Origin of the sequence: Psychroserpens mesophilus (assembly GCF_050617655.1) — a bacterium.
GTDB classification, from domain to species: domain Bacteria; phylum Bacteroidota; class Bacteroidia; order Flavobacteriales; family Flavobacteriaceae; genus Psychroserpens; species Psychroserpens mesophilus_A.
Window position 1 is genome coordinate 1 of the sequence record NZ_JBODQC010000007.1, and the last position, 57,671, is coordinate 57,671.

The 57,671-nt window shown below is 33.2% G+C and carries 55 protein-coding genes and 1 pseudogene (1 of these 56 running past the window's edge); 19 read left to right on the top strand and 37 right to left on the bottom strand.

The genetic code is table 11. The annotated features are described in order from the left end of the window. Positions 1-361 precede the first annotated feature (361 nt). The 10 genes from ACRHNM_RS12195 to ACRHNM_RS12240 all read right to left on the bottom strand — a co-directional run bounded on the left by ACRHNM_RS12195 (position 362) and on the right by ACRHNM_RS12240 (position 9,467). Positions 362-652 (bottom strand): helix-turn-helix domain-containing protein, encoded by a 291-nt coding sequence (locus ACRHNM_RS12195; protein WP_431136935.1) that lies wholly within the window; start codon positions 650-652, stop codon positions 362-364. 1 nt (position 653) lies between these two features. Further along, the gene (locus tag ACRHNM_RS12200; protein WP_431136936.1) at positions 654-992 is read right to left on the bottom strand and encodes a type II toxin-antitoxin system RelE/ParE family toxin; all 339 of its coding nucleotides are present in this window, start codon (positions 990-992) and stop codon (positions 654-656) included. Positions 993-2,014: 1,022 nt separating this feature from the next. Then, on the bottom strand, positions 2,015-2,557 hold the full coding sequence (locus ACRHNM_RS12205) for a hypothetical protein (RefSeq protein ID WP_431136937.1): 543 nt from the start codon (positions 2,555-2,557) through the stop codon (positions 2,015-2,017). A 218-nt stretch (positions 2,558-2,775) separates the two neighbouring features. Next, a complete protein-coding gene (locus ACRHNM_RS12210) occupies positions 2,776-3,363 on the bottom strand; it encodes a hypothetical protein (RefSeq protein WP_431136938.1) in 588 nt (195 codons plus the stop codon). A gap of 11 nt (positions 3,364-3,374) precedes the next feature. After that, a complete protein-coding gene (locus tag ACRHNM_RS12215; protein ID WP_431136939.1) occupies positions 3,375-3,770 on the bottom strand; it encodes a hypothetical protein in 396 nt (131 codons plus the stop codon). Between the two features lie 3 nt (positions 3,771-3,773). Further along, positions 3,774-4,172, bottom strand: a complete 399-nt coding sequence (locus ACRHNM_RS12220; protein WP_431136940.1) for a hypothetical protein — start codon at positions 4,170-4,172, stop codon at positions 3,774-3,776. A 206-nt stretch (positions 4,173-4,378) separates the two neighbouring features. Then, positions 4,379-6,304, bottom strand: coding sequence for a hypothetical protein (locus ACRHNM_RS12225; RefSeq protein WP_431136941.1), 1,926 nt, complete (start codon positions 6,302-6,304; stop codon positions 4,379-4,381). Between the two features lie 422 nt (positions 6,305-6,726). Further along, complete coding sequence (locus ACRHNM_RS12230) at positions 6,727-8,367, bottom strand: recombinase family protein (protein WP_431136942.1); 1,641 nt, start codon at positions 8,365-8,367, stop codon at positions 6,727-6,729. A gap of 6 nt (positions 8,368-8,373) precedes the next feature. Continuing rightward, positions 8,374-8,541 carry a hypothetical protein gene (locus ACRHNM_RS12235; protein WP_431136944.1) on the bottom strand — a complete coding sequence of 56 codons (168 nt, stop codon included), beginning with the start codon at positions 8,539-8,541 and terminating at the stop codon, positions 8,374-8,376. A gap of 65 nt (positions 8,542-8,606) precedes the next feature. Next, positions 8,607-9,467, bottom strand: coding sequence for a hypothetical protein (locus tag ACRHNM_RS12240; protein WP_431136945.1), 861 nt, complete (start codon positions 9,465-9,467; stop codon positions 8,607-8,609). A 78-nt stretch (positions 9,468-9,545) separates the two neighbouring features. Here ACRHNM_RS12240 and ACRHNM_RS12245 point away from each other — a divergent pair, with 78 nt between their 5' ends. The 10 genes from ACRHNM_RS12245 to ACRHNM_RS12290 all read left to right on the top strand — a co-directional run bounded on the left by ACRHNM_RS12245 (position 9,546) and on the right by ACRHNM_RS12290 (position 25,480). Continuing rightward, positions 9,546-9,917, top strand: coding sequence for a hypothetical protein (locus tag ACRHNM_RS12245; RefSeq protein ID WP_431136946.1), 372 nt, complete (start codon positions 9,546-9,548; stop codon positions 9,915-9,917). 437 nt (positions 9,918-10,354) lie between these two features. Continuing rightward, positions 10,355-11,383, top strand: a complete 1,029-nt coding sequence (locus tag ACRHNM_RS12250) for a hypothetical protein (protein WP_431136947.1) — start codon at positions 10,355-10,357, stop codon at positions 11,381-11,383. An 85-nt stretch (positions 11,384-11,468) separates the two neighbouring features. Continuing rightward, a complete protein-coding gene (locus tag ACRHNM_RS12255; RefSeq protein WP_431136948.1) occupies positions 11,469-13,334 on the top strand; it encodes a KAP family P-loop NTPase fold protein in 1,866 nt (621 codons plus the stop codon). A gap of 3 nt (positions 13,335-13,337) precedes the next feature. Beyond that, positions 13,338-14,084, top strand: coding sequence for a hypothetical protein (locus tag ACRHNM_RS12260; protein WP_431136949.1), 747 nt, complete (start codon positions 13,338-13,340; stop codon positions 14,082-14,084). After that, a complete protein-coding gene (gene qatC, locus ACRHNM_RS12265) occupies positions 14,074-15,447 on the top strand; it encodes a Qat anti-phage system QueC-like protein QatC (RefSeq protein ID WP_431136950.1) in 1,374 nt (457 codons plus the stop codon). Before ACRHNM_RS12260 ends, qatC begins: the two co-directional genes overlap by 11 nt. After that, a complete protein-coding gene (gene qatD / locus ACRHNM_RS12270) occupies positions 15,444-16,172 on the top strand; it encodes a Qat anti-phage system TatD family nuclease QatD (RefSeq protein WP_431136951.1) in 729 nt (242 codons plus the stop codon). Before qatC ends, qatD begins: the two co-directional genes overlap by 4 nt. A gap of 472 nt (positions 16,173-16,644) precedes the next feature. Beyond that, positions 16,645-18,462, top strand: coding sequence for an ATP-dependent nuclease (locus tag ACRHNM_RS12275; protein ID WP_431136952.1), 1,818 nt, complete (start codon positions 16,645-16,647; stop codon positions 18,460-18,462). Next, positions 18,455-20,485, top strand: a complete 2,031-nt coding sequence (locus ACRHNM_RS12280) for a UvrD-helicase domain-containing protein (protein WP_431136953.1) — start codon at positions 18,455-18,457, stop codon at positions 20,483-20,485. Before ACRHNM_RS12275 ends, ACRHNM_RS12280 begins: the two co-directional genes overlap by 8 nt. A gap of 20 nt (positions 20,486-20,505) precedes the next feature. Beyond that, positions 20,506-21,966, top strand: a complete 1,461-nt coding sequence (locus ACRHNM_RS12285; protein WP_431136954.1) for a hypothetical protein — start codon at positions 20,506-20,508, stop codon at positions 21,964-21,966. A 265-nt stretch (positions 21,967-22,231) separates the two neighbouring features. Further along, positions 22,232-25,480, top strand: coding sequence for an SNF2-related protein (locus ACRHNM_RS12290; RefSeq protein ID WP_431136955.1), 3,249 nt, complete (start codon positions 22,232-22,234; stop codon positions 25,478-25,480). Between the two features lie 396 nt (positions 25,481-25,876). Here the strand turns inward: ACRHNM_RS12290 and ACRHNM_RS12295 are convergent, their stop codons facing one another. From ACRHNM_RS12295 to ACRHNM_RS12325, 7 genes are all read right to left on the bottom strand, one after another. Further along, positions 25,877-26,962, bottom strand: coding sequence for a Fic family protein (locus ACRHNM_RS12295; protein ID WP_431136956.1), 1,086 nt, complete (start codon positions 26,960-26,962; stop codon positions 25,877-25,879). 939 nt (positions 26,963-27,901) lie between these two features. Then, complete coding sequence (locus tag ACRHNM_RS12300; RefSeq protein ID WP_431136957.1) at positions 27,902-28,480, bottom strand: TetR/AcrR family transcriptional regulator; 579 nt, start codon at positions 28,478-28,480, stop codon at positions 27,902-27,904. 39 nt (positions 28,481-28,519) lie between these two features. Then, a complete protein-coding gene (locus ACRHNM_RS12305; protein ID WP_431136958.1) occupies positions 28,520-28,933 on the bottom strand; it encodes a DoxX family protein in 414 nt (137 codons plus the stop codon). Between the two features lie 20 nt (positions 28,934-28,953). After that, a complete protein-coding gene (ygiD, locus tag ACRHNM_RS12310) occupies positions 28,954-29,835 on the bottom strand; it encodes a 4,5-DOPA dioxygenase extradiol (protein WP_431136959.1) in 882 nt (293 codons plus the stop codon). 11 nt (positions 29,836-29,846) lie between these two features. Continuing rightward, a complete protein-coding gene (locus tag ACRHNM_RS12315) occupies positions 29,847-30,377 on the bottom strand; it encodes a YceI family protein (protein ID WP_431136960.1) in 531 nt (176 codons plus the stop codon). 150 nt (positions 30,378-30,527) lie between these two features. Beyond that, complete coding sequence (locus ACRHNM_RS12320) at positions 30,528-31,373, bottom strand: SDR family oxidoreductase (protein WP_431136961.1); 846 nt, start codon at positions 31,371-31,373, stop codon at positions 30,528-30,530. 213 nt (positions 31,374-31,586) lie between these two features. After that, positions 31,587-32,357 carry an SDR family NAD(P)-dependent oxidoreductase gene (locus ACRHNM_RS12325; protein ID WP_431136962.1) on the bottom strand — a complete coding sequence of 257 codons (771 nt, stop codon included), beginning with the start codon at positions 32,355-32,357 and terminating at the stop codon, positions 31,587-31,589. A 253-nt stretch (positions 32,358-32,610) separates the two neighbouring features. On the opposite strand from ACRHNM_RS12325, the gene ACRHNM_RS12330 reads away from it, so the two are divergent. Next, a complete protein-coding gene (locus tag ACRHNM_RS12330) occupies positions 32,611-32,757 on the top strand; it encodes a hypothetical protein (RefSeq protein ID WP_431136963.1) in 147 nt (48 codons plus the stop codon). A 207-nt stretch (positions 32,758-32,964) separates the two neighbouring features. Here ACRHNM_RS12330 and ACRHNM_RS12335 read toward each other — a convergent pair whose 3' ends face one another. The 14 genes and pseudogenes from ACRHNM_RS12335 to ACRHNM_RS12400 all read right to left on the bottom strand — a co-directional run. After that, positions 32,965-34,365: an efflux transporter outer membrane subunit gene (locus ACRHNM_RS12335; RefSeq protein ID WP_431136964.1), complete on the bottom strand. Its 1,401-nt coding sequence runs from the start codon at positions 34,363-34,365 to the stop codon at positions 32,965-32,967. A gap of 5 nt (positions 34,366-34,370) precedes the next feature. Further along, on the bottom strand, positions 34,371-37,505 hold the full coding sequence (locus ACRHNM_RS12340; protein WP_431136965.1) for an efflux RND transporter permease subunit: 3,135 nt from the start codon (positions 37,503-37,505) through the stop codon (positions 34,371-34,373). A gap of 19 nt (positions 37,506-37,524) precedes the next feature. Next, the gene (locus ACRHNM_RS12345) at positions 37,525-38,649 is read right to left on the bottom strand and encodes an efflux RND transporter periplasmic adaptor subunit (protein ID WP_283635484.1); all 1,125 of its coding nucleotides are present in this window, start codon (positions 38,647-38,649) and stop codon (positions 37,525-37,527) included. 13 nt (positions 38,650-38,662) lie between these two features. Then, complete coding sequence (locus tag ACRHNM_RS12350) at positions 38,663-39,151, bottom strand: GbsR/MarR family transcriptional regulator (RefSeq protein ID WP_283635483.1); 489 nt, start codon at positions 39,149-39,151, stop codon at positions 38,663-38,665. 148 nt (positions 39,152-39,299) lie between these two features. Next, the gene (locus ACRHNM_RS12355) at positions 39,300-40,070 is read right to left on the bottom strand and encodes an SDR family NAD(P)-dependent oxidoreductase (protein ID WP_431136966.1); all 771 of its coding nucleotides are present in this window, start codon (positions 40,068-40,070) and stop codon (positions 39,300-39,302) included. A gap of 422 nt (positions 40,071-40,492) precedes the next feature. Next, positions 40,493-40,888 (bottom strand): hypothetical protein, encoded by a 396-nt coding sequence (locus ACRHNM_RS12360; RefSeq protein WP_431137064.1) that lies wholly within the window; start codon positions 40,886-40,888, stop codon positions 40,493-40,495. 142 nt (positions 40,889-41,030) lie between these two features. Continuing rightward, positions 41,031-41,603, bottom strand: coding sequence for a DUF417 family protein (locus ACRHNM_RS12365; protein ID WP_431136967.1), 573 nt, complete (start codon positions 41,601-41,603; stop codon positions 41,031-41,033). 47 nt (positions 41,604-41,650) lie between these two features. Beyond that, entirely contained in the window at positions 41,651-41,959 is a 309-nt protein-coding gene (locus tag ACRHNM_RS12370) for a phosphoribosylpyrophosphate synthetase (RefSeq protein ID WP_431136968.1), read from the bottom strand. Positions 41,960-42,152: 193 nt separating this feature from the next. Next, entirely contained in the window at positions 42,153-43,073 is a 921-nt protein-coding gene (locus ACRHNM_RS12375; RefSeq protein ID WP_431136969.1) for a DsbA family protein, read from the bottom strand. 48 nt (positions 43,074-43,121) lie between these two features. Then, positions 43,122-43,325 (bottom strand): hypothetical protein, encoded by a 204-nt coding sequence (locus ACRHNM_RS12380; RefSeq protein WP_431136970.1) that lies wholly within the window; start codon positions 43,323-43,325, stop codon positions 43,122-43,124. Between the two features lie 43 nt (positions 43,326-43,368). Further along, positions 43,369-43,938, bottom strand: a complete 570-nt coding sequence (locus ACRHNM_RS12385; protein WP_431136971.1) for a YceI family protein — start codon at positions 43,936-43,938, stop codon at positions 43,369-43,371. A 97-nt stretch (positions 43,939-44,035) separates the two neighbouring features. Continuing rightward, the gene (locus tag ACRHNM_RS12390; RefSeq protein WP_431136972.1) at positions 44,036-44,863 is read right to left on the bottom strand and encodes a helix-turn-helix domain-containing protein; all 828 of its coding nucleotides are present in this window, start codon (positions 44,861-44,863) and stop codon (positions 44,036-44,038) included. A 357-nt stretch (positions 44,864-45,220) separates the two neighbouring features. Beyond that, complete coding sequence (locus tag ACRHNM_RS12395; protein WP_431136973.1) at positions 45,221-45,466, bottom strand: hypothetical protein; 246 nt, start codon at positions 45,464-45,466, stop codon at positions 45,221-45,223. A gap of 129 nt (positions 45,467-45,595) precedes the next feature. Then, a pseudogene (locus ACRHNM_RS12400) lies at positions 45,596-45,771 on the bottom strand (DNA starvation/stationary phase protection protein); the annotation flags it as partial. 853 nt (positions 45,772-46,624) lie between these two features. Here ACRHNM_RS12400 and ACRHNM_RS12405 point away from each other — a divergent pair. The 4 genes from ACRHNM_RS12405 (at position 46,625) to era (ending at position 51,268) form a co-directional block, all read left to right on the top strand. Beyond that, on the top strand, positions 46,625-47,083 hold the full coding sequence (locus ACRHNM_RS12405) for an RNA methyltransferase (protein WP_431136974.1): 459 nt from the start codon (positions 46,625-46,627) through the stop codon (positions 47,081-47,083). A gap of 276 nt (positions 47,084-47,359) precedes the next feature. Further along, positions 47,360-50,026 (top strand): LamG-like jellyroll fold domain-containing protein, encoded by a 2,667-nt coding sequence (locus ACRHNM_RS12410; protein ID WP_431136975.1) that lies wholly within the window; start codon positions 47,360-47,362, stop codon positions 50,024-50,026. 31 nt (positions 50,027-50,057) lie between these two features. Next, positions 50,058-50,219, top strand: coding sequence for a hypothetical protein (locus ACRHNM_RS12415; RefSeq protein ID WP_431136976.1), 162 nt, complete (start codon positions 50,058-50,060; stop codon positions 50,217-50,219). Positions 50,220-50,383: 164 nt separating this feature from the next. Next, positions 50,384-51,268: a GTPase Era gene (gene era / locus ACRHNM_RS12420; RefSeq protein ID WP_431136977.1), complete on the top strand. Its 885-nt coding sequence runs from the start codon at positions 50,384-50,386 to the stop codon at positions 51,266-51,268. Position 51,269: 1 nt separating this feature from the next. Here the strand turns inward: era and ACRHNM_RS12425 are convergent, their stop codons facing one another. After that, on the bottom strand, positions 51,270-51,788 hold the full coding sequence (locus ACRHNM_RS12425; RefSeq protein WP_431136978.1) for a GTP-binding protein: 519 nt from the start codon (positions 51,786-51,788) through the stop codon (positions 51,270-51,272). 149 nt (positions 51,789-51,937) lie between these two features. On the opposite strand from ACRHNM_RS12425, the gene der reads away from it, so the two are divergent. From der to ACRHNM_RS12440, 3 genes are all read left to right on the top strand, one after another. Continuing rightward, a complete protein-coding gene (gene der, locus ACRHNM_RS12430; RefSeq protein WP_431136979.1) occupies positions 51,938-53,245 on the top strand; it encodes a ribosome biogenesis GTPase Der in 1,308 nt (435 codons plus the stop codon). A gap of 183 nt (positions 53,246-53,428) precedes the next feature. After that, on the top strand, positions 53,429-53,887 hold the full coding sequence (locus ACRHNM_RS12435; protein WP_431136980.1) for a hypothetical protein: 459 nt from the start codon (positions 53,429-53,431) through the stop codon (positions 53,885-53,887). Positions 53,888-53,889: 2 nt separating this feature from the next. Then, positions 53,890-54,090 carry a helix-turn-helix transcriptional regulator gene (locus ACRHNM_RS12440; protein ID WP_431136981.1) on the top strand — a complete coding sequence of 67 codons (201 nt, stop codon included), beginning with the start codon at positions 53,890-53,892 and terminating at the stop codon, positions 54,088-54,090. 42 nt (positions 54,091-54,132) lie between these two features. Here ACRHNM_RS12440 and ACRHNM_RS12445 read toward each other — a convergent pair whose 3' ends face one another. Genes ACRHNM_RS12445 through ACRHNM_RS12465 form a run of 5 tightly spaced genes read right to left on the bottom strand, consistent with a single transcriptional unit; the run spans position 54,133 to position 57,391 of the window. After that, on the bottom strand, positions 54,133-54,978 hold the full coding sequence (locus ACRHNM_RS12445; RefSeq protein ID WP_431136982.1) for a TPM domain-containing protein: 846 nt from the start codon (positions 54,976-54,978) through the stop codon (positions 54,133-54,135). Between the two features lie 16 nt (positions 54,979-54,994). Beyond that, positions 54,995-55,432, bottom strand: coding sequence for a TPM domain-containing protein (locus ACRHNM_RS12450; protein ID WP_431136983.1), 438 nt, complete (start codon positions 55,430-55,432; stop codon positions 54,995-54,997). 1 nt (position 55,433) lies between these two features. Further along, positions 55,434-56,036, bottom strand: coding sequence for a LemA family protein (locus ACRHNM_RS12455; protein WP_431136984.1), 603 nt, complete (start codon positions 56,034-56,036; stop codon positions 55,434-55,436). Between the two features lie 54 nt (positions 56,037-56,090). Next, positions 56,091-56,420: a MerR family transcriptional regulator gene (locus ACRHNM_RS12460; RefSeq protein ID WP_431136985.1), complete on the bottom strand. Its 330-nt coding sequence runs from the start codon at positions 56,418-56,420 to the stop codon at positions 56,091-56,093. Continuing rightward, positions 56,420-57,391 (bottom strand): M23 family metallopeptidase, encoded by a 972-nt coding sequence (locus tag ACRHNM_RS12465; protein ID WP_431136986.1) that lies wholly within the window; start codon positions 57,389-57,391, stop codon positions 56,420-56,422. Before ACRHNM_RS12465 ends, ACRHNM_RS12460 begins: the two co-directional genes overlap by 1 nt. A gap of 153 nt (positions 57,392-57,544) precedes the next feature. Here ACRHNM_RS12465 and alaS point away from each other — a divergent pair, with 153 nt between their 5' ends. Then, on the top strand, positions 57,545-57,671 hold the start of the coding sequence (alaS, locus tag ACRHNM_RS12470; protein ID WP_431136987.1) for an alanine--tRNA ligase. It continues 2,486 nt past the right edge of the window; the window shows 127 of its 2,613 coding nt (coding positions 1-127); its start codon is at positions 57,545-57,547; its stop codon lies off the right edge, out of view.

Genomic DNA, 57,671 nt, shown 5'->3' on the forward strand with positions numbered 1-57,671 from the left:
TTAATAATTCCATTGTAGAGACTTTTAATCAGCCTTAATTTTACCTCAAAATCTGTTTTATGTTGACACGGGTATGACACGGATATGATACGGATATGATACGTTTAAGATGTTTAGGAGTTTTTAACTAAATCTATTTCAAAACAATATTCCGTTGAGAGTCCTCTTGATTTGTTGCGTTAAGTTATTGAATAGAGTTGGTTTTCTACGTATTTTTGGTAACGGTTTTGTGTATGATTAGTGACGTGTTTAAGCAACTAATTTAGCAAATAAAAACCGAATAGAAAATCCGCGAGGATTTTCGTAAGTAGGCGAGAACTAGCCATTAATTATACACGTTGTTGCCCACAGTACTTTTCCATTATGCAATTTCAATATTCAGCTGTTTGCCAAGTCCTAATTCAATTAGCTTGTAATAAGTCGAAACCTGAATATCGCTCAATCCACGTTCAATTCGTGAAATGTAGCTTTTTTTCGTTCCAGTTCTTTCTGCAAGTTCCTCTTGAGTTAAGTTCGCTTCTTTACGAGCTTCCTTTAACATAACACCTAATCGAAACGCAAGAGAGTCAGCATCATATTTGTCACGTTTTTCAGTTCCTTTTTTTCCGTATGTTCCTATGAGTATATCCTCAAAATCTGTTACATTTTTCATATCAGTTATTTTTGTCTTTTAGATATTCTTTTTTCAGTTTCTCCGCAAGTTTAATTTCTTTTCTTGGTGTCTTTTGAGTTTTCTTTACAAAGCAATTTGCAAGTACAACTAAATTTCCATCATCAAAAAAGCATAAAATTCGGATGCTTTTAAAGGTCGTAATCACACGCACTTCATAAATTCCGTCTGTGTTTTCGAGATACTTGAAGAACTTTTTTGGAACTTGTCTTTCAAATCGAACCAAGTCCAAAACATATCCTATTTTTTCTCGTACTTTTTCGTCTTGAGCTTTATAAAAGTCAGCGAAATATTCTTTAAATACTATTACTTTCCTTATCACTCGACAAAGTTAACTAATTAGTGTACAGTTTCCAATAAATGTTACAGAATTTTGTCGAGATTTCGATTTTTCACGTATTGTGGGCAACGACTCGCGTTTATGAGGCGTTGCGTTTGTGAAGAAATACAAGCCTTTTTCGGCTTGATGTTTCGAGAACAAGTAAGCAACGTCCAAAAGAATAGCCCTCACTAGCAATGTCTTATAAACGTTGTTAGCTATTGTAACAGACTTAGGCTAAAAACCTTTTTCGACGACAAGTTAATAAGATTGTAGAAATAAAATTAAAACAAATGAAAAAAAATAAATGTTCTTTGAGATAATGATAAAAACAAGGGCACAAAAGCACCCTTGTAATTACTAAAAAAGTAATATGTAAAGTATTCCTAGTTCAAGTAAGTTTACTTTTACCTCTACTTTTTTAAACTTAACATAAATCATCGTGATTACGTTTAGTCGACCACGACCTGGGTCTAAATTAAGTCCTACAGACGATGGTTTTGTTTTATAGTGAGTACATCGTCTGTTAACTATATTCGACTCACTATATTTATTATCTCTTAGAACATTTTTATATAATAAAATAATTGGTTTAGCGCACCAATATATAAAATATTTAGTCAACCTCGTTTTTCAGAGGTTGCTGGGCTATTCTTTTGTTAAACGCGAGTCGTTAGCTACAATTAGCGGAACATTGGAAATTATGACTGTGTCATTGTTTCGTTCTGCGTATCCCGACCTTGACGCTATGACGTTAAGAAATCATAATTTTTTAGCGCAGCGAATCAGAAAAATTTGTATTTTAGTCATAGTGTTGAGGTTGAGGTTATTGTAGCTAACGTGTTGTGTATGGTTAGTTGCGTGTTTAAGCAACTAATTTAACAAATAAAACACAGATAGAATATTCCGCAGGAATATTCGTAAGTAGGCTAGACCTAGCAATTAATTATACACGTTGTTACCACATGTTTTATTCTATAATTTTATTCGTATTTGTGATTCAGTTTAATTTGTTGTTTGAAAATTTATTTGTCAATAAAATGTTTGATTATAAAACCAATTATAAAAGAAACTATTGCTATATACCATCTAAATCGAATATCCCAATTCCCGAGTCTCAAATTTGCTTTTGTAAGATTTCTGATTTGTTCTTCTTTTGCTCTGATTGATTTTTGATATGTAAAATTTTCTTGTTGAAGTTCAAGATTGCTTATTTCCAAATCATTTTTTCTCTTTTCTAGTTTATGTTCAGCTTTTAATTCTGCATATAGGTTTTTAAATCCACCTTGTTTTTGAAAATGTAAGGTTTTCCGATTTGCTCGAGCAAATTCAGCATCTTCCTCAAATTTACATTCACAAACGTCATAATTATCTAATATGCTTAAGTATCTAACAAATTCTTTTGTTGCATTAAAAAGAGGTGTTAAAGTTCCATAACCTTGTTTATCGGTTAACTTAATAAATCCTTTTTTTATTAGAGAATCTGCCGTTACGACAAATCCAGTTTCAAGACATTTGTCAATTATAAAATCTAGAGGCTCAATATCTTCTTTATTAAACTTTGTCATTTTTTAATATGTGGTAACGGTATTGTATATGGCTCGTAGCGTGCAAATTAGAAAATTATTTTCGGATTAAGCACAAGCCAGATTTTTAAATTTTACTATTTATTTTTTTATTGGAAATCGTCAAATTAAAAAATTTGGCGGACTTCGCAAATATGCCTGAACTTCCGATTAAGCAACTGCCCAGCTATGAGCTATATACGTTGTTACCACCAGTTTTTTTATCCGATGTTGTTTGTGTTTTCCTTTACCCATTTTATCATAATTCCCAAAGCCATTTTAAATTGAAAAATTTCGCCTAAATCAAAACTTGGTTCTGGACTTGATAAAGGGTGTTCATAAAAACAAGAAAATATTTTACTCGGCACATTTTCTGGTTCTGAAAGTTGATTAAATTCATTGGCATAGAATCCCAATCGGCTCACAATAAAACCCATCAGTTCGTTTTCAGCTGTCGGAATGTTATATGTTCGAGCTTGGTCTACAATCTTCATTATATATTTTGGATTGTTTATTGGATTGTCAGGATTATTCTTTGAATAATACCACATTGCTATTGTTGAATTGAACAGAATAACCTCAAATTTACCTTCGTCAGTTAAATCTTTATATGCTTGTTTTAATTCTACAATTCCTCCTTTAGCAATCAAAAAAATTCTATCCTCAACTGTAAAATTTCCAAATGGCGTTTCTGTATATTTTGATTTGTTTTCAGTCGGTTCGTAGCTCTGATTGTTCAATGGATTTGAAGGGTCGTTTAAAGCCTCTTTAATTTCTTTTTTTGATTTGAAAATGTCGAATAGTCCCATTTTTTAATTTTTTAGTTAAACATTTGATTTGATTTCCATTCCATATATTCTCCGATTTCATCGAGCATTTTTTGCTGTGGATAGTTATGTGGGTAAGTCCATTTGTGATTATGTTTCCCTAACATTGCCATTTGTCCAATCCATTCAATTTCGGTTTTATTGAAGGTTTCTGTAATAATAAAATTTGTTGCAGTTGTTTGTCCTTCTGCTCGAATATGAATTTGGTCTCGTGTAACTTTTACAACTTTTGCGCTTGGTTCTTGAGTTAGCTTGCCAACAAGAAATTCATATTTTTTAGCCATTCCGCCTTGCATATCAACTTGACGTTTTAGCATTTGGTCTTTATCACGAAAAAAATTATATAGAACAAAGCCAATAATTCCAATTATTAGTAAAATCCAAATCATATCTTAAATATTATCAATTAGTTGTGGTGGAATAGTTTTTTCAATTTTATAGTACGCAGGACCTTTATCTAAAACTTCTTGCACGATTTCAGACATATCAAGTTGTTCTGCCATTATATGTAATTTTCCGACTGTTTGTTGATAGGCATACATTACTGTTATAAATCCTCTTTGAATTGTTGGAACCATAATTTTCGCATCAATAGCTATATTTTCAGCCTCAATTCTATCATCAACTCCTTTTGATGATAAAAATGCGATTGCAAGTAAAGTTTCTCCAAATTCTGAACGACTTGGATTTTGTTGAATTTGTGGATAGACATCTTGAACCATAACATTTATTCCGTTAAAGGATTTTGCTAATCGGTTGAATTCTCTTCCTTTCTTTAAAAAATTGAACATAGGCTTGGTTTTTTTTTAAATTGGTGGTAACGGATTTGTATAAGCATAGTAAGGGGTTTGTATTCTATTATTTTCGTTTTAGAAGCTACTTTTACAAGCACAAAACTACCCGTTAGTTTTAGCTTTAAACCCTTATTATGCTTATACTTTGTTAGCAAATGTTATGATTATTCATTAGCTACATTTCATCTTAAATATCAATAATATTACAAGCCAAACGAAAGAATTTTATTGTCAGATTGTTGTGCCATATAAAGAATATTATTTGAAATTTCAATTCCCCAAACAGGGCTTGAAAGTCCATCAACAATTACAATTGGTGTAGGATTTGTCTCAGTAATATCAATTTTTTGTACAGAATCGTTACCTGAGAAGTATAAGTCATTACCAACTATCAATAAGTCTATTGGATTCACTCCAGTTACAACATCAATAATATTAGGATTCGTTTGTGTAATGTCAATTTTTGATATTTTACTATCTCCGCTTCTGGCAATATACAAATCATTTCCATTTAATGCTATACCTTGCGTGATATTGCCTAAACCAGTAACTACATCAATGGCTGTGGGATTTGTTTGTGTTAAATCAAATTTAACTATTTTACCTTCGTTTCTATATGAAGTATACAAGTCATTTCCATTTCTTACAGCACCAAATGAAAAATTTGTTGTTGCTATATTGTTAAGGTTTGAGATTGTTTGAGTAATGTCAGCACTAGATACGTTACTAGCTTGTGGTACATATAGTTTGTTATCTGATATTTCAATTAGACCCGGAAACGAAACTCCGCTTGTAACAAAGTCTGTCAAAGTAGGATTACTTTGACTAATATCTAACCTATGAATTTTTGCATTATTAATATCTCCAATGTATAAATCATTGCCATCTAAAGCTAATCCTACTGGTGTGCCATTTGGAATAGTTACTAAATCTTGCACTTGACCATTTGAAAATGTATCACTCCAGATTGGAAATTCGTCAGACCAAAATTCCTGTTCATAATCAACAATTGATGAGCTGAAAATATTCATTTGTGCCTTACCAAGAAAAGTTGCTGTAAATTTAAGGCTTGCGTCAAATGTATTTGGTTGAGCAATAAGTTCTCCTTTTAAACCACCTTTGGCTGCTAAAAATATTTTTGCTGCGTTGACACCATAAGGTCGCATTTCGAGTCTTGGCTGAACCCACCCTTCAAGTGATAATTCAACTTGTGCTGTAAGGCTCCCATCTAATACATTACTTTGATTATTAATATTTTGCCATCCAGAATTTTGATTATATTCTATACCTAATTCTGTAGTATATGTATTTGATGCTTCAGCTATTATTTGAGCTCTAACTTCTCCATCTATACCCGAAACAAAAACTACACGCCTTGTTAAAACTAGCGGAAAAGAACCAATCCATATAGTTGTTGGGCTTAAAGTGACAGTTTTTAAAACATAAGTTTTGTTTATGCCTAAATGTTCAATAGAATAATCATATTCAACTTTTAAAGATGTTGTGTTGCTAAAAACTAACTTGAAAAGAAAATGGTCAACTTCTTGATTTATAATATCTATATCAAATTCAAAAGAGGGATTAAAATCAATATCTCCCTCAAATTTTATTCTGTCATCTACGGTTGATGAGTCACCATCTAAATCAAAGGTTCTATTTATTTCAAAACTAAACTCTGAATTTACAAAGTTGCTATTTCTGTTCAATTCCTCTCCAGATGTGTCAACAGATACAACATCATTAGGGTCAATAGTTTCATTAAAAGAAACTGAACCATTTTTTATAGCATCAGTTATTTTTGCATCTGTAGCTGTAATTTTAACTTGATTGTTTGTATTATCAATACTTGTTACTCTCTTTAAAAAACCGTTCGGTGCGTTATCACTTATTCCAGACACAATAATATCATTAACTTCAATTTGATTTATAACACTATCTTGATTGTTAAAAATTATTTCATTTTCATCCATTGAAATAATATTAGAAGAATTTTCGTCATTCAAAACTATCGTTTCGGGTGTTAATTCTAAATCATTTTGATTGTTTTCATTTGTATTATCATCACTTTCACAGTTAATTATTAATACAGATAATAGAAATAAGATAAGGTAAAGATTGATTTTTTTCATTGTATTTGGTTTTAATATTTGCTAACTGGTTATATCCAAACAAATATATCGTTTTTTGAGTATTATGTTCCGGATATGACAAGTTTTTGCTTTTGTTTATCAGTGCTCATATATTGATTTACAGCAATATCTAAAGGGCTTTTATCCTAAAAAAATCCTTTTTTGCACACTATTGGAAAAATTAAAAAGGAAATGTTTTTTTATTTATATATGAGTATGGATATCTAAAAAAAAGTAGAAAATAGTATGGATAAATTAATTCTTATAAAAATGGCAAGATTATATGTGGAAAAATTTACCTTTGGGCTAATATATTGTTTAATCATGTAGACAAAACTAAGAACACGGTTTTGAACACGGTTTCATATAAGTATCAGCTCAAACACCCTATGTTTGTGTTGTAAAAGCGGTCAAGGTCGGGCTCATAACCCGAAGGTCACTGGTTCGAGTCCAGTTCCCGCTACTAAATGAGACTCAAACAGTTTTTCTGTTTGGGTCTTTTCTTTTTTAGGGTCGTAATGTTTTAAAAATGAATTAGTTAATTCAAACAGAATGTTCAATTTACTGGTTCGACATTCCTTATTTTTCATGGAAAAACGGAATCCTTCAGGAAATAAGATGTTTTGGAAAAGCCTTTTGTTGTGGTAATCCAGTGATTCGTAGAAGTGACGCGGGTTATCAGCTATTTTAAAGAAATAATTCATTACCTTTTTGTGGTTCGATATTTTTGATGGAAGATTCAGTAGTAGTTGTTTTTTCTTTTCAATCCGCTCTTTAAGCTTTGATCCATGTTTTTCAAAAATGTCTTTCGAAATTTCATCTGTAGCATATCTAAATTCTATTTTGTCAAATTGTTCTTGAAGCTTGTTGATCTCAGAGTTAAGCTGCCGCTTTTCATCTGCACTTGTTGATATTTCATTCTCAATAATTTTCTCAAGTTGCTTTGAGAACAAACCTTGAAAAGCTTTAGATAACTTTAGAGATTCTAGTATATCAGAAAATTGCTGATGTATACCTTCCGAAAGGGATTTAGTTCTTGTATTAGCATTAACTGTTTTGTTACAGGATGAACATTTGTAATACAAAATTTGCTTTCTTTTGTTCTTATAAGAGGTCATATTGGTGTTGCAGTCGTCACAAATCAAAAACTTTGGTACTAATGGAGTTTCTAATTTCCCGTTGATTTTGGGTATGCCAATCTGAACAGAGTTTTTAAGCTTTTGTTGTAATAAAACAAACTCCTTTTTAGTAATAATTGGCTTCCAATGTCCTTTGATATCAGTATCAGGAACTAAACTATTATTAAAGTAGCCAGCATAAAACAGATTAGACCACATTTTGTTGAGGCTTTGTTTAGGAATATATAGTCCTTCCAACTTTAAATAATCTTGAATTTCCTTGTCACCATAATTTTTATAGAGTTTTAACCTAAATGCTTCTTTAATTAGTTTTCCGTCCGAATTAAGCTTTATCTCTTGTTTTGCCTGTACTTTTAATGGATCAGATACTCTGGGACCAAAGTGATCATAACCTCTTGGTGCTCTGCCTAAGAAAGTTCCTTTTTCCAGAACATTAATCATTCCTGGGATGATCACATCTTGTCTGTTAAAATTTTCTTTTTGAGCGTAAAGCAGTTGAGTTGAAAATTCATTTTCATTTCGTTCGGTAAATGTATTGTGTCGAGTGCTAACGGAGTACAAATACACATTATACTTTCGTCTTAAACTCACAAAAAGTTCAATATGCTCAGAGCCAGCACGACCAAACCTGCTTGGTGACCAAATCAAAATTATTTTCGGTCTTTGCCCTTTCGAAGTGGTTTTAATTGCATTTAAAAGTTCATTTAAGGTTTTTTGTGTATTGATTCTTCTAGAGCTTTCGTATTCAGCATCAAACTCTCTAGTGATTATTAAACTGTTATCATGAGCGCAAGCTTTGAGTCGTTTAACTTGAGTTTCGATACTTCCATTTTTTAAAAATTGCTCTTTTGAAGATACTCTTGTATAGGACCATACAATGGCTCCTTTAAAATCTGAAATAGTAATTTGTTTATTTCTACTCATAGAGGTTTATTTTACCGAATCATAGATGAGTTTAGTAATTTGATATAAACTCAAAGCCAATTCGTTTTTTTGTTCTTCATTTAATTCATTGAACTTTACTGACAGGTGCTCTTCAAGTTCAGTATTATCTAATAATTGTTGTCTTTGTAATTCCTGTAGCGATTTTCGGCCCATAACGAGATAGGATTAAATCGGGCTGTATATTCAGGAACCGAATATGTTCTACTTTGATATTCATTTTATTTAGTAATTAAAGTTAACTTATAGTTGTCTTGACTTCTTGGGTCAATTAAAAGCTTACTTCCTTTTGGTATTTTATTCTTTATAAAGAAATCTGACAGCTCTTCTTGCCTAACATGTTTTTCTGTTATCGTCCTGGGCTTTATCCGTCCATTATCAAATGCGATTTCAACCACTTTAGGTTTTTTGAACAATACAATTTCTCTTATTTGATTTTCTATACTGCTGAGATATTTCAAGTTCTTGTTTTTGATGTTTAGATCTATACTTATAATTTTTGATAATTTGTCCAATATCGGAATTGAAATTATCGGATATTTAAATGTCAGACTACTTAGTTTTAAAAATTGATCGTTATTATTACTTAGAAAAACATGTTCATCTGTAAGAGGACTGTATATGATGTAATGTGGTTGGCTAATGTAGGCTATACACGACTTAAGCATATCTGTAAAATGATTCATCTCTTCCCTCAAGGTGTCCATAACCATTTCGTCTGATAGTAGGCTTTTAAGATTCATTTTTCCAATTTCTGAAAGACCAGACTTTTTTGAATTAATGTTCTTCAGTATTACCTGATCTGCATATTTGTTTTCTTTTGGGACATCCCAAACTTTATATGATAGTATCTTTAACTTTTCAGTGCTGACACCAATGTCATTGAGTTCCTTAATAATCATTATCCAAATAGCTTCTGGAATATTCATACGTCCATGTTTTTGATGTGTCTCAAAGAAATAGGGGATTACCTTGTTATCTCTCCAATAGGAAACCTGTCTTGATTTTAGCCCTAAATCTTTAGGGAGTATATATTTTTCGTAGAAAGATTCTCCGAATTTTATATGGAATTGGTCAGTCATAATTATTAAATTTACACAAATGTAAATATTAAATATTAAAAATAACTATATTTGTAAATATTATTTAAATGAATTACTATGAAAAATAAAATTGAAAAGCGGATTTGTCCATACTGTGGGGTTGAGTTTATACCCAAACGATCAAATCAAATATTTACCAATAGTACTTGTAGGACTACCTATAATAACAACAGAAATAACACTAAGCGAAAAGATCTTGCCAAACTTTTTAAGCCGATAGTGGAGCAATATGAGGTTTTATTGAAATTATTGAGCGGCAGAAAAGAAGTCCAAGTTCATAAAGAACATCTTAGGGGTGCCGGTTTTAATTTTTCTCTATTCACCCATGCACATTATAATGAGATTATAAAGAAGAACTGTTATGCACTACATACAGTTCACTATTATAAAGTTGATCAAGATTATTATAAAATTTGTACAAATGATTGATACTGATCTATATGATATTGAAATTTTATCTTCGCAAGATTTAAATATGGTTGAACTTTCCAATGTGAGGCAATTGAAGCAAGAAAGTAATTACTTGAAGTATGGCTTATTAATAACTGGAATTTCATTAATTGGATTTTTGTCCTATTATGTCTATGAAAATAATAGGCGAATAAGATCAATCAAGAATAGTGTCCATTAATTCACCTTTAGAATCATGTAAGTCAGATAGTTTAAAATTATAAAGGGGCCTTCATAAATGGAATCTAAAAAAAAGGGAGCTACCTTTGGTTTGGTGGATACGAAAAAGGGAATTAGGTATTTATTACAGGAAAAACAAAAGAACTGAAATATGTGACTAAAGAAATTGGAACTTAATATTCGGAAATAAGATTGATGGCAGGAACTTTTAGGTAGTAGTTAATATTCAAAAAATTATGGATAAAAAAATCATTGTGTTTTACTCTTGGCAATCTGATTTGCCTAAAGAAACAAACTTAAATGGAATAAGACAGTCGTTACGAATATCAGCAAATGAGGTTGAAAATTCAATTAAGGATATTTCTGTGAAACTTGACGAAGCGACTAGAGATAAAGCTGGAAGCCCAAATATACCTTTCACGATATTTGAGAAAATTTCAAAAGCAGATATTTTTATTTGTGATTTAACGACAATCAATTCAAGTGACACAAAAAACAGAAAAGTTTCCAACCCTAACGTTTTAATTGAACTTGGATATGCTGTTGCGGAATTAGGATGGGAACGGATTATTTTGCTGTTTAATAAAGCTTTTGGCACTTTTCCGCAAGACCTTCCTTTTGATATTGATCGCCATAGAACAACACCATTTTGTATAATAGATAAGAATGATAAATCTGGAAAAGCTCAACTTTCTCAGATATTAAAAGGTGCGTTAGCAACGATTATCGAACAAAAACCTCTAAAAAAGATTGATGCTAAAAAAATATCACCCGAAGTAAAGAAGCGAAACATTGACATAGCAAATCTGAAATGGTGTTTAAAGTATGTGCATATTCCAACTATGGATTATTTTTTAGAAGAAATGCCTTCACGAATAATTAAGCATATATTTCACTATCAACAAGGTTTTAGAGAAGTTGTTGAGAGTAGTTCTTTCCATATATATAATAAAGAATTGATGTCATTAATAACTGAATTGAATAAAAACTGGTCAATTAGCCTAGCTTATGGTCATCAGTATGATCCTGATAGATTTGGCAATTATTATAAGTATTATGCCCCTTCGGATATTTTTCCTAATGATAAATCTCAACAAGAGTATAATTATCTTTTAAAGATTAGGGAAAAATTAATTGAGGTATTCAAATCTTTTTTGCTCTATATAAGAACAGAATACTTGGAGATAGATTTGGACACTACCAGTAAAATTGCTTTTGAGATTTATCAGAAAGAAATTACTGATGATAACAGAGATTCGGAATAAGAAAATATTGAAGATAAGTAGCTTTTTTTCTTAAAACTTTTAACATTCTGATTATATTGTGAAAAAATAAAACAATTAATCATTTATGTGGTCAGATAATGAAACAACTGAAGACCTCTTAGGATTTAAGGTTCACGCAGATTTAATTTCTGAAGTAATCAATGATGCCGAGTTATTACCCATAACTATGGGTGTTTTTGGGGATTGGGGAAGTGGTAAGTCAAGCATACTAAAAATTTTGAGTGACCAATTAAGACAGGAGAAAGATGGCACATTCGTGCTGTATTTCAATGGCTGGCTTTTCGAAGGGTATGATGATGCCAAGGCCGCTCTATTAGAATCAATAATCAAAGAATTTGAAGAAAACAAAAGATTTGGTCCCGAAATAAAACAGAAAGCTAAAAAGCTGATAAATTCAGTTAATTGGATGCGGATTTTAGGCCTAGGCTTTAAAAATATTGCATTACCTGTTGCCGAAGCTTATTTAACAGGTGGAGTTTCCATTTTACCTTTTTTAGCAGGAAAACTGTCCAAAATAGAGAGCTCTGATATAGTTAAAAAGCTAAAAGGCGATGAAGCAGAGGATTTTTTGAAGTCTTTGGTTAAAGACGTGCCAGAAGAAGATCCTTCTATGTTGGTTAGAGAATTTCGTGAAAATTTTAAGGAATTAATAGAAGAATCCAAAATAAGTAAACTTGTAATTATAATCGATGATTTAGACCGTTGTCAACCAGACAGAATTATAGAGAATCTTGAAGCAATTAAACTCTTTCTCAATGTAGATAATACTGCATTTATTATAGGGGCAGACCCCAGAATAGTGAGAGATGCTATTTCACATAGATTTAAAGTAAGAGATGTTGAGCAAGGAACAGGAAATAGAATTGTCAATGATTATTTAGAAAAACTAATTCAAGTTCCTTACAACCTTCCAAAGTTGTCGGATTCTGAGGTGGAAACCTATATATCGCTGCTAATTTGTAAACGTGAATTAACTAAGGAAGTTTTCCAAAAAGTGTTAAAAGCATTTTACGTTTTTCGAGAAACCGATAGATATAGCGTTTTTGGACTTACTAATATTAAGGACGAAATTGGGGTGGACGACTATGAAAACTTATCTAAAAGTTTAGGTTCGCTTCCAGCCTTGTCATCCATCATTACGCAGAGCCTGTATGGAAATCCAAGACAAATAAAGCGATTTTTAAATACGTTTATTTTAAGAAATAGACTTGCAAAAGTTGCAAACATATCAGGTTTTGATGAATCTGTTTTAGCAAAATTGATGATTCTTGAATACACAGAACTGCCATTATTCTTAAAGCTTTACGAATGGCAATCAACAAAAGATGGAAGGCCTGATCAAATATTGGAACTGGAAGCCAAATGTTCCGAATCATCTGAAAATGATTTTAGGGAATTCCTAACCAATAACGATTATAGTAATTGGAATAAGGATAAGGTAATAAAATGGTTTAAAGTAGAACCTACCTTATCAGAAATAGACCTACGCGATTATTTCTGGATATCAAGAGATAATATCTCATCTACCATTGCTGGAGCAAGTCTTATTCCGCCAATCATTAAATCCACATACAATAAATTAAATCAAGAAGGACTTCCTACTAAAGCAGCTAAAGCCATCATACAAAAGGATGTCAAGCTTCTAAATGAATCAGAATTAAATCAGTTTCTTGAGTTTGCTGCTACTATGGCGCAGAGAAATCAAGAAAGTACTATATCGTACAAACTTTTTCAATTTATGATAGAAGAAGGGATAAGTGGTTCTGAGGAATCATATAAATACTTGCTCAATCTGGTTGATTTGGAAAAAATACCGCCTGCAGTTGGTGTTGATTTAAGAGGTCTGAAAGATAATCCGGTACTTGGGAATTTTCTTAACGAGCTGTTTTCAAAGTCTAAATCAAAAGCTGCAAAGGCATTCAATAAATAATATATGGGTACTTCAAAATCATATTCAGCTTCGGTAAAAGGGCAACCGCAATGGGGAGACCTGAGTAGAGAGGTTACGACAAATTGCACTACAGCAAAAATACCAAATGATAATTTAAGAAAGATAGCAGGGAAGTTTGTCAGAGTAGTGGGTGGTTCTAAAAGAGCAGGAAGGGGAAATTCTCGTATAGCTGGTAGAAGTGGTATTAGAAATGCAAAAAATATTGGAAGGTTTTTAGGTAGTTTTTCCTCTAATGGCGGAAATCTATCGCAAGCATTAAATTCAATTGGTCTTACAGATTTAACGACCAAATCTGCCGAAGATATTATAAACCACCTAATAGAATATTGTAGTGGTCCCGCATCCACTATTGACGATAGTGCAGCCAAAGAAGCCACGAGAAAGTTGTTGGAAGAACTAGCTGAAGGAGCAGAAACTATTGATGATTTGGAAGCCTCTTTGAAATCTACACTTGACAACGAATCTTTAGAAGAGGTTGTTATTTCTTACTTCGGCTATTATATATTAGAACACCTGTCAATAATGTTCTATGAAAAGCTAGTGGAAGATAAAGGAAAAACGGAGTGTTCAAGCCTCTTTAAACAGATTAAAGACTTTATAAATTCCAGCCTGGTAGAAATGAACAAAACCAATCCTCTTGACAAGATCAATTGGGGTGGAGATGATGGAGATAAGGTTATCAAGAATATTCAAGAAGATGTTTTAAAAGTATTTGAAGATGAGAATTAACGTAGAACTAAATCCTGCAAAAAGTGGGCAATTCTCTGAAGTATTTTTATGTCGAGAAGTTAATGGAGAACAGAAAAAAGTAAAATTAAATATAGCACATTTCCATAGCTTATATGATTTTGCAAAGGAGACATCATCTTTAGGTTTTGACTTTTTCTTGATTGCAGCAATCGTTTATGGTACTGATGATTTGTTAGCTCGTGAGTTCTATTCGTACAATGGATGGACTAGAGAGATTGATATTGAATTTCCCGTCAATAACATTGATGATTGGCAACCTGCGATTTCTTCACTAAAAGAAACACTTGATTTTCTAACAGGAGATGTTTGGAATATAACTTTTAGAAAGTTAGAGGTAGCTACTCTTTATTTACCTAAAAAAAGGCGTTGGAAAAGTAAAATACCTAAATATAATTATTCCCATATTGAATTCGTAAGTCTATTTTCTGGTGGTCTTGATTCATTGATAGGCACCATTAATGAGTTAAATAATTTGCAAGATGACAAAGTAGGTTTGCTAGTATCTCATTTTGATCCTGCCTACAATGGTCCTAAAAATGACCAAAATCTAATACTTAAAGAATTTCAACAAAGCTTTGTAAATAAGTATAAACATATTAGAGCCACCGTTGGCCTTTCTCAACGATATAGCGATGGCAATAAAATAATCAGAGACGGTAATCAAAGAAGTAGGTCTATACTGTTTATCGGGATTGCTGCTTATTTATTAAATAAAGTACCGTCTCTAGATACAATATTAATTCCTGAAAACGGAACTATATCCCTAAACCATCCTTTAACAAAATCTCGAAGTAGTTCTTTGAGTACTAGAACTACACACCCTTATTTTTTAAAAAAGTTGCAAGAATCTGCGCGCCTTGCAAATCTTAACATTAAATTGAGTAATCCATTCAATACTGACACCAAGGGAAAGATGGTGGTTGAGTGTAATAGTGAAGATGTACTTCAAAGAACTTATCCCCTTTCCGTTTCCTGTGGCAAAAGAGGTCATAAGAGATATTGGCAGAATCGTTATGCCAAACAATGTGGTATCTGTATGCCCTGTATATACAGAAGAGCAGCCTTGCATAAAAAAGGATGGGATAATGATGTTTATGGAAATGATTTTCTAACAATAAAAAATATTGAAGAGGCTAAACCCGATGTGCGTGCTTTGTTTGATTATCTGGGTACACCAATGAGTCTTGTCGATATCAAACGAAATCTTTTGGTAAATGGTAGTATTGAAATCTCGGATCTTAATGCTTATGCAGAATTAGTGCACAATTCTAGGGCTGAAATTTTGAATTGGATTCGGGATAAAGGCAATCAAGAGTTGAAGGAAATACTGAAAATTCAATGATTGACACGCATTGCCATATTGATTTATATCCCAATCCTGAAAGACTACTCAGAGAATTGGATTTACAAGGTATTACAGTTATATCAATGACTAATCTTCCAAGTCATTTCAAGATGGGACTACCATATTTCAAGTCTTTGAAAAAGATTAGATTGGCTTTGGGTATGCACCCACTTTATGCAGAAAATCACTTTAGAGAGTTTCCTGATTTTTTAGAATTAATTGACAATACGAGCTACATAGGCGAAGTAGGTCTAGACTTTTCAAGAGAAGGTATTTCAACAAAGGATATTCAGATAGAAAGTTTCCGAATGATATTGAAAAGCCTAGAAGGGAGAAAAAAAATTTTCAGCATTCATTCAAGAAAAGCTGAGCGAGAAGTGCTTTCCAACCTAATTGAGTTTAAAGTACAAGCGGCAATATTTCATTGGTATTCCGGTCCAATCAATCTAATTAATGAAATTGCAAACGCTGGCTTTTATTTCTCAATTAATACTGCAATGCTGAAAAGTGTCTCAGGTCAATCCAAGGTCTCAAAAATTCCCAAAAATAAAATTCTAACAGAAACTGATGGCCCCTTTATAGAATATAATGGTAAACCCGCCAAACCTAGTGATGTTAAAGAAATAATTATTCAGTTATCGAAAGTATGGGATTGTACTTATTCCGAAGCCAACAAGACAGTTTCTAATAACTATAGGACTTTATTGGGCTGTTTGAAATAAGTACGACTAAAACGATCCAATACCTTTTATTGCTGTTAAGCGTTAACTTTTATTCTGTTTTTTTATTTTACAAGCCAAATATCCGGTTGCAGTACAATTTTAACGTCTATTTTAAGACAAAGTAGATTGGAATTGGAACCAACATGCTTTCACTCGATGTGTGTTTTAAAACTTATTCTTACGAATGTCCTTCTAAAAAGCTAATCGAATACTGTTGTTTTAAGTGTTAATAGAACAAAATATAATAATATTGAATGATTTTAAAATAAATAACAAATAGTTTTTTTAATCTCTTACTTGTTGAAAATCATTATATTTAGACTATTCCAATAATCAATCTTTAAGCATAACATAATGCAGATTGAAACTTTATTTAAAATATGAATAAATATTTTAAGAGTGTTTTCAAAATCAAGATTTCAAATTGGGGGGATCAATATTATTTGTATACTCGAGTAAGAAATACTTTACTATGTATTTGAAAAATATAAAACTTTGGAATTTTAGAAAATACGGAAGTTTAGACTCTATAAGCTTAGATAGGCCACATCTTGATTTGAATTTCTCTAAAGGTGTAAATGTTCTAGTTGGTAAAAATGATTCTGGAAAAAGTGCAATAATAGACGCTATAAAAATTGTACTTAAAACTCATAGCTACGAATGGTTTAAGGTTCAAGATGATGACTTTTACAACTCAACTGAGCACCTAAGAATTGAGCTTCGCTTTGAAAATTTAAATGCAGCAGAAGCAAAGAACTTTACAGAATGGCTTGGTTGGGAAAAAGATAAAGACGGAAATGTAAGTTGCTATTTACGATTAATCTTGGATGTTAGACGAAGTATTCCCAATAATAAGATTATACCTTCTGATGTTAAGGCTGGCGTTGACCCAATAGGTTATCAACTAAACGCAGAAGCTAGAGATTTTTTGAAAACCACTTATTTAAGACCATTAAGAGATGCCCAATCGGAATTAGTACCACGTAAAAATTCAAGATTATCACAGATTCTACAAGGTCACGAAGCCTTTAAAGGAAAAGATATAGACCATCTCTTAGTAGGCTTTTTTAAAGACTTTAATAATTCTGTAGAAAAGTACTTCCTAGGAAAGAACAATAAAGATGAAGACCTCCCAAATGAAGAGCTAAAAGGAAAGGAACTTAAATGTGAAATCGATAATTATATAAAATCCTTTTATGACGAATCTAAAGAATCTGCATTTGGTGTTAAAGGCGATAGATTAAAAAATATTTTAGAAAAACTCGAACTATCAATAAAAGATGAAGTTAACCCAGGACTTGGAACGTTAAACCGTTTATTTATGGCTTCTGAACTTCTACATCTTCAAAAAAAAGATTGGACAGGAATAAGATTAGGATTAATAGAAGAGTTAGAAGCACATTTGCACCCTCAAGCACAGATGCAAATAATTGAAGCTCTACAGAAGCAGAAAGACATACAACTCATTCTTTCTACCCATAGTCCTAACTTAGGTTCTAAAATTAAATTGGAAAATTTGATTTTATGCTCAGAGGACTATGCTTTTCCAATGGGGCCACAATACACTAAATTAGAAGCTACGGAGTATACATTTTTAGAACGATTTTTAGATGTTACTAAAGCTAATTTGTTTTTCGCTAACGGCATAATATTAGTTGAAGGATGGTCTGAAGAAATCTTATTACCTGCCATTGTACAACGTTTAAAAGAACAAGGAATTGTTAAAAAGAACTTAACCGAGGCAGGAGTTTCAATCGTTAATGTTGGAAATACTGCGTTTCAACAATATTCAAGAATATATTTAAGGCAAAACGAATCTCATTTAATCAATACACCTGTTTCTATAATTACAGATGTCGATGTACAAGCTTATAGTGAACAATTGATTCTGAATGAGCAAAACAAACCTATCAAACAATACGTAAAAGAAGATGAAAATGCTGTAAAAACTGCTTCATTGGAAAAGAAAGCCAAAATAATTGAAAAATTCACATTTCAAAATGTAAAGACATTTGTCGCTGAAGATTGGACATTAGAATATGCATTATTCAAATCCCCAACACTTTCAAAACTATTCCAAGAAGCTTTCGTAAAAATTCATCCGCAAATTGATGTCGATAATATCGAAACGGAATTAGGGAAAAAATTAATAAATAAAGGTTTAAAAAAAACAGCTATTGCTTATGAGTTAGCAGCCGCTATTGAGAGACATACAATACTTGCTATTCCCGAAGATGAAACAGGAATCCAATATTTAATTAATGCTATAAAACACGTTTGTAATGATTGAGATTACTGACGAAGACATAAATTATGCAGAAGAGATTCTATTAAAGCCTGGTCAAAGTTTTGATGAAGAAAGAAGGTGCTTCATTCGTAATTTAAGTACTATTGATTTACAAGCAGTGCCAGGTAGTGGAAAAACAACAGCACTACTAGCCAAACTTCTCATTATTGAAAAAAGACTTCCCTTACCAGAAAACCGAGGTGTTTTAGTTTTATCACATACAAATGCAGCAATTAATGAGATTATGGAACGAATTGGACATCATTGTCCTAAACTTTTTTCTTATCCAAATTTTGTAGGTACCATTCAAAGTTTTGTAGATAATTTTTTAGCAATTCCTGCTTATGTCAATAAGTTTAAGCGAAAACCTGTTCGTATAGACAATGAAATCTACTCAGAAGCTATTGAAAAATACTTTACATACGGAAAAACAGGATTTAGCAAACAAGAGAAAAATAATGCTCTTTACTATAATTCTAATTTTAATGTGCTACACAATTTTCGTTTTTCTTTTTATGATGGTGTTTTTACATTAAAAAAATCAATTAATGGGGATGCTCTTGAGGTAAAAACACCGAATAAAAGACGAATACCTTTCACTATCGAAGAACTGGAAAGAATTAGTGAATGGTTATGGATTACAAAAATGAATGTGATGGAAGCTGGAATCCTTCATTTTGATGACGCCTATGCTTTAGCTGATGTTATACTAGACGATATCAAAGGATACAAAGAACTGATACAAAAAAGGTTTCAGTTTGTGTTTGTTGACGAAATGCAAGATATGGAGCAGCATCAACTTCAGCTCTTGGAAACCTTATTCGCAATGGGTTATTCTAATTCTATATTCCAGCGTTTAGGTGATGTAAATCAAAGTATATTTTCTAACAGTATCAGTACTATAGATATATGGAAACAACGAAAGGATAAACTATTTATTAATGGTAGCCATAGATTGAGTAAACCCATTGCGAATATCGTGTCAAAACTATCAATTACGCCTTCAGAACTTGAAGGGAGAGGAACAAATAGTAATGGCACTGAAATTACTCTAAAGCCACTTTTAATAATTTATAATTGTGAACTAGTAACAGAAGTTATTCCCACATTTTCAACAAAATTAAATGAGTATTTAAAAAGTGGTTTAGTTCCCGAAAACAAGCCCAATGCATTTCACGCTATTGGATGGCGTAAAAATCACGACCACGACGATAAAATTTGTCTCTCTGATTATCACACTTTCCTAAAAGGAACACCTGATAAAGGTAAAATTGATTTTGAAACCCTAGAAGATTATTTTCATACGCATTCAAATGAAGATTACACTTTAGCTGCCAGACGCAAATCAATATTAAATGCATTAGTTAAAATACTACGTATGGAAGGTGCTAAAGACGAGTTTGCAAGAAGCTATACTATTACTCGTATGGTTAGATATATTAAAATATCTAAACCTAATGAATATCCTATTTTTAAACTTCATCTATACAATTGGTCCATCAAGCTAATCGATAAAGATATAAAATCAATAAAGAGTGAAATTCAAAAATACATACCGGATTTTTTGATTTTTTTTGATTGTGAATTAAGATATTCAGTAGAGTTCCTAAACAATCCAGCAGTTTATACACCTGTTAAGGAAGAGGAAGTGGAAGCAGTAAATTATTATGATAAAGATGGGTTCAGAATCAATGTAGGCACAGTTCATTCAGTAAAAGGACAAACACATACTGCAACTCTGTATTTAGAAACATTCTTTAGTACAGGATATGGAAGCTATGAATCTCAAAGGCTAAGGAACCAGTTTATTGGAACGCATATAACAGAAACGATTAAAAATCATAGAGGAGCTGGTTTAGAAAAGATAATGCAATCTGCAAAAATGGCTTATGTAGGATTTTCGAGGCCAACACATCTATTAGCATTTGCTGTTGAGGAAAGCCGTTTTGAATCCTATCTTAAAGATTTGGATAAAAAAGAGTGGGATATAATCGAATTAAAAAATACAGTGGTGCCAGATAGTTAGTATTATATAAATAGCGTGGTGTGACAAAATTAGAAAAGTATATAAAGAAAAAGGGAGGTGTTTTATCAGGTGATTTAGCTCGCTATATAGCAAAAAATCAAGGTATCTCAAACGCCGCCGCTCGTAAACGTATTCAAAGATTAGGTAGCCCTATTCATAAAATTACAGGCCTTTTTTCAGATAAAAAATCCTTTATTTATCACGCAGATAATTATCAAAAATCAGAATATTTCGATGACTTAGTTGATGCTTTTAAATCTGATGGTAAAAGGTGTTATGCCATAATTAATGCTATCAAATATCATCACGGATTGATTCCTGCCGAGGAATTACCAAACTATTCCATAAGTCCAGTTAAGCTAGTATCTGGACATATGAAGTTCTCTTCATTAATAGAAAAGCTCAAAAAACATAATTTAATAAGAGAAACAAGAGAAGGAGAATATGGTTTAAACATATCAATTGCTGAACAGGCTGCTCCCAATTTTAGACATATAAAAGGGATTGAACTATCAAAAAAACTGATACTTCAACATTTTGAAACTTGGAGCAAAAACATAGGGCTTGTTTCTTTTAAAAAAGGAAAAAACAACCACATCGTAGGAGGTTTTCAATTTGCATTCACTGCACCCACCTATATTGATGGCTTGATAGGTTATAGTAATAAACGAAAGAAACCTGGATTTTTAGTTGCCGATATTTTAATAGGTAATATTACTAATGAAGATGCCATTAGTTTTTTTATCAAAAAATTAGCTGCAATTAAAGCATCTAACCCAACACTCAAGTTATTTCCCGTTCTTTTGGTTGACGGCATAGGTATTAAAGCTCTAAATCAGTTAAAAAGCAATGGTATTCTAGTAGCATCCATTAAAGAGCTATATGGTAAAGATTACAGTGATTTAATAAAAAATCTAATAAACACAGTAACAAATGCTGGTGCAATATTAAAAACCGAACCAGAAAAATACCTCTCACTAATGAGTAAGCTCACAAAGCTTATCGATGGTAAAACGAATAATTTGAGAGGTGATTTATTTGAACTTGCTGTTGGTTTTTACTTTAGCAAATATTCCCAATCTATTAATATTGGAAAGAGAGTACCCGTTTTAGATAGTATTAGAAGTAGAGAGATAGATGTTCTAGCCATTACAGAAAATGAAGTATGCTCAGTAGAATGTAAAGGCTACAATTACCCAGTAGATATAGACTATATAGAGGAGTATTTATCTGAAAAAGTAAAAGAAATTAGAGGTTGGGTATCCAGTAGATATCCAGAGAGGAGACAGCGTTTTGAAATATGGAGTACAGGAGGTTTTACAAAAGAGGCACTTAAACTACTAAAAGAAACAAAATCAAAAGTAAAAAAATTCGACTTTGACTATCTGAGTCAAAAAGAAATTAAAGAAAGAGCTAATCGTTTAAATTCAGAAAAGTTTAAAAAAATATTGAGAGACTATTATATAAAAGAAATTGTATAAATATTCTAGAAATAGAATATTAGTTTAATAATACTAGGATCTGTAATAACTTAATATAATTTCGTTAATACAAAAGCGTCTTCAAATTATCTGCTTAATAATTTGATTGAGTACAATTGTACAATTTGGAACAACTTAATCCATCTTGAAAACATTTTAATTCGCTTTAATACGTATTGAAAACATATAAAAGTGAATTAACAATGTTTCGAATTGTTTTAATACGCGGGTTTTCTTGTCGGTTTGTTGTAAATTGGGCTCTGATATGACTGAAAATCAACATACTGGGCAGTATTTACTCGACTTTGGTAAAGAGGCGATTACACCATTTGAATTATGGCCAAAGCAGGAACATTTTCCTCTCAACTTAAAAACGTATAACAGAACCGTTCAAGAAACCCTGCAAGACGATATAGAGTTTTGCAAAGAGCTCATTATTTTAACAGGTTTTACATCGCTTTCCCATCTTATTGATACTTTCGGAAATAAAGAACATGAGAATTTAAAAGACATTAAGATTGTTCTTGGCTTTGAGCCCAATCCAATGGGAAGAAAACGTTATCATGTGTGGCCACTTGAAAGGGAGATAAGAGAGTATTGGTTAAAGAAAGGTTTGTCAATTCTTTCTGGAGGAAGTGTGATTAACCTCATTGAAAAAATTAAAAACAAATCGGTTCATATTAGGTTTTATGATAAACTTCATGCAAAAATTTATGCAAGTGATAGGATGGCCATGCTTGGCTCATCTAATTTCAGTAAAAATGGCTTAACTATTCAAACTGAAGCTAATATGAGAGTGTTGGCTGATGTAAATTTGGACAAGTATAATGATATTAAACTAATTGCAAATAACTACTTTGATAAGGCAAAAGATTACGATAAGATTATTGAGCTTTTACAGGATTTAATAAAAGAGGTCGATTGGAAAGATGCTTTGGCGAGGGCCATGGTAGAAGTTTTGGAAGGTGAGTGGCTCGATGAGTATAAATTGCTCATGTCTAAATTGGAGAACACTAAGCTTTGGCCAACCCAATGGCGAGGATTGGCACAAGCTATTTCAATTTTACAGGAAAATTCGAATGTATTAATTGCGGATCCAACAGGAGCAGGTAAAACAAAACTCTGTTCAACTATTATTTTAGCACTGAAAAATTGGCTTTGGGAAACGGGTAGAAGAGATAAGGATAATTCATTGATTGTGTGTCCGCCATTAGTAGTCAAAAAGTGGAAAAATGAGTTTATGAACCTTTCCACAATCACTAATAACCAAACATCCTCTGGTATACTAAGTAATGCCAAAAAACAAAAGTTAGAGGAAGCCCTTAATGAGTTAAAGCTCGCTAATATTTTAGCGATTGATGAAGCACACAATTATCTCAATCTCTCCACAAAACGGAGTGACGCAATCAGGAAAAATAGTGCTGATTTTAAAATTTTGATTACAGCCACGCCAATAAATAAGAAAATCAATGATCTATTGAAAATCGTGGAACTATTGGATGTCGATAATTTAGATGATAATAGTTTTAAAGCGTATTCGGAGTTAAAGGGTAAACCAAACTTAGAGAACGAGGCTAATATTGAGATGCTCAGAAGTTTTGTCAGTAAGTTTACGGTCAGACGTACTAAATATGCCATCAATAGACAGATTGATAAGGAGCCTAAGAAGTATATAAATACCCTTGGAGCTGAATGTCGTTTTCCCAATCAAATAGCTAAAACATACAAGACGAAAGAAACTGAATCAGATATACGAATCGTCTTAAAGATAAATGATCTATGTCAGAAATTGAAAGGACTGACATATTTAAAAAGAATAAACAAACCAAAATTCGATCTTGATGAGGATCATAAGCAAGGCTATTTGAACAATCGGATTCATGCTGCTCAAAAACTGTCCATTTATATGATTCGCTCTAGGCTTCGCTCTTCAAAAGTTGCTTTGTTAGAGCATATCATAGGACTGGATGAGGTACTTCAGTTAGAGAATTTTCATTGTCCTAAAAATCAACAAAATAAAATTAAGTTATCAGAAATCAATAAGTTAATAACCTTTAATAAAGTTCCTGCAATAAGCAGAATTTTTAAAGATTGCGAAAAGCCTTTATGGTTGACGGATTTAACAGAGTACTTAAACGCATGTGAAGAGGAATATAAAATCTATATGGAAATTGCTGATTTGACAAAAACACTATCTAATAGTCGAGCTCTAGGTAAGGTTGAAACATTAGTTGATCAAATGAATAGTCATAAAAAAATAATTGCATTTGATAGTTCTGTGGTAACATTAAATTATTTCAAACATTTGATTAAGAAAAATCATCCGAAAATCAATGTTCTAGCTGCTACAGGGTCAAATAAAAAGGATAGTGAAGATGTGTTGAAGAAATTTCATTTAACCTCACACGACAAAGAAAGCATAATAGCGCTGTGCTCTGATAAAATGTCAGAGGGTGTAGATTTGCAGTTGGCTTCTTCAGTAACTCTGTTGGATTTGCCGAGCGTCATAAGAATTGTGGAGCAACGCTTTGGAAGAGTAGATCGAATGGATACTTTGCACAAATCAATAGACATGTATTGGCCCATTGATTCAGAGGTTTATTCATTAAAAGGAGATAAAAGATTACTTAAACTAAATGATATTATTTCAACAATGTGGGGTGCGAATTTTCAACCACCACAAGAATTAAAGCATAGGCATTTTGAAAATGTAGAAAGTATTGATGATATTATTGAAGAATTTGAGAGCTACCTTTCTGAAGATAGCTCTTGGGAAGGGATACATGATAGTTTTCAACCAATAATGGATTTGAAAGAAGGGGATAAGCAGTTGATTTCAGAAGAGGAATATGAACAATACAAAGGGGTAAAGAACACTGTAAAAACGAAAGTTAGCTTTTTAAAGACAGAATCTGAATGGTGCTTTTTTGCAACAAGAGGAGATGGGAATAAAAGTCCTAAATGGTATTTTATCAAACCAAATTCTGAAAAAGGAATTTATACAGAGTTTCCTGAAATATGCGATCAGCTTAGAAGTCATATTTCAAAGAAAAGTAGTTCAGTGAAATGGAATGACAAGTATCTTAGAAAGTATCTAAGAATCCTTCAAAATAAAGAAATAGACCTACTTCCAGTAAAGAAACAAAGGGCTTTGAAAGTTGCAGAAATTATTTTAAGAGCAAAACTAAAGGATAGAACACTTGACTATAAATACAAGTTAAAAGTTAGAGAACTTCTGAATTTGTTTCACCCAAGAAAAAAAGATGTTGACTTTGAGGCATATGCAAAAATTTGGATAGACATTCTACAACCCCACCTAGAAGAAAAAAGAAATCGATATAAATCCTCACGTTATGTTTATAATTTAAATTCTTTAACAACAAAGGCAGAAATAAATAGGATCCAGATTTCTTATGAAAGACTTCAATTAATTTTGGAAGATCTACCTGTAAATGATAACATAGATCATAAAATTGCAGCTTGTATTGTTGGGGTTCCTGACGAAAAATTCTAGCTAGTTGTATAAAAAATTAACTCAGATTTACTTTTGTCAATATCTAAAATAATTGTCCCGTATCTGTACCATTTTTATTGAAGAGCATATAAATAAGAGAGAATTACTTTATTTACCACTTTATGTTTCGCTATTGTTTCACCAAGTCTTTTTGATGGAAGATAAAAGCCAATAAAACAAGGTGGTTTTGTAAATAAGTTCAAACCTGCTAGAAAATATCAGTTGCTTTTTATTTTTGTAGTTTTAACTGGTATTATGTGAATATGCGCTTTGCCAGCGTTCGCAATGGAACTTCAAAGAAAATGATGTTACACTATTCAACTGTATAAAACCATCGTTAAGACAAATTATTCCTTACTTCAATTGTATGTTGCTTCATTTTGTTAACCAAGTAAATTATAAGGCCTCTAACACAGCCATTAACCTATGGTTGAGGTATAGTTTTTCTTTACCAACCTTTTCAGAAACTAAAAACCCGGCTTTTTCTAATTCCATCAAATAATTACCTACTGTTTTTGGTGTGCCTAATTTGGCATCAATTAAAAATTGTCGTTTAGCGTAAGGCAATCTAAATAGTATTTCAACTAATTCTTTGGTATATACTTTTGGTAAGGTCTCTCTAATTTCTTTAGTCATTTGTTCCATTAAATCAGTAACATCTTTTAAACGTTGTAGTCCTTTGTTTGCAGTATATTCTACCATTTCAAGCATATAGAGTATCCACCCTTCCCAATTGTTATTTTCGGTTACTTCACGTAGTTTAGTATAGTAATCTGCTTTATTTTTAATGATATATTCACTTAAATAAATAGCAGGTGTATCTAACAATTTTTCAAGTTTTAGGTAGAGTAACAACAAAATACGTCCTGTTCTACCATTGCCATCACTAAAAGGGTGTATGGCTTCAAATTGATAGTGCATTAATGCCATTTTAATTAATGGATCTGCAGCATCTTCACCATTTATAAAGGTTTCAAGATTAGCCATTTTTTCTCTTATAACAGCTTCACCTGTTGGTGGTGTATATATAGTTTCACCATTAGCATTTTTTAAAGCGGTTCCTGGTGTTGTTCTAATACCTGCGGTATTTTTTTTAATACTTTGTACAATTTCAACACATAAGTTTGTACTTATAAATGGGCGTGTTTCTATTTCTTGTAAGCCATTCCAAAGTGCTTCTTTATAGCTTATAACTTCTTTTGTTGCTGGATTATCAAACTTTTTGTCTGCTACTAAAGATTTATACAAATCATCATTAGTAGTTATGATATTCTCTATTTCAGAACTTGCCTTAGCCTCTTGTAAATGAATGGTGTCTAAAAATAAGGTTGGGTTTGGCAAATTGGTAAGCATGCCATTAAGTTGTGCTAAAGCTCTGCTGGCATCAATTGTCTTGCGTAACACTTTAGTAGTTTCTAAAGTTGTTTTAGGTGGTAATAGAGGTAGGCTATTATATGGTGTGTTTCTATTAAATTTTGCCATTTTAAACAGAGGTAAATATTACTTGTGTTGTCTTAACGAGGGTAAATATACTAAAAAATTACCTTTGTTATAATAATAGGTGTAACTTTTACTCCCGTTATATACATAAGAATAGAATCAAAAAGATCTTAACTTATAAATTCTTGAAAATATTTTATTATCTCTACTTTAGGTAATGAAAAATTGACGTTTGGCTATTGTTTCACCAAGCCTTTTGGATAGGTTATGAAATCCTGTTAAATATTGTGATTTCGTATATAGGTTTAAACCCTGTCGCGACTAACTTCTTATTATTTATTCAATCTAGAAACTTAGTTTAATGAAACACCTGATTTTTACAAAGTTCAATAAGAAACTAAACTGTATTTATTCATATAACAATTGCCCCGTATTTGTAACATTTTTCTTGAAAAGCCTATGAATAGGAGAGAAGAACTTTAGGTATCCTTTAATCCTGAAACTTTCAACTATGTTCACGGAACAACCTTTTTATGCCAGCTTATAAGGGTAGCAAGATTAACTTCAACTAATAATGGTTAATAATTAGCGGGAAATAACTCACTTCCTATTATTTGTTAATGTGTTGATATTATTGGCTTTAATAATTTTTATCTTCTCTTTCTTGACTATATTTATTGTTTGTTATCTGGTTCAAGGATAAGATTAACGAAATGACAGGACTTATTGTCCCACTTTGCACCATAAGGCTACATAAATTACCATTATCGAGAAGTAATTTATACAGCAACTTACAACAAAATGAATATATTGCAACTTAGAAAGTTTACCAAAACAATTTAATCGGTAAGATTTTTTAGGTTTGACTACCAAACAAAACATTCCACATAAAACGGCAGAAGGCTACATCACCAAATTTGTAGAAGCAGGATTAATACATAGAGAAAAAAAAGGGGTATATATAAATCAGTAAACTTTAAATCACCTTTTCTTTTGCGCTTTATTAATAATACCCTTCAAGCTTACACCAATAGAGTTGTCAAGTATGTCCCTTGTACTATAATCAGTAGGCAAAGCATTATAGGTTATAATTTTATCTAAGCTCATAAGATGAAATTCACAGAATAATTCGGTATGTATAGATTTGCTAATTTTACCTTTTAATTGTCCTTCATCCAAAAAATCCTTAATAATTCCAAAAATTATTTTTCTACGATTCAGGTCATAAATCTTATAGCTATCAGAATAATATTTTTTTAAATCGAAATGAAAAACAGGTGTAACTTTCATTAAATAATTTAAAGCATATTCATAAATCTTCTCAATCTTTTCGATTGAGGTATTATTGTTGCCTATAATCTTATGTATAGTTTTAAAATGTAATTCAAAAAGAAATTGAATGACCTTATTTACTAATTCTTTTTTCCCGTCAAAATGTATATACAATGTTTTTTTTGAGATACCCATTGCTTCAGAAATATCATCCATTGTAACCTGTTTTATCCCATAAGTTTCAAATAATTCTAGTGACTTAACTAATATTTTATTTTTAAGTTTCATAAGGGTTAAATCTTAAATATGGTTAGAAAATAATTAATATTATTTATCTACTCTATAATTTCTCAAAACAGAATCAAAAGAAAATTTTCCACTACCGAGCAAAAACAAAGTCAAATAAACTATAAGGTAAAGTATTCCTAATTCTTGTTTTGCAAAAGGGTCATCACCATGTATGATAAGCACAGCTGTTAACATAGTTACTATCAAAGGTATTGCCGCATACCTTGTTAGTAGGCCTACTAAAAGTAAGATGGAACATACAACTTCTGCAAATACAGCTAAAGCCAATGAAAGTGTTGGGCTCATGCCCATAACGCCTGGAAACTGTATATCTCCAGAAATCAACATTTGTAGTTTTGGAATGCCATGACCCAGCATCAATAATCCAATCCCAACTCTTAATACCAATAAAGTGATATTTACTTTACGTGATTTAATTTCAATAGTATTCATAATTAATAAGTTTTGTTTTTTTAACCTATTTTCACGGATGTCATTGTAAGTGCTCCACCAACAGGTTTATCGTTAAATAATTCTATAGTTTCATTTTCTTCTTTTAATGCCAATGTATATAACAGGGGCATATAATGTTCTGGTGTTGGAATCGCTAAATCAAAGGCCTTCCCTTGTGATTTATAGTCTATAAGACTTTGATGGTCTCCATTTAATATAAAATTTTTCATCTTTTCATTCGCTTCAATAGTCCAACTAAAAGCAAATTCTTCATTCAGCCTGTTCCATTCCACTTTACGTAGGTTATGAACCATATTTCCACTTCCTATAATCAAAACCCCCTTATGACGAAGACTATTAATTTCTTTTGCCAATTCATAATGGTATTTGGCGGGCTTCGTATAATCAATACTCATTTGTATAACAGGAATGTCTGCATTAGGATATAAATGTTTTATAACACTCCAAGCACCATGGTCAAGTCCCCATTTATCGTCAAATCCCACTTCTGTGCTATTAATGATGTGTTTCGTTTCTTTTGCCAATTCCGGACTTCCAGGGGCAGGATACTGAACATCAAACAGAGCTTGAGGAAAGCCCCCAAAATCGTGAATAGTTCTTGGGTTTTGCATGGCGGTAACATACGTACCGTTAGTTTCCCAATGAGCCGAAATACAGAGTATGGCATTTGGTCTTATCAGCTCTTTACCTAATTGTCTAAACCTCGCCACAAATTCGTTTTCTTCAATAGCATTCATTGGGCTTCCATGACCCAAGAATAGTACAGGCATTTTTCCTGTACTACTCATTGTAGAGGTCATTTTATTTAAATCTTTTAAATTCATACTGAAACCTATTAATGGCAATAGCGCCATGGATTTGATAAATTGTTTTCTATCCATTTCATAAATAATTATGAAACTTGTTTAACAAATTGAACTTCTGCGTTAATCTTAATGTCATTTCCAACCATAACACCTCCAGCTTCTAAAGCTGCATTCCAGTTTAATCCAAAATCTTTTCGGTTAAGTTTCCCATCAATGGAAAAACCTGCTTTTTCATTGCCATAAGGGTCTTTCATGTATCCACCAAATTCCGCATCTAATTCTATTTCTTTGGTAGTTCCTTTAATGGTTAAGTCACCAATCAATTTGAATTTGTTGTCATCAACTTTTTTTAGTGATTTACTCACAAATGTGATTTCTGGATATTGCTCAACCTCAAAAAAGTCAGGACTTTTTAAATGTGCATCCCTATCATCATTATTAGTAGAGATTGAACCAGTATCAATGGTCGCATTAAAATTGGAAGACCTAAAATCTTCACCGTCAATTGAGGCATCAAAAGTTTTAAATGCTCCTTTTACGTTAGAAATCATAAGGTGTTTTACCTTAAAAGTTAGTTCGCTGTGTGCTGGGTCCAATACCCATTTTGTTGTTTTCATAATGTTTATTTTTTAAATGTTATAGTACAAAATTAACTAACGATTAAGGGTTTTACATTACACTATTAGGTAGATGAGTTGTAAAATTTGGAAATCTATAATTTAAAAATTTAATCAAGTTTCATGACTGATTAAAAAACTATAACAAACTTAAGCCAATGCTTGCTTCACTGCCTGATGTAATTGGGTAGTAGGTCTCTTTATGAGTTTAGATAATATCTGGTCTTGATTATACAAATCGTTTTTAGAGGCGCTGTAATCTAAACTGGCAAAAGCTTTGGCAATTCCTTGAGGTAAACCAACTTGCTGTAACTTTTCAGCATATTCTTTCTCTGGGAGGTTCACAAATTCGATGCTTTTACTGGTTTGTTTTCGCACTTCGGCAGCTAGGTCTTGCATAGTATAGGTTTGGTCGCCAGCCAATTCGTAGGTTTTTCCGGTGTGAGCATCATTGGTGATGACTTCGGCAATAGCCTCGGCATAGTCTTCACGAGTAGCTGATGAAATTTTCCCATTGCCAGCACTCCCAATAATAACACCTTGCTCCACAGCTTGTTTTAATCCAGCCGTATAATTTTCGGTATACCAACCGTTACGCAAAATGGTGTAGGGTATGTCAGACTCCATGAGCATACGTTCTGTTGCCAAGTGTTCAGGCGCCAATATCATTGACGAGGTGTCGGCATGAAGTAAACTGGTATAGGCAATTTTCTTTACCTGGGCTTGTTTAGCAGCCTTAATCACATTGTAATGTTGGGCTTCTCGTTTACCTATTTCGCTTCCTGAAATAAATACCAAATGGTCTATACCCTCTAACGCTTGGGGTAAGGTGTTAGGTTGGTCATAATCAAAGGTTCTGGCTTCTATTCCTAAAGATGCTGCCTTTTCTGGGTTTCTAACCAAAGCTACTAATTCAGCTTCAATCTTTTTCTCTTTTAATTTCTGAACTACAAGTTGCCCTAATTGGCCAGTAGCTCCTGTTATTGCTATTTTCATAACTTACTTTTTTATATATTAATTACTTATATGTTTTTAATTTTTTATTCGATTGTTTTTTAAATGAAAGGGTCGCAAACCATCCAACAGTATACCATCAATCAAAGAATGTGGATGGCTTTTTTAAAGAATGTAAGGGTTAAACACCAATCAAACTATGAAAACCACAATACCTTACAACTTAAAATTTAGTTGCGACCCTATTGTTATCTATTAAGCATTCATACCTCCATCAATGACTTGTGTTGTTCCAGTAATAAATTTGCTTTCATCACTTGCCAAAAATTGAACGAGTTGTGCAATTTCAATTGGGTCTGCGTATCTACCCAATGGAATCGAATTTTCAAAAGCTTTCTTCATTCCAGCAGCATCGTCAGGGCTATAGCCTGCTTCTAGCGAGCGCATCATTCTATTATCAACAGGTGATGGGTTTATGGTATTTACACGAATTTTACGTGGAGCCACCTCTATTGCAAGGTTCCTCATCATACCCACAACGGCATGTTTACTTGCAATATATGCGGTGACATTGGGACTGCCTGCAATTCCTGCAACCGAGGCAGTAAGGATAACACTTCCACCATCATTCATCTTTGGCAAAACATACTTATTGCCCAGAAAAACACCTTTCACGTTTACTGCAATCACTTTGTCAAATATATCCTCTGGATAATCTATGGTTGGCTTCACTACACCTTCAATGCCTGCATTGTTGAAGAATATATCTATGGTACCAAATGCATTGACGGCTTCTGCCACATACCGTTTCACATCTTCTGACTTGGTAACATCGGCTGCAGCATATTTAATGTTTTTACTTCCTAAATCATCTGCTACCTTTTTTAGTGAGTCTTCATCGAGGTCTACCAAAAACACTTTTGCTCCATTGTCCAAAAATAGTTTTGCTGTGGTTTTTCCTATACTACCAGCACCACCAGTTATGATGGCCACTTTATCCGCTAATCTTTTTACAGCTTTTTCCATAATGTATATATTTTATGTTAATACTTATTAATGAAACAAAGTTCGCTATTAAGATAGTGTTGTAACTTACACTTTTAGGCAGAAAGGTTGTAATATTGGGAAAATAAACGAACTCACAGTATAAAAACTAATCAATAAGTCCTTTGTAGAATGACTCAATAGAAATCAAGGATAAATAATCGTATAGGAAAACAAAATCATAAAGAGCACCGTGCCATAGTTAAGGTTGGTTTTGCCTTTATTCAATGATAACATGACTGTAAAAAAAGATAAGGCAAGTAATACCATAGATTTTTTGTCAATACCAAGTACTAATGCAATGTCCAATCACACACATAAATTGGTTACCGTAGGAATACTTAATCCTATACTGGCTATGGCAGATCCTAAAGAAAGTTGATACTGCTTTGGAATCAACTGCCCATCAATTCCAAAGCCAACCAAGTATTCGAGGTATACACAGGCAACCTGAAAGCATTAAAAAGCACCGCAATTTCGTATTAAACAACTGGCTAAAGATACCAAGTGTCAGACAGCATTATTGGATGTGCTTAAAAAATTGTGGCTACTAGTACAGCTTCCAGGTTTAAAATTTTACAACCTACTATTATTTCCATCCACCGCCAAGGGCTTCATACAAATTTACCACACTTAATAACTGATTCAGTTTGTTATTAATCATATTTAGTTCAGCACTCAAGGCACTTTGTCTAGCAGTTAACAAATCTAAATAATTGGCATAACCGTTTTTAAGCAACTCTTCTGAATTGGATTCAGCATTGCGTAATGCTTCAACCTCTTTTTCTCTAAATTCAAATTTTTCAGACTCGGCATTAAAATCAAATAACGCATTAGATACTTCGTTGCCCGCTGTAAGTAATGTTTTCTTAAAGTTTAAAAAGGCTTGTTCCTGTTGTGCTTTTGCCACTTCGTGTTGAGTTTTTATGGCACGCTTGTTAAAAACAGGTTGTGTTAAACCACCAATAATATTGGCAAAAAGAGAGTTAGCACTTAAGAGTTCATCTAATTCCAAACTTTGAAATCCACCGCTAGCTGTTAGCGTTAAAGAAGGGTAGAATTGACTTCGTGTCACATTAGTCATTTCAAAAGCATTAATTAGGCCATATTCTGCTGCCATAACATCAGGTCTATTACGCAACAATGTTGCTGGCACGCCCAACTTGATTTCTGAATCCAAGGATTGGGTATTTAAATCCTCGCGTTCAATAGCTTGAAAAGGTCTTCCTAACAACAAATTTAGGGTGTTTTCGGTTTTAAAAATAGCCGCTTCCAAATCCACTTTTAGAGCTTTGGCATTGTTATATTGCGCAATGTTTTGGTCTACTGCAACTTGTGTAACTTGCCCAGCATCTTTTAATGCTTTAATAGTATAAACACTGCTATCCCTTGTCGCTATGGTTTTTTCTGTAATTTCTAATTGGGCATCTAAAGCCACCAACTGATAATAAGTTGATGCTATAGCCGAAACCAATTGCGTCTTCACTGCTTGATGAGCAGCCACACTTTGTAAATAACTTGCTTCGCCAGCACGTTTGGTGCTACGAATTTTTCCCCAAATATCAGCTTCCCAAGATAGATTTCCAGTTATTTCATACTGCTGTAAGCTTCCATTGAAAAATGATCCAAACTGGCTGTTTTTTGACAGTTCTTGATGTGTCATTTGTGCAGTAGCACTCAAACTTGGCAAATAACCAGCTTTTCCTTGCTTCATATAAGCTTCTGCAGCGGCCATTTGTTGTAAGGCCACACGAATGTCAAGATTATTTTGAAGCCCCTCTTCGATATATTGTTTCAAATAAGCGTCTGTAAACAGGTCTTTCCAAGATACATCAGCCATAGACAAACTATCTTGTGGTAAGTTGTCTGTACGGTATAGGTGCTCTGTTTCTTCTATTTCAGGTCGAGAATATTCCTTCGCCACAAAGCAGCTTTGCAAAGTGGTAGCCATTATCACTACCACTAAGGTTTTATTTATAATAGAACTCATACGCTTTAAGATTTTTTAGTTTCAACATCAGGTTTACTTGATACTTTTTCTTGTAACCATTGGAATAGGATAAACAAAATTGGTATGACAAATACCCCTAGTACGGTTCCTATCAACATTCCGCCAGCAGCTCCGGTACCAATAGAATTGTTCCCTTCAGCTCCAACACCTTTGGCCAATACCAATGGCATCAATCCTGAAATAAAGGCAAAAGAAGTCATCAAAATTGGACGCAAACGTGCTTTGGCTCCATTAATGGAAGCATCGACCAAACTTTCGCCATGACGACGTCGTTGAACGGCAAATTCCACAATAAGAATGGCATTTTTAGCCAACAGACCCACTAACATGATGAGCGCAATCTGGAAATAAATGTTGTTTTCCAAGCCCATCATTTTGGTGGAAAAGAAGGCCCCAAACACGCCCAATGGTAATGAAAAAATCACAGCTAATGGCAACAGATAACTTTCATACTGTGCTGCCAATAAGAAATACACAAACACAATTACCAATAAGAAAATGATAACAGTTTGGTTTCCAGCTTTGACCTCTTCACGAGACAACCCAGAAAAGGCCACTTCATAATTGCTAGGTAGGTTTTTTATTTCTTCTTGTACTATGGCAATAGCATCTCCCGTACTAAACCCAGGGTTTGAAGCACCAGTGATATTTGCTGAATTATATAGGTTGAAACGTGTTACAGATTGTGGACCGTACACACGTTTTAAATCGACAAATTGTGTTATTGGTGCCATTTCCCCACTACCGGTTTTTATATATAATTGGTTTAAGGAATTGACATCGGTCCGATCTTCAGGTTGTGCTTGAACATAAACACGGTATTGCTTCCCAAAGCGCGTAAAATCTGCAGCATAAATACCGCCTATATAACCTTGAAGGGTTGAGAGAATACTGCTTACTGAAACACCATATCTTTTGGCCAACGGAACATCAATATCCAATTCGTATTGTGGGTATTTTGTATTGAATGATGATTGCCCATATTGTATTTCGGGATGCTTCATAATGTTACCAATAAACTGCTGCGTGGCCGCATCTAAATCTTCAAAGCTCTTACCCGATTTATCCATTAAGTTCACTTCGAAACCACCTGAAAGACCAAAACCAGGAATACTTGGTGGCGCAAAGAATATGATATTGGCATCCGGAATGGTTGCAGCAATTCCAAATAACTTTCCTATGATGGCCTGGGAAGATTCGTCTTCGTTTTTTCGTTCATCCCAATTTTTTAGTTTTATAAACCCAAGACCATAGTTGCTACCAGCACCGCCTATTAAACTTCTACCACTAACTATAGTTGCAGATTCCACACCCTGAATTTGTTTGGCTTTCTCATAAATCTCTTTGTTTACCAAATTAGTCCGATCTATTGAAGCACCTGCAGGCAATTCAACATTTAAGAATACAATTCCTCTATCTTCTTCAGGAACAAAACCTGTTGGTGTGGTACTCGCAGCCCACCAAATTCCTACTCCAGAAATCACAAGCAATGCACCAGTTATCCATTTGTTTTTGTACAAAAACGCTAATGATTTCCCATAACGTTCTGTAGCAGCGTTAAATCCAGCGTTGAATTTATCGAAAAACTTCTGCATGAAACTTTTGTTACTGTGCTCTTGCTCGTCGTGACCTTTTAAAAACAACGCACAAAGTGCCGGACTCAAGGTTAAGGCATTCACAGCCGAAATTAAAATTGCTACAATTAAGGTAATCCCAAATTGCTCATAAAAAACTCCCGATGGCCCTTGAATAAAGGTTACAGGAACAAAAACTGCAGCCATGACTAATGTAATGGATATAATTGCTCCTGAAATTTCATGCATTGCATCTAGGGTCGCCTTTTTCGCACTATTAGCTCCTTGGTCAATTTTAGCATGTACCGCCTCAACCACTACAATGGCATCATCTACCACAATACCAATGGCCAATACCAAGGCAAACAGCGTTAATAGATTAATGGAATACCCAAATAAATTCAGAAAGAATAATGTCCCCACAATAGCTACCGGAACGGCAATGGCAGGAATTAAAGTTGAACGAAGATCCTGAAGGAAAATGAATACTACAAGGAATACTAATAAAAAAGCTTCTATCAAGGTAACCTTTACTTTGTCCATTGATGCCGATAGGAACTCGTTGGTATCGTAATTTATTTCATATTCAACACCAGTAGGAAAATCTTTTGACAAACGGTTTAGCTCCAGCTTAATATTTTCTATTATTTCCTGTGCATTGGATCCTGCCGTTTGGAATATACCTATATTGACACTGGGATTGCCATCTGTGAAACCATAAACATTATAGCCTTGTGCGTCCAGTTCAATGGAAGCTACATCATTTAACCGCAAATACTCTCCATGATCAAGTGCTTTTATTATAATGTTAGAATATTGTTCTTCAGTTTTGTAACGACCACCATACTTGATGTTATACGAAAATGCTTGTCCATCATTTTGTCCTAAAGAACCTGCAGAAGCTTCTAAACTTTGCTCTCGTAATGCTGCCGTAATATCTGAAGGCACAAGACCATATGCTGCTAATTTTTCAGGTTTTAGCCAAATACGCATTGTATAATCACCGCTACCAAATACCATGACATCTCCTACACCATTTATACGCTGTATACTAGGGATAACATTAATTTTCAGGTAATTTTGTACAAATGTTGCGTCGTAATCTTCATTTTCTGTATATACGGACATAAACATTAATGCCGAAGTTTGTCGTTTTTGTGTAACAACACCTGTCTGAATTACTGTTTGAGGTAATAATGCATTTGCTCTCGCCACACGATTCTGCACGTTTACTGACGCAATATCTGGATCCGTTTCTTGATCAAAGTACACCGTAATACTGGCAGAACCATCATTAGAGGCTGTTGAAGTTATATAAGTCATCCCTTCTACGCCGTTTATTTGTTCTTCAATGGGAATGATGACACTTTCCATAACGGTTTCGGCACTGGCCCCAGGGTAGTTAGCGTTTACTTGAATGGTAGGGGGTGCAATATCTGGGTATTGTTCAACAGGTAATGCTGAATAGCCCAAAATACCCAAAATGACAATGATGATGGAGATTACAGTTGAAAGTACAGGTCTCTCTATGAATGTTCTTAACATAGTTTATCGCTCTAAAAGATTATTGAAATAATGGTTTTATAGGCTTAACAATACTATCGAAAGCTACTTTCTGTGGTTGTATTGGCATACCGTTTCTCAATTTGCCTATGCCTTTAACCACGAATAAATCGCCTGCCTTCACACCAGAACTTACAATGTAAAACACTTCGGTTTTAGCTTTTATGGTGATTAAAGTTGATGTTACCAAATTATCGTTACCAACGGTATAAACATAAGTTTGTCCTTGCTGTTCGTAAGTAGCCGATTGTGGTACTATTAAAGCATTTTCGTAAACCGTAGGAATCCTAATTGTTCCACTGTTTCCATTGGTTAGTAAAAAATCGGGATTATCAAAAACCGCTCTAAAACTCACTGTCCCCATAGTGGCATCAATTTGCCCAGTTACGGTTTCAATAGTTCCTTTTTGTTGGTAAGTTTCTCCGTTGGCCAATACCAATTCTACTTTTGGGAAATTATCAATTTTATCTTGAAGTGTTTTGCCTTCGGTTTGCTGAAGAAAATCCAAATAGTTGGCCTCATTCATTGAGAAATAAGCAAACACCCTTTCAATACTGGTAACGGTAGTTAATGGTTTTGCGCTGGTAGCACTTACCAACGAACCCTCACGATACGGAATAGCCCCAACAAAACCATCTACAGGACTAGTTACAGTAGCATATCCAATATTGGCAACCACACTGTTGTATGTGCTTTTTGCCTGTGCCAGATTTGCTTTGGCGGTTTCTAATTGCACTTCGCTTATGATGTTTTTTTCAACTAAAGGTTTTAGTTTATCTACTTCAACTTGAGCCACGTTAACACGAGCTTTAGCCGCTTCGGCATCTTGACTCAACGTTTGGGTTTCCAGTTTAAAAAGCGCTTGGCCTTTTTTGACTTTTTGACCTTCGTCTACAAATACTTTTTGAATATAGCCGGATACCTTGGCTCGTACCTCACTATTAATTATACCTTCAATAGCTGTTGGGTAGGTCGTGTAAGCCGTTACGCTTTTCTGCGAAACTTCAGTTACGGCCAATGATAAGGCTTGCTGTTGCGGTGCTTGTTGTTGCTCTTGCTTACAACTGGAAATAAGTAATGCAAGTCCTCCAAGTATAGCAAAACTGTATATATGTAATCGTTTCATTATTATAAATTGATTAGTGTTTATTATTTATTATGGTTTCTTTTAATTTATTTATGGATGTTATCGCACCGTCTAAAAAATAGATAAAACTGTCGTGAAAACCGAGTTCGAATTTGTTTTCATCTTCTAAAGCTTTGTTCTCCTCTTCTTTGTAAGATTTAATTTCCTTATGCAATTCTCTTTCGCTTTTCCACTCTTCAACCATAGTACTGATACTTTGAAGCATCGTGTCGCTATTGATAATGAAGTACTTTTTTCTATCTCCTGTTTTAGTGAAGTAGCTCAACTTTTTTAAATCTTGTAAATGATTTAAGTGAGTTGAAATAGTACTCTTACTAGCACAAAGATTTGATACCAAATCTTCGAAGGTCGTGCCTTGTTTCCCGGTTAAAATGATATAAGAAAAAATACGGGCGGCCACAGGAGCCATCTGCTCTTTTTTCTCAAAGAAAATACCTAGTTTCTCAACCAATTCCGACTTCCTTTTTTCTGTTTTTTTCATAGTCGTTTAAATTTTACGAAGCAAAAATACATTTAGTTCGGAATAAACCGAACTAAATGAAGTTAAAAATTGTTAAAAAAATATCCTTTAAACCATTTACCAAGCAGTATTCAAGCTATATTAATGTTGTATACTTTCGGGAATAAATTTATAGTGCTGTTAGCCCTCCGTCAATTATTAATTCCGATCCAGTCATAAAAGAAGATTCGTCCGAAGCAAGGAACAATACACCATAAGCAATTTCATGATATTCAGCTCCTCTCCCCATTGGAGTTATTGATAGAGCACCCTTTTCAAAATCGGAAGCGCCTTTCATGTCTTTTGTCATTGGTGTGGCAACATATCCAGGATGTACAGAGTTAACACGTATATTATCTTTCGCCAATTCTACTGCCGCTCCTTTAGTATAAATTCTAGAACCACCTTTAGAAGCGGTATAAGCTGTACCATTAGAAGACCCTGTAATACCACCAACAGATGAAATATTAATAATTGAACCACCTCCAATTTGTTTCATGTACGGTACAACTGTTTTAACTCCAAGAAATTGACCTAAAAGATTAATATCTATAACTTTTTTAAACTCTTCTGTGGTTCGCTCCTCAAGGACACCCATAACATTTCCTAGAATACCGGCATTGTTTACGAGTATGTCAATCTTACCGAAAGATTTTTTCGCTATTTCGGCAACCTTTTTCCAATCTTCTTCTAATGAAACATCATGCACTACATATTCTACATGGCCATCTTCCCTTCTTATATCGTTAGCAACTTTTTGTAATTTTTCTTCCTGAATATCAGTTATAATTACCTTTGCTCCAGCTTTTGCAAATAATTTTGCTTCGGCTTCACCCATACCACCGGCTGCACCAGTTATAATGGCCACTTTATTTTCTAATCGTCTTACAACTTTTTCCATAATGTATATATTTTATGTTAATATGTTGATACAAAGATAATTGCCATATCAGCGTCCCTATTACAGTTTTAGGAAGTTGAATTATAGATTTAGGAAATCATAGTTTTCTTTCTTTATGATTTAATATTTGGATTACTCTTAATGACTCTTTTTTAACTTTCAAAGTAAAAGCGGTCTGTTTCCCAAGCTATACAAATATCTTATCTCCTAATAGGATAATGATATAGGCGATAATTAATTTCAGTGCTATTGATAGTCTTGGTACTTGTTTTTCCTCTGTGGTTTTCATGACTTATTTATTTTATTGTTTATAGAATAAAGGTCGTGATTTAGAAAGCCTAAGTGTTTACACTTATTGGAAGAAATATTGTAATTTTCAGAAAAAGCTGTGTTTAATTAAAACTTAAGCTTGTTAAGCTTAACTAATCATATTGCATTACAACTTTGAAGAAATAAGGATAAATAATCGTATAGATATAAGCAAAGAGAATCATAACGAGCACGGTGCCATAGTTAAGGTTGGTTTTGCCTTTATTCAATGAAAGCATGACTGTAAACAAAGAAAGGGCGAGTAATACCATGGATTTTTTATCAATACCAAGTACCAATGGGATATCCAACCAAATACATAAAAAGGCTGCCGTAGGGGTACTTAACCCTATACTGGCTATGGCAGATCCTAAAGAAAGGTTGATACTGCTTTGAAATCTATTCTTTGAAGCGGCTCTAATGGCCGAAATACCTTCAGGAAGAAGAATTATAAAAGAAATGACAACTCCTACCAAGGCTTTTGGCGAACCAGTAAAAAACACCAGCACTTCCAATTAAACCTGTCATTGCAAGAATCAATGTCAGGATTGGAGCAACATAAGTCCAGTTAAAAAATTTTTTCACATAGTTGTTGTTTCATTTGGACAAATTTAGTTTTCCAAACATATTAAATGACAATTTCTAAATAATTCATTTTAAAGATAATATTTTTTTTGCACTATCAGACGCTATGATTAAACCAGCGCCCATCATAATAACATCCTTTAAAACCAATCTGCCTGCCCCTGATAGATAGGGGAAGCCATAATGTGGTGTTGGAAAATCACCTCCCAAATTAGGAACAAATACCTCTGGCGTGGTAATTAAAAATGAAAGGGTAACCAAAGACATTACAAAGGTTAATAAACCTCCAATTAATCCAATTTTAGCATACCATATTCCTAATAAAGTAAGTAGTCCAATTACAATAATCATTGCGCCTAATCCATAAGAGAAAATATAAGTCCTGTTTTCCTTATGCCAGTCAATGTTTTTTTGTACAGTTTTACCTTCCGGGTTTTTGTACATGTTATATTCAGGTGTCTCCTTGCTATAAAAGAAACTCATTAGTGGGCTGTTGGCAACAAATGGCACAATGCCGTCTGCCTCATATTGAAATGCTTTTAAACCTCCAATCCAAACCATAACTACAAATATGGAAAAACGTGTTAGATTGATAAATAGTGATTGACTTTTTGCTAAAATTGAAATTATTGTATTCATTAAACTTTTATTTTTTTTGCGTAGGTGTATAAATCGACTAATATTGACTAATTGAAGTGCTTATCAAGCTTCGAAACCAGTTCAGCTGAAGTTGTATCAGCATAAATCCCATAAGCATTTATCAATAGACCTTTAGCATCGTTTATGATTGACGAAATAGCATATAAAATGTTCTCATTGTCTACATCAGACATTTCTTGAAAACGATGTACTTCATCAATTTCAAATTCATCAGGTTTAATTTTCAAATGGTTTGCCATGCTCTCAACACTATCATTTTTTAGATTGAAATTGAAAGTATAGCCTCTTCGTGTTAAATCGTTTATGGCTTCTGTTAAGGTTGTATATACTTTCATGGTATCTATTATTATCAATTAATTTTGTTCTAAAAACAGTTATCAGATAAATGAGCGTTTGTAATCTCAACGGGATCTATAAATTGAACGGGTATAACACATAATCCTGTGTTTACATTGCAGTAATCTGGGTATTTAATATATCTAGGTTTCATTGTTTATGCTTTCTATTTTTAAGTAATAAATTTCATGTTCACAGACTATACAAATTACCATTTTTGGTTACTGTTTTTTTTAGTTGGTTGTTACTGCTCAACGATTCAAGAGTTTGTTTCGCTATAAGAATGTTGATATATGACAATTCCGCATATTCCTTTACCGTAAGTGACTGATAGTGGACTATCAAATTTTCCCACGATTTGTTATATGGCTTTTTCTTGCTTATGGGCAATAACTTCTTAATAGCCAACTCATAATCTGCATAAGGTTTTGCACCATATACAATTTGGTCGTTTCCTTCTTCATTTATAAATAGGATGGTAGGGAAACCACGAATACCTAATTGTCGACCAAGTTCCAAATCCTCTAAAAAATCTTGTTCTGCGTTTCCGTTTAGATAATCTTCTTTTAATTGATTCACATCCAATTGTGCATCAACAGCCGCCATGACCATGTTTTCCCATTTGGTGATATTCTTCTTTTCAACAAACAACAGTTCGCGCAGTCGTCGTAAAAATACGAGCGCCTTTTGGTCGTCCTGCAACTGTGCAGATTTAAAGGCTATAGAGGGCGGATAGGAAGAATGCAGAGGGTCCTCCAACCAAATGTCCCCGTCTATGGGCATTTGCAAGTAATAGCTGACATCATCCCAGTGCTGTGCAACATCTTCTGGCTTACTAATGCCACCACCGTTATAATTCCAGTCGGGTAATAAACCACCCATTCTATATTCAAAGTGAAGTAAATGGCCATACTCTAGCTTTAACTTTCTCAATTGGGGCTCTATGCCCCAGCAGCTTGAACAGATAGGGTCAGTATAATAAATTACCCGAATTGGTTTCTCACTTTTTTCTATTGTAACAGCACCTTGGGCATCTGTCCCATCATTGGTGGATAGTTCACAAATACCTGTTTCTGGGTCACAAATCATTGGGTTTCTCATATCAGCATTCATAGTGTTCTTCTTTTAATTAAAAATATTTTTATAGACCTTGTTCTTATGTTATTTATCCGGATATAGCTTGGATTTGATAAAACTCCTTTCTATAATACCTGTTAGCAACAAGGATGCAGCTAATAGAAGTAAGAAGTAAAATGGAAATCCCACCAATTCTCCTTTTAATACTATTAGAGTTAGAATAGCAGCAATCCAATATCTAACATAAACATCTTGCTTACTTATTTTTTGTGTTTTAAAATTTTTCATGATTTCTAAATTTTAACTGTTGATACTTCAGTTGGTAATAATCTTACTGTTTGGCAAACTGTAAGTGAACAATAATGTTCACATCTTTTCCAATGCCTGCTGCTGTAGGGTCGTAATTAATGTTGTAATCAAACCTATTTATCGTTGTCTTGGCTTTCAAACCCAACTTTTCACCTTGTTCGCTTTTGGCTATGCCACCATAATAAACATCAAAAACAACAGCTTTGGTAACATCTTTTATAGTCAAAGTACCATAAAGTAGATAATGGTCTGGTTTGCCAGTTGCTAAAATTTGCGAACTTTTAAAAGTCATGGTTGGGTACTTTTCTACTTCAAAAAAATCGGCACTCCTTAAATGCTTATCTCTTTGGTCTACATTGGTATTAATACTGGTGGTTTGTACCGTAAAATTAAAGGCAGCACCTGTTAGAGCGTCTCCTGTGGTAGATAAAGTTCCAGTATAGTCCATAAATTTTCCATTTACCAAACTAATTCCCGAATGTTTAATATTAAAATTCAAAGATGAGTGGTAAGGATCTACCTTCCATTGGTTCTGTGCAAATGCACCAGCAGTAAATAAGGTCAGTACTGCTAAAATCATTAATTTTTTCATAATCAAATAAATTTAAAGGATTAATAACTATTTGACTACAAAATTAAGTGAGAAGCAATAAGTCCTAATTACACTTTTCGGTAGATGGATTATAGTTTTAGGAAGTAAGCATAGTTTTCATCTCGTCCCTAAACTCACCTGGTGTTTGTCCAGATTTCTTTTTGAAAACATTAGAAAAGTAAGAGTTTTCATTATAACCCAATTCATAGGCTATTTCTGCAACGGTTTTGTCTGTGGAAGCTAATAGATTTTTCGCCTCAATTAACTTTCTGGTTTCAATGATTTCAGATACACTTTGCTGCAGGATATTTTGGCAAATCAAATTGAGATTCCGGGTACTCATAAACAGCTTTTCTGCGTAGAAACCAACACTTAAAGGACGGCGAAAATTTTCTTCTAAAATAGATAGAAAATTAGTGAACGTTTCATTTTGGTTGGTTGATACATCTGCACTTTGTTGCTGTTGTTTCTCTGACAGTACAATCGATATCACAGCATTAAGCAAATGTCTAATAATGGAAAAATCTGGGCTTGGTTGCGTTAATTCGTTATACATCATTTCAGTCAAAACCGGAAGACGTCCCGTAAGCCTTTCAACTGGCCAAAAAATATTAGCATTGTTATGAAAAGCGGAGTAGAGCTGAAAGATTATTTCAGCCGCAAATTCACTGTGGAACCTTATAACCCAAACATCGCACTTGCCGTCTTTTAAAATGGGTTTTACTCTATGAATCTTCCTTTTGCTTACAAAACAAACGTAAGGAGCGGGAATAATCGTGGTCTCAAAATCAATAAAATGTTCTATAGACCCATCCATACCTATAAGGATTTCTTCAAAATCATGAGTATGAGGCTGATGTATTGATGAAGCTACTTTTTGGGCATCTTTTATACCAAATCTAAATATTTTTACGGGCTGATCCATTAGAGAATATAATAAAAACTAATTTACAAATTTTAAACTATTTATACATTTACAATTCATCAAAGAAAGAATCTATTTCCATAATTGATCAAGTAGACAGAACAATAGGGACTCAAATTGTTGAAATACCAACGAACTATACTTGAGATACTGTAGAGCTATCTACGGCATTTATTACTGCCGATGGTAGCCAAGTTTGTATAAAAGAAAACGTGATAGCAATGAATCTCTTACGGTTTGAAATGCAAAGTCAAAGGGTGTTTTATTACTATCAATAATTATGACTTTGCATACAGAAACAAGGTTTGGGGAACCTTACTCACAACAAAAATATTATCATAATTTTATGTACTCACCCTATTGGTGTACTGTTAAAACGGTGTTGCTGTTTAATTCTTTTAATGTTGAAATCACTTTCGGTTTTACAACACTAATTTTTCTAAACAAGTCGGGTTTGTTATCTACTACGCAAATGATTTCGTCATTGTGAGTGGAAGCATAATCTTTTAATTTACAAGCTGGTTTTAAAAATTTTAAGTTTATTGTTTTACCTGAATACTTCTTGAGATAGTCTAACAAAACTTCTAAATTATTTGTCACCATGTCTGAGAGTGTTTCCTTCTCTTTTAAGACCAATATGCCAATTTGGGTGTCGGAGTTTTCCAATACCTTGATAAGTGGTACTGCTTCTAACGTTAGAATTCGTTCTGTGATTTCGTCAATTTTAACTTAGGCATCTTTGTGTAATTCCTCAAACTTATCGTGTAACTCAAAACCTCTTTTCCTTTTATATTCCAGTGAGGCCCTCTTAGGTTTTGGTAGAAAATTTTAAAATCTGCTAATAAAACATTGAGCTCTACAGCTAGTTTTTCTGCTTTAATACGATCTGATTCTACTAAGTTTTTCATGTATTAAAGTTTATATTGATTAAAATATTACTTGCTCCTCATGAGTTTTTTTACGAATCAATAATAAATTTTTGAAACGAATTGTCTACATTAGCCACCTCTTCGTTAATCCATTTATATAATCAATATTATATATGCAATGGCTATGACCAATGATTGAGATCATATAAAAAAGATGATTAACAAGCACATTGTTAGTTGTTTATGAAGCTTGGGACAATAAAATGCTGTAGTTTAAAATACGGTAATAATTACTCATTTTCTAATTATGCCAGTCTTATAAATTTTTAAATAGTAAAACTTTATTCTATTTAGATTTTAATTGTACCACATTGGTATTCAAACTATTGAAAGCGTCATATATAATAATAAACGACTTTCTGTATCAGCAAATAACAACAACTAATAGAAGTTTTATTACAATTTTTATACATTTGTATTTGGTAATGAAAAATTGACGTTTCACCATTGTTTCACCAAGTTTTTTTAAACGTGTGAAAAGCCCTTTAAATATAGTGGTATGGGAGTTAGGTTTAAACCCTCTCGAGTGGAATTAATTTTACGATTCAAAATATGCTAAATGGAAAATTACAGGATTTTATCATGATAATGAGAACAAGTAATTATTTAAAATAAGGCTTAAAATCTTAACTATAAAACAAAACTCATGTATTAATTAAATATAAAGGTTTAATTGTGGAGTTGGAAAGATTCAAACTCTAATTAAAATCATTTATGTAAGCCAGATATATCATCAAATTTCTCTAATTCACTAATAAGTTGGTTCGATATTTTTTCTGTACGCTCTACTAAAAACCTCTTGAGAAATCAAGAGGTTTTCTATTTTTGTATAATGAATGATAATTTCAAAAATGAATTCTTCGGAATAGGGATTCAAAACGGAAAAACACCAGAAAATTTAGGAGTGCTTTGGCGTACAGCACAAAATCTTGGAGCTAGTTTTATTTTTACCATAGGAAATCGATACGCAAAACAAGCCTGTGATACACACAATGCTGTAAAATCAATACCTTATTTTCACTACGAAACCTTTGAGGATTTCTTTAATAATTTACCTAAAGGGACACGATTAGTTGGTGTAGAATTAACAGAAAACGCTGAAGATTTAGAAACCTTTCATCATCCCAGACGTTGCGTATATTTGCTTGGAGCAGAAGATCATGGATTATCCAATCAGGCCATTGAAAAAAGTCATTTTTTAGTTAAATTCAAATCACAATTAAGTCTAAATGTATCTGTTGCAGGAAGTATTGTCATGTATGATCGAGGGATAGATAAACCAAGGTCGTAAATATTTACAGATGCGTCTGAAAAACAACTTAGTTTTGTAGTTATTAAACCCAAATATTTGCTATTAATCGAATAAGTTCAGGGTTATGAATTATTCGGTAACGTATTGAGTGAATTTTCCTATCTTTATTTTTTAGTCGTTTTTCGAATTATTAAAATATAAAGTAACATTCCCAGATTTACATTTTGTTTGATAACCTCTTTTTAGATACAGTATTATCATACTCTAGAAAATATACATGTGTTAAGGCATATACTAACCAATATAACATGTATCATGAAAAAACAATCTATGTTTTCATTAGCCCTTATTCTTGGCGCTACTTTTTTAACCCTTAATGCACAAGTTCCTAATATTAATGATAACACCTCAACTCAGCCTCAAGATGCTACCACATTAACTATTAATTGTACAAATCAATCCTTTAACTTAAGTGAATTAATTTGTGGAGAAGACTTAATGGTAATTTCGCCTACAATAAGTGAAGTGCCTAGTGCTGCAAATACTACATTAGATTTTGATGGTCTCAATGATAGAGTACTCATATCTAATAGCGCATCTCTAACTTTTACTTCAGAGTTTTCGGTTCAGGCATGGATATATCCAAGAGCCAATACCTATTCAAGAATTTTTACTAAATATTCTGGTGGTGCTAGTTTTCAAGGTGAGTTTGTTTTTGATACCTACGACGGTTCAAATCCTACTTTTTTAGCAAATGGTAGAGGTTTAAGGCTTGTGTTTACAGGTGCAAATGGAGGAGGAGTTATTAGTCCAAATGTATTAACCTTAAATTCATGGAATCATGTAGCAGGTACATTTAATAATGGCGTGCTTAAATTATATGTAAATGGTGTTGAAGTGAATTCAGGCTCGACAATATTTACCTCTATTCCTTCATCTTCATTGGGCTTTGCCATTGGAGAAGATGTTAATGTTAATCAGAGCGAATATTTTAATGGACAAATAGATGAATTAAGTTTATGGAATAAGGCACTAAAACCTTCTGAAATAAATAATGCTTACAATAAACTTTTAATAGGAACTGAACCTGGTTTAGTGGCTTACTACAATTTTGAAGAAGGATTAGGAAATTCTGTTTTGATTGATAAATCTGGTAATGGTAATGATGGAGTACTCACTAACATGGATATAAATTCAGATTGGGTCGTATCTACAGCACCTATTACACCAGTAACATTAGTAAATGACGTTACTGGAACATCTGATGCATCTGGTATTTATCTAACTGGTGATACAAACATTACATGGACAGCTACAGATACTAATGGTAATTTTGAAACTTGCATGCAAACCATTTCAGTTAGTGGTAATGCCTGTGGAATCATCTATGCTTTCGATAACGGTATTTGGTCACCAGGAAATCCAGATGGTTTGGCCACAGCGGAAGATGATATAATTATTGAATCTGGAAATGCTAATTTTTCGTTTTCAACTGTTTGTAATAGTATTACTTTAGAACCTGGAACAAGTTTAGATTTTACAGGAAGTACTTTAGAAACTAATTTACCACCAGTATTAAAATCTACATCTACAAGTTATTCTAGTCTTTTTCCTGGTGATATTGAAAGTGGTTTGGGAGCGAATAATACAATTGTTTATGAACGGTATGTCAACTCTAATGCCAATGGAAATGACTTAGTTGCGTCACCAATATACAATCCATATTTTGCTGACTTTTTAAATACTGTGAATAATGCTACAGATTTATTAAATGATGGAAATACGTCACCGACAACCTATGCTTTTGCACCTTTTGATAAGACAGTGGGTGATTATGTAAACACAAATAGTAGCACTAATTTACCATTGATTGGTGGACAAGGTTATAGGGCAGCGACAGTTTCTGGTTCAACACTCTCTTTTAGAGGCCAGCCAAACGGAGGAAGTATTGATGTTGATATTGAAAATTCTGGACCAATAAGAGCGAAATGGAATTTAGTAGGAAACCCTTATCCAACATATCTAAATGTTCAAGATTTTCTTACTCATGAAGTTAGTCCTGGAGTTACTAATATAAATTTATTCGATTCAGGTACTGCAGCTATTTATGGCTATGATGGTAGTGCAACCAACGGTTGGACCATTTATAATTTGGCTACAATAACAGCATCTACGCTTATTGCTCCTGGGCAAGGATTTTTTGTAAGTGCCAATGCAAGTCATGTTGCAACTTATGATCTCGAATTTAAAGAAACCATGCGTTCCTCAGGAAATAGCGACGATTTCATTCAAGGTCGAAATTCCCAGTTGGTATATTTAAAACTCGACTTAAGTTCAGAAACTAAGACTGCAAAAACAGAGTTTTATTTTAATGATAATGCATCACTCGGTTTAGATATTGGTTATGATGCTGAGGTTTTTGATAGTTCTGATTTGTATTCACATTTAATTCAGAATAATGAAGGCAAAGCTATGGCTCTGCAAGCGCTCAATCCAATTGATTTATCTGAAGTTTCGATTCCATTGGGAGTAAATGCTAATCAAGGTGAGCAGATGACGTTCAGTATAAGTGAATCAACATTGCCAAACTCAGTAAATGTTTATTTGGAAGATGTATTTACAAATACAACAACGTTGTTAAATAATAGTGACTACATCTTCACGCCAGCAAACAATTTGTCAGGTACAGGTCGTTTTTACTTAAGAACATCTGAAGATGCGCTATCAACGATTGAAAACAGTTGGAATACGTTGAACATATTTGCATCAAACAGTTCAAAAGAACTCCTTATAGCTGGTAAGTTAAAAGAGGATACATTATTGAATCTTTATGATATAAGAGGAAGAAAGATATTTACAACTCAACTTGATGCAACCCAACTTAAACATCGTGTAGACATTTCTAATTTAAGTAAAGGTGTTTATGTAGTTACTGTTCAAAATACCTTAACACAAAAATCTAAGAAGGTCATTATTAAATAATTTCATATATTTAGATATAAAACCGACCATTATGAAAAAAAACAAATCAGAAGATCAGGTTACACGAAAGGAAGCCTTAAAAAAAATGGGGAAGTATGCTGCTTTAACAGCAATGGGTACTTTTATTATATTAAATCCGAAGAAAGCTCAAGCATCTTCTCCTCCAGATCCAGGAGGTAATCCTTTAGGTTAATTGAAAATGAATTTAGGCATTATCTCTTTCTTAGAGATTCAAAGTATAAATCGTATTTTAAGCTTGTGATAATAAAATCATGAGCTTTTTTTATAATCAAATCACTCATATTATTTATTGTTTCATAAAGGTCGTAACTTTGTAGCCAGTTTTAAAAGTATATTATGAGTCATAAAGCAGGTTTTGTAAATATTATTGGGAATCCAAACGTCGGTAAATCCACTCTGATGAATGCCTTTATTGGTGAAAAATTATCTATCATTACCTCTAAAGCGCAAACCACAAGACATCGTATTTTAGGTATAGTCAATGGTGAAGATTTTCAGGTTATTTTAAGTGACACGCCAGGTATTATTAAACCCGCTTATGAGTTGCAAGCATCTATGATGGATTTTGTAAAGTCCGCTTTTGATGATGCAGATGTACTTGTTTATATGGTTGAGATTGGTGAAAAAGAGTTGAAAGATGAAGCTTTTTTTAATAAAATCACCACTTCAAAAATTCCTGTATTGTTATTGTTGAATAAGATTGACAAGTCTAATCAAGAACAATTAGAGGAGCAGTCGCAACTATGGCAAAGTAAAGTTCCAAATGCTGAATTTTTCCCGATTTCGGCAACAGAAGGGTTTAACGTTCAGAATGTATTTAACAGAATTATAGAATTATTACCAGAATCTCCAGCTTATTATCCTAAAGATCAACTCACAGATAAACCTGAACGTTTTTTTGTGAATGAAGCTATTAGAGAGAAAATATTAATGCATTATAAAAAGGAAATTCCTTACGCAGTTGAGGTTGATACGGAAGAGTTTTTTGAAGAAGAAAACATCATCAGAATGCGATCAGTAATTATGGTGGAACGCGATACTCAAAAGGGAATTATCATTGGACATAAAGGATCTGCCTTGAAACGAGTTGGTGTTGAAGCTAGAAAAGATTTAGAGAAGTTTTTCGGGAAACAGGTGCATCTGGAACTCTACGTTAAAGTCAATAAAAATTGGAGAAACGATCAACGCCAGTTAAAGCGCTTTGGTTACAACCAAAAGTAAATTAGTCTTCCGCATGAATGCCTTCACTCCTCAACGTGTCTCGCATAAAGTGGTGTAGTTGATGCATTTCATTCATTCCAGCTTTTTTTCCTAAGCGTCCACCAAAGTAAAGTGCAAACCATATGACCACTGAAAACAAGGTGAAAAACAATTGAAATGCATAATTGTCGCCTAAAGACCAATTCACATAAGCCCAAATGCCAAAAGCGATAAATAATCCTGCCACCAAGAAGTGAAAAAACATAAACATGGTCCAGACGGTTGGATTAGGTCCAAATAAACCATAGATAATGCTTCCGTCTTTGTCAAATTCTTTATTGATTTCTAAATGAAGTTGAGGTGACCAGAAATGTTGTTTGTCTTTTGGAATTCTAATAAATACATGGTCATCAATACGCGATATAACAAAATTAGATTGTCTCGCTTTTTGGTCTTCAAATAGTTTCAAAAGCATATCGTTATCTTGTTTTACATGAAACTTAAAACGTGGCCTTAAAACAATGGTGTTAGTTGTTGACATTTTAATTTAAAATAGGAATTCAAAGTACTATTTTTTATTTAATAAATGATTACAAAAGATGTTTAACGTAAAATAAACCCAACATCAGTACTTATTTAGTATCTTTGCAGCCGCTTACAGGATATGTAATGCAGATAAAATCTTGAAATATGAGTAATATAGTTGCCATTGTAGGAAGACCAAATGTAGGAAAGTCTACGTTTTTTAATCGTTTAATTCAACGTCGTGAAGCTATTGTTGATGCTGTAAGTGGTGTAACACGTGATAGGCATTATGGAAAAAGTGATTGGAATGGAAAAGAGTTTTCTCTTATTGATACTGGAGGATATGTAAAAGGAAGTGACGATGTTTTTGAAGCTGAAATTGATAAGCAAGTTGAATTAGCTATCGATGAAGCAGATGCAATCATTTTTATGGTTGATGTTGAAACAGGTGTCACAGGAATGGATGAAGACGTAGCAAAACTACTTCGCAAAGTTGATAAACCTGTTTTTTTAGCAGTTAATAAGGTCGATAATGGAAAGCGTGCTGAAGATGCGGTTGAATTTTATTCACTGGGTTTAGGTGAATATTATACCATCGCAAGTATAAATGGTAGTGGCACAGGAGACCTTCTCGATGCCTTAGTTGAAGCTTTACCTGAAAAAGAAGAAGAGGAAGAGAAAGATGAGTTGCCACGTTTTGCAGTTGTCGGTCGACCTAATGCAGGTAAATCCTCTTTTATAAACGCACTTATTGGTGAAGAACGCTATATCGTAACAGACATCTCTGGAACTACAAGAGATTCTATTGATACAAAATATAACCGTTATGGTTTTGAATTTAACTTAGTTGATACAGCAGGTATCAGACGAAAATCTAAAGTTAAAGAAGATCTAGAGTTTTATTCTGTAATGCGAAGCGTTAGAGCTATTGAACATTGTGATGTATGTTTGCTGGTTTTAGATGCTACAAGAGGATTTGACGGACAAGTGCAAAATATTTTCTGGTTAGCACAACGCAACCGAAAAGGAATTGTCATATTAGTTAATAAATGGGATCTGGTTGAAAAAGATACCATGACCACTCGTGATTTTGAGAGAAAAATAAGAGAAGAAATTGCACCTTTTACAGATGTGCCAATAGTATTTATTTCGGTACTTAATAAACAGCGAATTTTCAAAGCCATTGAAACAGCTGTTGAAGTGTATAATAACCGAACTAAAAAGATCAAGACGAGTAAGCTTAATGAAGTGTTATTACCAATTATAGAAAACTATCCGCCTCCAGCGTATAAAGGTAAATTCGTGAAGATTAAATACATCATGCAATTGCCAACACCGCAACCTCAATTTGCATTTTTCTGTAATTTACCACAATATGTAAGGGAACCTTACAAACGTTACTTAGAGAACCAATTAAGAGATCAGTTTGATTTTACAGGTGTACCAATAAGTGTGTATATGCGTAAGAAATAAACTCAACTCCTAAATAATTTATAGCACTATTTCTAAACGAAATGGTGCTTTTTGTTTTTGCAATACGAAATGTAAAATATATAATTATTATCAAAATGTAAATTATTTTTAACAAAATGTAAATTATGCTTTACTATTTGTATGTTTTTATTTACATTTGATAAGTAATATTAAAATTTAATTATGAAAACGGATTATCTAATATCAAATAAGTACAAAATTCCTGGATGGATTTTATTAATCACAGGTATTATTGCTGGAGTGTTTTTAATAGCATCTGGATTGGAATCAAATCTATTACAGGTGAAGGTGTTTGCTTTATATAATGGAGATTCTTTGTTTTCAGATAACGAAGGTTTTTTTAAAATTATCGAAAATAGTATTATAGACGAAATTATAACATTGTTTATAATAATTGGTGGCCTATTGGTTGGCTTTTCTAAAGAGAAAGTTGAAGATGAGTTTATTTACAAACTCAGAAAAGATTCTTTAGTTTGGGCTATTGTGTTCAATTATATGGTATTAATAATTATGACTATTTTTATCTATGACTTCACATTTTTCAATGTAATGGTCTATAATATGTTTACACCTTTACTGTTCTTTATTGTTAGATTTAATTTCTTGAAATCCAAAGCTTAAACATGAAAAATAATATTAAAATAGAACGAGCAAGACATAATATGACTCAGGCTAATTTAGCAGATGAAATAGGAGTAAGTCGACAATCGATTAATGCAATTGAACAAGGCAAATATGTCCCTTCAGCGGTACTCGCCATTAAATTAGCTAGGCTTTTTAAAATGCCAGTCGAAGCTTTATTTATAATCGAAGAAAATGATTGACGGTTAAATAATTGTAGAAACATTATTCTAACAAACAACAAATTACCAGCTTCCTCCAGCGCCACCACCAGAAAAACCACCTCCACCGAATCCACCTCCAAATCCGCCACCACCAAAACTTCCACCTGAACTACCTCCAAAACCTCCAGACCTTCCGCTATAGTTACCACGTCCCATATTACTTAGGATAATAGCGTCAAGTATACTGGTTCCAGAGCGACGTCCACCTTTTCCATTATTTCCACCACCACGTCTGTTTTTAGAAATGGCAATAATGAATATCATGAAAACGATAAATAAAAAGAAAAAGAAGCCTATAGGAAATGAGTTACCAGAATTCGTTTTTCGAGTGCCTTGATAAGCTCCAGTTAAGACTTCAAAAATAGCGTCAGCACCTCTATTAAGTCCTTCATAATAATCCCCTTTTTTAAATTCAGGAATAATAACATTTCTTACTAATTCACCTGTAACTCCTGCAGTAAGTCTGTCTTCAACGCCATAACCAGGTGAAATCCATATCTTACGATCATCTCTGGCTAATAAAACAAAAACACCATTATCTTCTTTGGCTTGGCCAACTCCCCATTTATGAGCCCATTTTGGAGCTAGTAGTCCTATATTTTCACCTTTTGTGGTTGCGATGATTGCAACGACTATTTGTGTAGATGTAGTATCAGAATACCGAATCAATTTTTGTTCTAAGTTACTTTTTTCAGAAGCTGAAAGCAGGTTAACATAATCATAAACGCTGGTCTGTTCCTTAGGGATTTGTGGAATATCAAACTGAGCAAAAATGGTTTGTGAATAACATAAAAGAGAAAACATTATTACGAAAATATGTTTCGAATAACCTGATTTCTTATTGTTACTATTTACTGAATATTGCATAGCGTTTGCTGAAAAATTAACCTTTGGATATGTCGTTAGGTAATTCGTTTATATCTCCATGAATCCAAGGGAAATGTTGCTTTAACTGTTCTCCAGCTTTTAAAACGCCCTCTATAAGGCCTTGTTTAAAATTACCATGTTTAAAATGGGATTGGATAACATCTTTAGTACTGTCCCAGAACCCTTTAGGAACCACATCATTAATACCTTTGTCACCATAAATCACAAAGGTCTTGTCTTCTACTGCAACATAAATGAGCACACCGTTCTGTTGTTTGGTGTTATCCATTTTAAGGTAATGAAAGACTTCCATAGCACGATCAAAAGCATCAATTTTGGTTGACTTTTCAATATGAATTCGTATTTCACCAGACGTGTTTTGTTCTGCAATGCGAATGGCTTTAACGATGTCCTGTTCCTCATTTGCTGAAAGGAAATCTTCAATTTTAGACATCTTAGTTATTAAAATCAAATTCGACATCAACTGGCTTTTCCGCACCAACTTCTGCATCAAAATAGGGCTTGTCATCAAAATTTAGAATACCAGCTAAAATAGAGTTAGGAAACTCTTTTACATGAACGTTGTAGGGCTTAATGGCTTCATTATAGCGCGTTCTTGCAGTTTGTATCGTGTTTTCAGTACTGGTGAGTTCATCTTGAAGTTTCAAAAAGTTTTGATTAGATTTTAAATCTGGATAGCGTTCAACAGTTACTAATAAACTTTTTAAAGCACCACTCAAACCACCTTGTACTTGATTGTATTGTGCTAATTGTTCTGGTGTGACATTTGAAGGGTCAATATTTATTGACGTTGCTTTTGCTCTAGCTTCAATAACATCGGTTAGTGTGTTGCGTTCAAAGTCTGCTGCACCTTTAACAGTATTTACTAAATTACCAATAAGGTCATTACGTCTTTGGTAAGCCGTTTGAACATTTCCCCAAGCTTCGCTTACATCTTCATTAAGTTGTACTGCGGTGTTATTAAATCCTTTTACCCAAGAATAAGATCCTATTGCTAAAATAGCAATGACAATAACAGGAATGAGCCATTTTTTCATGATTAGTGTTTTTTTTAGTTAGTGTATGTATTAGTTGCAATAAAACAGAATATGTTACAACTGCGATTTAATTTTAATAAGTTGTGCTTTTATACCTTCTAATTTGTTGATAATTTCAAAGTTGTTCAATGTTTTTTGTTTCTCTTCTTTAAGATGTGTTTTGGCACCTTCAAGAGTAAAACCACGTTCTTTTACCAAATGATAAATAAATTGAAGGTTTTTGATGTCTTCTGGAGTAAACTTCCGATTCCCTTTTGCATTTTTTTTAGGTTTAATAACATCAAATTCTTTTTCCCAAAAGCGAATTAGAGAGGTGTTTACATCAAATGCCTTAGCAACTTCGCCAATACTGTAATATCTTTTTTCAGGTAAATCTATGTGCATTAGTCTAAGGATTGGTTTTCTAAAGATGCTTTTTCTAACAGTCTTGCATATTCGTCTGCAGATAGGTTTCCATAGTAAAAGTTAATTGGGTTGATGCGTTCTCCATCTTTAAAAATTTCATAGTGAAGATGAGGTGCTTCTGAACGCCCAGTACTTCCAACAAAACCAATTAAATCACCACGTTTTACTTTTTGATTTGAACGTACATTATATTTGTATAGGTGTGCATATAAGGAAACATAACCATAACCATGATCTATTCTAATATGTTTACCATAACCAGATGCATTATTATCTGCTCGGGTTACAACACCATCTCCAGAGGCATAAATTGGTGTTCCTCTTGGTGCTGTGAAATCCATCCCAAAATGAAATTTCCGAACCTTTGTAAAGGGATCAGTTCTATAGCCATAACCAGATGCCATGTATTTCAAATCCTCGTTTTTAACTGGTTGAATGGCTGGTATAGCAGCTAAAAATTTTTCTTTGTCTTCTGCCAAAACAGCAATTTCATCTAAAGATTTTGATTGCACAACAATGGCTTTTTGAAGAAGGTCTAAACGCTTATTACTTTCAATGATGAGTTTTGAATTGTCATAACCTTCGTATTTTTTGTATCGGTTAATACCTCCAAAACCTGCTCTTCGCTGTTCAGAAGGAATTGGGTTGGCTTCAAAATATAAACGATAAATAGCATTATCGCGTTCTTCAACACTTTCCAATACTGCAAAAGCATTGTCTACACGTTTATTGAGGAGTTTGTATTGTAATTCTAAATTGGCTAACTCTCGCTTTAAAGCACGCTCTTTAGGTGATTCGATATATTGACTTGCAATAAAAACAAAAAGAAACCCAAATAAAGCTGCTGCTAATAAAAACAGCATGGTAAACTTTACAGTAGTTCTTTTTTTACGCTCTATTTTCCGATAGGAAAGCGTTTCAGAATCGTAATAATATTTTACTTTAGCCATATCTTAAAAAGTTCTATTTTTGCAGGAATAATAGAACAACACACAAATATATAAATTGTTTCACACTTTGAAGTCATTTGAACTTTAGTTTTAGAGGTTTTCATTAATTTAAGTGTCATAATTTATTAATTTACAAGGATTTAATTTCTAATTATGAAGTCTCAAGACATTCGACAAGCATTTTTAAACTTCTTTCAGGAAAAGAAACACAGTATCGTACCTTCAGCACCAATGGTTTTAAAAAACGATCCAACGCTCATGTTCGTTAATTCTGGAATGG

Bases quoted from the DNA above. Each gene is read 5' to 3' on its own strand.
- ACRHNM_RS12195 (WP_431136935.1), bottom strand. From the start codon at position 652: ATGAAAAATGTAACAGATTTTGAGGATATACTCATAGGAACATACGGA.
- ACRHNM_RS12205 (WP_431136937.1), bottom strand. From the start codon at position 2,557: ATGACAAAGTTTAATAAAGAAGATATTGAGCCTCTAGATTTTATAATT.
- ACRHNM_RS12210 (WP_431136938.1), bottom strand. From the start codon at position 3,363: ATGGGACTATTCGACATTTTCAAATCAAAAAAAGAAATTAAAGAGGCT.
- ACRHNM_RS12215 (WP_431136939.1), bottom strand. From the start codon at position 3,770: ATGATTTGGATTTTACTAATAATTGGAATTATTGGCTTTGTTCTATAT.
- ACRHNM_RS12220 (WP_431136940.1), bottom strand. From the start codon at position 4,172: ATGTTCAATTTTTTAAAGAAAGGAAGAGAATTCAACCGATTAGCAAAA.
- ACRHNM_RS12225 (WP_431136941.1), bottom strand. From the start codon at position 6,304: ATGAAAAAAATCAATCTTTACCTTATCTTATTTCTATTATCTGTATTA.
- ACRHNM_RS12230 (WP_431136942.1), bottom strand. From the start codon at position 8,367: ATGAGTAGAAATAAACAAATTACTATTTCAGATTTTAAAGGAGCCATT.
- ACRHNM_RS12235 (WP_431136944.1), bottom strand. From the start codon at position 8,541: ATGGGCCGAAAATCGCTACAGGAATTACAAAGACAACAATTATTAGAT.
- ACRHNM_RS12240 (WP_431136945.1), bottom strand. From the start codon at position 9,467: ATGACTGACCAATTCCATATAAAATTCGGAGAATCTTTCTACGAAAAA.
- ACRHNM_RS12245 (WP_431136946.1), top strand. From the start codon at position 9,546: ATGAAAAATAAAATTGAAAAGCGGATTTGTCCATACTGTGGGGTTGAG.
- ACRHNM_RS12250 (WP_431136947.1), top strand. From the start codon at position 10,355: ATGGATAAAAAAATCATTGTGTTTTACTCTTGGCAATCTGATTTGCCT.
- ACRHNM_RS12255 (WP_431136948.1), top strand. From the start codon at position 11,469: ATGTGGTCAGATAATGAAACAACTGAAGACCTCTTAGGATTTAAGGTT.
- ACRHNM_RS12260 (WP_431136949.1), top strand. From the start codon at position 13,338: ATGGGTACTTCAAAATCATATTCAGCTTCGGTAAAAGGGCAACCGCAA.
- qatC (WP_431136950.1), top strand. From the start codon at position 14,074: ATGAGAATTAACGTAGAACTAAATCCTGCAAAAAGTGGGCAATTCTCT.
- qatD (WP_431136951.1), top strand. From the start codon at position 15,444: ATGATTGACACGCATTGCCATATTGATTTATATCCCAATCCTGAAAGA.
- ACRHNM_RS12275 (WP_431136952.1), top strand. From the start codon at position 16,645: ATGTATTTGAAAAATATAAAACTTTGGAATTTTAGAAAATACGGAAGT.
- ACRHNM_RS12280 (WP_431136953.1), top strand. From the start codon at position 18,455: ATGATTGAGATTACTGACGAAGACATAAATTATGCAGAAGAGATTCTA.
- ACRHNM_RS12290 (WP_431136955.1), top strand. From the start codon at position 22,232: ATGACTGAAAATCAACATACTGGGCAGTATTTACTCGACTTTGGTAAA.
- ACRHNM_RS12295 (WP_431136956.1), bottom strand. From the start codon at position 26,962: ATGGCAAAATTTAATAGAAACACACCATATAATAGCCTACCTCTATTA.
- ACRHNM_RS12300 (WP_431136957.1), bottom strand. From the start codon at position 28,480: ATGAAACTTAAAAATAAAATATTAGTTAAGTCACTAGAATTATTTGAA.
- ACRHNM_RS12305 (WP_431136958.1), bottom strand. From the start codon at position 28,933: ATGAATACTATTGAAATTAAATCACGTAAAGTAAATATCACTTTATTG.
- ygiD (WP_431136959.1), bottom strand. From the start codon at position 29,835: ATGGATAGAAAACAATTTATCAAATCCATGGCGCTATTGCCATTAATA.
- ACRHNM_RS12315 (WP_431136960.1), bottom strand. From the start codon at position 30,377: ATGAAAACAACAAAATGGGTATTGGACCCAGCACACAGCGAACTAACT.
- ACRHNM_RS12320 (WP_431136961.1), bottom strand. From the start codon at position 31,373: ATGAAAATAGCAATAACAGGAGCTACTGGCCAATTAGGGCAACTTGTA.
- ACRHNM_RS12325 (WP_431136962.1), bottom strand. From the start codon at position 32,357: ATGGAAAAAGCTGTAAAAAGATTAGCGGATAAAGTGGCCATCATAACT.
- ACRHNM_RS12330 (WP_431136963.1), top strand. From the start codon at position 32,611: ATGACTGTAAAAAAAGATAAGGCAAGTAATACCATAGATTTTTTGTCA.
- ACRHNM_RS12335 (WP_431136964.1), bottom strand. From the start codon at position 34,365: ATGAGTTCTATTATAAATAAAACCTTAGTGGTAGTGATAATGGCTACC.
- ACRHNM_RS12340 (WP_431136965.1), bottom strand. From the start codon at position 37,505: ATGTTAAGAACATTCATAGAGAGACCTGTACTTTCAACTGTAATCTCC.
- ACRHNM_RS12345 (WP_283635484.1), bottom strand. From the start codon at position 38,649: ATGAAACGATTACATATATACAGTTTTGCTATACTTGGAGGACTTGCA.
- ACRHNM_RS12350 (WP_283635483.1), bottom strand. From the start codon at position 39,151: ATGAAAAAAACAGAAAAAAGGAAGTCGGAATTGGTTGAGAAACTAGGT.
- ACRHNM_RS12355 (WP_431136966.1), bottom strand. From the start codon at position 40,070: ATGGAAAAAGTTGTAAGACGATTAGAAAATAAAGTGGCCATTATAACT.
- ACRHNM_RS12365 (WP_431136967.1), bottom strand. From the start codon at position 41,603: ATGAATACAATAATTTCAATTTTAGCAAAAAGTCAATCACTATTTATC.
- ACRHNM_RS12370 (WP_431136968.1), bottom strand. From the start codon at position 41,959: ATGAAAGTATATACAACCTTAACAGAAGCCATAAACGATTTAACACGA.
- ACRHNM_RS12375 (WP_431136969.1), bottom strand. From the start codon at position 43,073: ATGAATGCTGATATGAGAAACCCAATGATTTGTGACCCAGAAACAGGT.
- ACRHNM_RS12380 (WP_431136970.1), bottom strand. From the start codon at position 43,325: ATGAAAAATTTTAAAACACAAAAAATAAGTAAGCAAGATGTTTATGTT.
- ACRHNM_RS12385 (WP_431136971.1), bottom strand. From the start codon at position 43,938: ATGAAAAAATTAATGATTTTAGCAGTACTGACCTTATTTACTGCTGGT.
- ACRHNM_RS12390 (WP_431136972.1), bottom strand. From the start codon at position 44,863: ATGGATCAGCCCGTAAAAATATTTAGATTTGGTATAAAAGATGCCCAA.
- ACRHNM_RS12395 (WP_431136973.1), bottom strand. From the start codon at position 45,466: ATGGTGACAAATAATTTAGAAGTTTTGTTAGACTATCTCAAGAAGTAT.
- ACRHNM_RS12405 (WP_431136974.1), top strand. From the start codon at position 46,625: ATGAATGATAATTTCAAAAATGAATTCTTCGGAATAGGGATTCAAAAC.
- ACRHNM_RS12410 (WP_431136975.1), top strand. From the start codon at position 47,360: ATGAAAAAACAATCTATGTTTTCATTAGCCCTTATTCTTGGCGCTACT.
- ACRHNM_RS12415 (WP_431136976.1), top strand. From the start codon at position 50,058: ATGAAAAAAAACAAATCAGAAGATCAGGTTACACGAAAGGAAGCCTTA.
- era (WP_431136977.1), top strand. From the start codon at position 50,384: ATGAGTCATAAAGCAGGTTTTGTAAATATTATTGGGAATCCAAACGTC.
- ACRHNM_RS12425 (WP_431136978.1), bottom strand. From the start codon at position 51,788: ATGTCAACAACTAACACCATTGTTTTAAGGCCACGTTTTAAGTTTCAT.
- der (WP_431136979.1), top strand. From the start codon at position 51,938: ATGAGTAATATAGTTGCCATTGTAGGAAGACCAAATGTAGGAAAGTCT.
- ACRHNM_RS12435 (WP_431136980.1), top strand. From the start codon at position 53,429: ATGAAAACGGATTATCTAATATCAAATAAGTACAAAATTCCTGGATGG.
- ACRHNM_RS12440 (WP_431136981.1), top strand. From the start codon at position 53,890: ATGAAAAATAATATTAAAATAGAACGAGCAAGACATAATATGACTCAG.
- ACRHNM_RS12445 (WP_431136982.1), bottom strand. From the start codon at position 54,978: ATGCAATATTCAGTAAATAGTAACAATAAGAAATCAGGTTATTCGAAA.
- ACRHNM_RS12450 (WP_431136983.1), bottom strand. From the start codon at position 55,432: ATGTCTAAAATTGAAGATTTCCTTTCAGCAAATGAGGAACAGGACATC.
- ACRHNM_RS12455 (WP_431136984.1), bottom strand. From the start codon at position 56,036: ATGAAAAAATGGCTCATTCCTGTTATTGTCATTGCTATTTTAGCAATA.
- ACRHNM_RS12460 (WP_431136985.1), bottom strand. From the start codon at position 56,420: ATGCACATAGATTTACCTGAAAAAAGATATTACAGTATTGGCGAAGTT.
- ACRHNM_RS12465 (WP_431136986.1), bottom strand. From the start codon at position 57,391: ATGGCTAAAGTAAAATATTATTACGATTCTGAAACGCTTTCCTATCGG.